At 66.2% G+C, this 57,252-nt stretch carries 53 protein-coding genes, 3 pseudogenes and 1 riboswitch (1 of these 57 only partly in view); of the genes and pseudogenes, 29 read left to right on the top strand and 27 right to left on the bottom strand.

All coding sequences use genetic code 11. The annotated features are described in order from the left end of the window. On the bottom strand, positions 1-97 hold the 5' end (the start) of the coding sequence (locus tag ABZW16_RS05710) for a PucR family transcriptional regulator ligand-binding domain-containing protein (RefSeq protein ID WP_354952572.1). The gene continues 1,502 nt to the left of window position 1, outside the view; the window shows 97 of its 1,599 coding nt (coding positions 1-97); its start codon is at positions 95-97; its stop codon lies beyond the left edge, outside the window. Positions 98-202: 105 nt separating this feature from the next. Between ABZW16_RS05710 and ABZW16_RS05705 the strand changes: the two genes are divergently transcribed. Beyond that, positions 203-1,648 (top strand): cytosine permease, encoded by a 1,446-nt coding sequence (locus tag ABZW16_RS05705; protein ID WP_354952570.1) that lies wholly within the window; start codon positions 203-205, stop codon positions 1,646-1,648. 353 nt (positions 1,649-2,001) lie between these two features. On the opposite strand, the gene ABZW16_RS05700 is transcribed toward ABZW16_RS05705, so the two are convergent. Next, a complete protein-coding gene (locus ABZW16_RS05700) occupies positions 2,002-2,586 on the bottom strand; it encodes a TetR/AcrR family transcriptional regulator (RefSeq protein ID WP_354952568.1) in 585 nt (194 codons plus the stop codon). Between the two features lie 96 nt (positions 2,587-2,682). Here ABZW16_RS05700 and ABZW16_RS05695 point away from each other — a divergent pair, with 96 nt between their 5' ends. Further along, positions 2,683-3,822: an acyl-CoA dehydrogenase family protein gene (locus ABZW16_RS05695; protein WP_354952566.1), complete on the top strand. Its 1,140-nt coding sequence runs from the start codon at positions 2,683-2,685 to the stop codon at positions 3,820-3,822. Between the two features lie 175 nt (positions 3,823-3,997). Here the strand turns inward: ABZW16_RS05695 and ABZW16_RS05690 are convergent, their stop codons facing one another. After that, entirely contained in the window at positions 3,998-4,303 is a 306-nt protein-coding gene (locus ABZW16_RS05690; protein WP_354952564.1) for a hypothetical protein, read from the bottom strand. Between ABZW16_RS05690 and ABZW16_RS05685 the strand changes: the two genes are divergently transcribed. Further along, a complete protein-coding gene (locus ABZW16_RS05685) occupies positions 4,289-4,534 on the top strand; it encodes a hypothetical protein (protein ID WP_354952562.1) in 246 nt (81 codons plus the stop codon). The genes ABZW16_RS05690 and ABZW16_RS05685 overlap by 15 nt on opposite strands. Before the next feature lie 1,117 nt (positions 4,535-5,651). Continuing rightward, positions 5,652-5,966, top strand: coding sequence for a hypothetical protein (locus ABZW16_RS05680; RefSeq protein ID WP_354952560.1), 315 nt, complete (start codon positions 5,652-5,654; stop codon positions 5,964-5,966). Positions 5,967-6,433: 467 nt separating this feature from the next. Here the strand turns inward: ABZW16_RS05680 and ABZW16_RS05675 are convergent, their stop codons facing one another. The 4 genes from ABZW16_RS05675 to ABZW16_RS05660 all read right to left on the bottom strand — a co-directional run bounded on the left by ABZW16_RS05675 (position 6,434) and on the right by ABZW16_RS05660 (position 10,158). After that, entirely contained in the window at positions 6,434-7,162 is a 729-nt protein-coding gene (locus ABZW16_RS05675) for an IclR family transcriptional regulator (RefSeq protein WP_354952649.1), read from the bottom strand. A 166-nt stretch (positions 7,163-7,328) separates the two neighbouring features. Then, positions 7,329-8,345, bottom strand: coding sequence for a 4-hydroxy-2-oxovalerate aldolase (gene dmpG, locus ABZW16_RS05670; protein ID WP_354952558.1), 1,017 nt, complete (start codon positions 8,343-8,345; stop codon positions 7,329-7,331). Beyond that, complete coding sequence (locus tag ABZW16_RS05665; RefSeq protein WP_354952557.1) at positions 8,342-9,301, bottom strand: acetaldehyde dehydrogenase (acetylating); 960 nt, start codon at positions 9,299-9,301, stop codon at positions 8,342-8,344. The genes dmpG and ABZW16_RS05665 overlap by 4 nt, the downstream gene beginning before the upstream one ends. Beyond that, complete coding sequence (locus ABZW16_RS05660) at positions 9,298-10,158, bottom strand: fumarylacetoacetate hydrolase family protein (RefSeq protein WP_354952555.1); 861 nt, start codon at positions 10,156-10,158, stop codon at positions 9,298-9,300. The genes ABZW16_RS05665 and ABZW16_RS05660 overlap by 4 nt, the downstream gene beginning before the upstream one ends. A 1,131-nt stretch (positions 10,159-11,289) precedes the next feature. Here ABZW16_RS05660 and ABZW16_RS05655 point away from each other — a divergent pair. Beyond that, positions 11,290-11,529 carry a hypothetical protein gene (locus ABZW16_RS05655; protein WP_354952553.1) on the top strand — a complete coding sequence of 80 codons (240 nt, stop codon included), beginning with the start codon at positions 11,290-11,292 and terminating at the stop codon, positions 11,527-11,529. A 445-nt stretch (positions 11,530-11,974) separates the two neighbouring features. Then, positions 11,975-12,190: riboswitch (cobalamin riboswitch) on the top strand. A 263-nt stretch (positions 12,191-12,453) separates the two neighbouring features. Here ABZW16_RS05655 and ABZW16_RS05650 read toward each other — a convergent pair. From ABZW16_RS05650 to ABZW16_RS05635, 4 genes and pseudogenes are all read right to left on the bottom strand, one after another. Further along, positions 12,454-12,693 (bottom strand): annotated as a pseudogene (locus ABZW16_RS05650) (PaaI family thioesterase); the annotation flags it as partial. Between the two features lie 88 nt (positions 12,694-12,781). Beyond that, positions 12,782-13,101 (bottom strand): annotated as a pseudogene (locus ABZW16_RS05645) (nitronate monooxygenase); the annotation flags it as partial. Positions 13,102-13,312: 211 nt separating this feature from the next. Beyond that, positions 13,313-14,203, bottom strand: coding sequence for a haloalkane dehalogenase (locus tag ABZW16_RS05640; RefSeq protein WP_354952551.1), 891 nt, complete (start codon positions 14,201-14,203; stop codon positions 13,313-13,315). Between the two features lie 107 nt (positions 14,204-14,310). Next, complete coding sequence (locus ABZW16_RS05635) at positions 14,311-14,901, bottom strand: TetR/AcrR family transcriptional regulator (protein WP_354952549.1); 591 nt, start codon at positions 14,899-14,901, stop codon at positions 14,311-14,313. Between the two features lie 311 nt (positions 14,902-15,212). Here ABZW16_RS05635 and ABZW16_RS05630 point away from each other — a divergent pair. From ABZW16_RS05630 to ABZW16_RS05575, 12 genes and pseudogenes are all read left to right on the top strand, one after another. Beyond that, positions 15,213-15,455, top strand: a pseudogene (locus tag ABZW16_RS05630) (alcohol dehydrogenase); the annotation flags it as partial. Between the two features lie 135 nt (positions 15,456-15,590). After that, a complete protein-coding gene (locus tag ABZW16_RS05625) occupies positions 15,591-15,809 on the top strand; it encodes a hypothetical protein (protein ID WP_354952547.1) in 219 nt (72 codons plus the stop codon). Between the two features lie 77 nt (positions 15,810-15,886). Beyond that, on the top strand, positions 15,887-17,290 hold the full coding sequence (locus tag ABZW16_RS05620; protein WP_354952545.1) for a wax ester/triacylglycerol synthase domain-containing protein: 1,404 nt from the start codon (positions 15,887-15,889) through the stop codon (positions 17,288-17,290). Between the two features lie 264 nt (positions 17,291-17,554). Further along, positions 17,555-18,667: a 4Fe-4S dicluster domain-containing protein gene (locus ABZW16_RS05615; protein ID WP_354952543.1), complete on the top strand. Its 1,113-nt coding sequence runs from the start codon at positions 17,555-17,557 to the stop codon at positions 18,665-18,667. Then, positions 18,664-19,173 (top strand): cyclic nucleotide-binding domain-containing protein, encoded by a 510-nt coding sequence (locus tag ABZW16_RS05610; RefSeq protein WP_354952541.1) that lies wholly within the window; start codon positions 18,664-18,666, stop codon positions 19,171-19,173. The genes ABZW16_RS05615 and ABZW16_RS05610 overlap by 4 nt, the downstream gene beginning before the upstream one ends. Positions 19,174-19,235: 62 nt before the next feature. Next, on the top strand, positions 19,236-20,045 hold the full coding sequence (locus ABZW16_RS05605) for an FAD/NAD(P)-binding protein (RefSeq protein WP_354952647.1): 810 nt from the start codon (positions 19,236-19,238) through the stop codon (positions 20,043-20,045). Continuing rightward, positions 20,045-20,833 carry an oxidoreductase gene (locus tag ABZW16_RS05600; protein ID WP_354952539.1) on the top strand — a complete coding sequence of 263 codons (789 nt, stop codon included), beginning with the start codon at positions 20,045-20,047 and terminating at the stop codon, positions 20,831-20,833. Before ABZW16_RS05605 ends, ABZW16_RS05600 begins: the two co-directional genes overlap by 1 nt. After that, positions 20,817-22,109, top strand: a complete 1,293-nt coding sequence (locus ABZW16_RS05595) for a Ni/Fe hydrogenase subunit alpha (RefSeq protein ID WP_354952537.1) — start codon at positions 20,817-20,819, stop codon at positions 22,107-22,109. The genes ABZW16_RS05600 and ABZW16_RS05595 overlap by 17 nt, the downstream gene beginning before the upstream one ends. Continuing rightward, a complete protein-coding gene (locus ABZW16_RS05590; protein ID WP_354952535.1) occupies positions 22,106-22,579 on the top strand; it encodes a hydrogenase maturation protease in 474 nt (157 codons plus the stop codon). The genes ABZW16_RS05595 and ABZW16_RS05590 overlap by 4 nt, the downstream gene beginning before the upstream one ends. 157 nt (positions 22,580-22,736) lie before the next feature. Further along, a complete protein-coding gene (locus ABZW16_RS05585; RefSeq protein WP_354952533.1) occupies positions 22,737-23,651 on the top strand; it encodes a universal stress protein in 915 nt (304 codons plus the stop codon). Positions 23,652-23,832: 181 nt separating this feature from the next. Next, positions 23,833-24,807, top strand: a complete 975-nt coding sequence (locus ABZW16_RS05580; protein WP_354952531.1) for a hexose kinase — start codon at positions 23,833-23,835, stop codon at positions 24,805-24,807. Positions 24,808-25,206: 399 nt separating this feature from the next. Then, on the top strand, positions 25,207-26,208 hold the full coding sequence (locus ABZW16_RS05575) for a hypothetical protein (RefSeq protein WP_354952529.1): 1,002 nt from the start codon (positions 25,207-25,209) through the stop codon (positions 26,206-26,208). Between the two features lie 62 nt (positions 26,209-26,270). Here the strand turns inward: ABZW16_RS05575 and ABZW16_RS05570 are convergent, their stop codons facing one another. From ABZW16_RS05570 to ABZW16_RS05550, 5 genes are all read right to left on the bottom strand, one after another. Beyond that, positions 26,271-27,065 (bottom strand): ABC transporter permease subunit, encoded by a 795-nt coding sequence (locus tag ABZW16_RS05570; protein ID WP_354952527.1) that lies wholly within the window; start codon positions 27,063-27,065, stop codon positions 26,271-26,273. 6 nt (positions 27,066-27,071) lie between these two features. Beyond that, positions 27,072-27,953 carry an ABC transporter ATP-binding protein gene (locus ABZW16_RS05565; RefSeq protein ID WP_354952525.1) on the bottom strand — a complete coding sequence of 294 codons (882 nt, stop codon included), beginning with the start codon at positions 27,951-27,953 and terminating at the stop codon, positions 27,072-27,074. Between the two features lie 216 nt (positions 27,954-28,169). Next, positions 28,170-28,451, bottom strand: a complete 282-nt coding sequence (locus tag ABZW16_RS05560) for an SHOCT domain-containing protein (RefSeq protein ID WP_354952524.1) — start codon at positions 28,449-28,451, stop codon at positions 28,170-28,172. Positions 28,452-28,832: 381 nt separating this feature from the next. Beyond that, the gene (locus ABZW16_RS05555) at positions 28,833-29,549 is read right to left on the bottom strand and encodes a hypothetical protein (protein ID WP_354952522.1); all 717 of its coding nucleotides are present in this window, start codon (positions 29,547-29,549) and stop codon (positions 28,833-28,835) included. Further along, a complete protein-coding gene (locus ABZW16_RS05550) occupies positions 29,546-29,908 on the bottom strand; it encodes a hypothetical protein (protein WP_354952520.1) in 363 nt (120 codons plus the stop codon). Before ABZW16_RS05550 ends, ABZW16_RS05555 begins: the two co-directional genes overlap by 4 nt. A 769-nt stretch (positions 29,909-30,677) precedes the next feature. On the opposite strand from ABZW16_RS05550, the gene ABZW16_RS05545 reads away from it, so the two are divergent. The 7 genes from ABZW16_RS05545 (at position 30,678) to ABZW16_RS05515 (ending at position 40,007) form a co-directional block, all read left to right on the top strand. Continuing rightward, positions 30,678-31,532 carry a universal stress protein gene (locus tag ABZW16_RS05545; RefSeq protein WP_354952518.1) on the top strand — a complete coding sequence of 285 codons (855 nt, stop codon included), beginning with the start codon at positions 30,678-30,680 and terminating at the stop codon, positions 31,530-31,532. 253 nt (positions 31,533-31,785) lie between these two features. After that, positions 31,786-32,451, top strand: a complete 666-nt coding sequence (locus tag ABZW16_RS05540; RefSeq protein ID WP_354952516.1) for a DUF2267 domain-containing protein — start codon at positions 31,786-31,788, stop codon at positions 32,449-32,451. Position 32,452: 1 nt separating this feature from the next. After that, positions 32,453-33,619: a site-2 protease family protein gene (locus ABZW16_RS05535; protein ID WP_354952514.1), complete on the top strand. Its 1,167-nt coding sequence runs from the start codon at positions 32,453-32,455 to the stop codon at positions 33,617-33,619. 49 nt (positions 33,620-33,668) lie between these two features. Beyond that, complete coding sequence (locus ABZW16_RS05530) at positions 33,669-35,693, top strand: erythromycin esterase family protein (protein ID WP_354952512.1); 2,025 nt, start codon at positions 33,669-33,671, stop codon at positions 35,691-35,693. 414 nt (positions 35,694-36,107) lie between these two features. Beyond that, positions 36,108-36,782 (top strand): response regulator transcription factor, encoded by a 675-nt coding sequence (locus ABZW16_RS05525; RefSeq protein ID WP_354952510.1) that lies wholly within the window; start codon positions 36,108-36,110, stop codon positions 36,780-36,782. Between the two features lie 50 nt (positions 36,783-36,832). Further along, positions 36,833-38,038 (top strand): HAMP domain-containing sensor histidine kinase, encoded by a 1,206-nt coding sequence (locus tag ABZW16_RS05520; RefSeq protein ID WP_354952508.1) that lies wholly within the window; start codon positions 36,833-36,835, stop codon positions 38,036-38,038. Between the two features lie 79 nt (positions 38,039-38,117). Continuing rightward, a complete protein-coding gene (locus tag ABZW16_RS05515) occupies positions 38,118-40,007 on the top strand; it encodes a glycoside hydrolase family 9 protein (protein ID WP_354952507.1) in 1,890 nt (629 codons plus the stop codon). Here the strand turns inward: ABZW16_RS05515 and ABZW16_RS05510 are convergent. Next, positions 39,998-40,264: a hypothetical protein gene (locus ABZW16_RS05510; protein WP_354952505.1), complete on the bottom strand. Its 267-nt coding sequence runs from the start codon at positions 40,262-40,264 to the stop codon at positions 39,998-40,000. The two genes, ABZW16_RS05515 and ABZW16_RS05510, sit on opposite strands and share 10 nt — an antisense overlap. Positions 40,265-40,678: 414 nt before the next feature. Between ABZW16_RS05510 and ABZW16_RS05505 the strand changes: the two genes are divergently transcribed. Beyond that, complete coding sequence (locus ABZW16_RS05505) at positions 40,679-41,557, top strand: universal stress protein (protein WP_354952503.1); 879 nt, start codon at positions 40,679-40,681, stop codon at positions 41,555-41,557. A 90-nt stretch (positions 41,558-41,647) separates the two neighbouring features. On the opposite strand, the gene ppsA is transcribed toward ABZW16_RS05505, so the two are convergent. The 3 genes from ppsA to ABZW16_RS05490 all read right to left on the bottom strand — a co-directional run bounded on the left by ppsA (position 41,648) and on the right by ABZW16_RS05490 (position 46,489). After that, positions 41,648-43,927, bottom strand: coding sequence for a phosphoenolpyruvate synthase (ppsA, locus tag ABZW16_RS05500; protein WP_354952502.1), 2,280 nt, complete (start codon positions 43,925-43,927; stop codon positions 41,648-41,650). A gap of 262 nt (positions 43,928-44,189) precedes the next feature. Next, on the bottom strand, positions 44,190-45,161 hold the full coding sequence (locus ABZW16_RS05495; RefSeq protein WP_354952500.1) for an NAD(P)H nitroreductase: 972 nt from the start codon (positions 45,159-45,161) through the stop codon (positions 44,190-44,192). Between the two features lie 329 nt (positions 45,162-45,490). Beyond that, positions 45,491-46,489: an NAD(P)H nitroreductase gene (locus tag ABZW16_RS05490; protein WP_354952498.1), complete on the bottom strand. Its 999-nt coding sequence runs from the start codon at positions 46,487-46,489 to the stop codon at positions 45,491-45,493. Positions 46,490-46,718: 229 nt separating this feature from the next. Between ABZW16_RS05490 and ABZW16_RS05485 the strand changes: the two genes are divergently transcribed. Together ABZW16_RS05485 and ABZW16_RS05480 are read left to right on the top strand one after the other, a co-directional pair. Continuing rightward, positions 46,719-48,254 carry an AAA family ATPase gene (locus ABZW16_RS05485; protein ID WP_354952496.1) on the top strand — a complete coding sequence of 512 codons (1,536 nt, stop codon included), beginning with the start codon at positions 46,719-46,721 and terminating at the stop codon, positions 48,252-48,254. Positions 48,255-48,281: 27 nt separating this feature from the next. Then, positions 48,282-48,929 carry a response regulator transcription factor gene (locus ABZW16_RS05480; protein ID WP_354952494.1) on the top strand — a complete coding sequence of 216 codons (648 nt, stop codon included), beginning with the start codon at positions 48,282-48,284 and terminating at the stop codon, positions 48,927-48,929. Between the two features lie 122 nt (positions 48,930-49,051). Here ABZW16_RS05480 and ABZW16_RS05475 read toward each other — a convergent pair whose 3' ends face one another. After that, positions 49,052-49,753: a TetR/AcrR family transcriptional regulator gene (locus tag ABZW16_RS05475; RefSeq protein WP_354952492.1), complete on the bottom strand. Its 702-nt coding sequence runs from the start codon at positions 49,751-49,753 to the stop codon at positions 49,052-49,054. 294 nt (positions 49,754-50,047) lie between these two features. Between ABZW16_RS05475 and ABZW16_RS05470 the strand changes: the two genes are divergently transcribed. Beyond that, positions 50,048-50,209, top strand: coding sequence for a hypothetical protein (locus ABZW16_RS05470; protein WP_354952490.1), 162 nt, complete (start codon positions 50,048-50,050; stop codon positions 50,207-50,209). Beyond that, the gene (locus tag ABZW16_RS05465) at positions 50,209-50,802 is read left to right on the top strand and encodes a hypothetical protein (protein ID WP_354952488.1); all 594 of its coding nucleotides are present in this window, start codon (positions 50,209-50,211) and stop codon (positions 50,800-50,802) included. The genes ABZW16_RS05470 and ABZW16_RS05465 overlap by 1 nt, the downstream gene beginning before the upstream one ends. On the opposite strand, the gene ABZW16_RS05460 is transcribed toward ABZW16_RS05465, so the two are convergent. From ABZW16_RS05460 to ABZW16_RS05435, 6 genes are all read right to left on the bottom strand, one after another. Beyond that, positions 50,770-51,183, bottom strand: a complete 414-nt coding sequence (locus ABZW16_RS05460) for a hypothetical protein (RefSeq protein ID WP_354952486.1) — start codon at positions 51,181-51,183, stop codon at positions 50,770-50,772. The two genes, ABZW16_RS05465 and ABZW16_RS05460, sit on opposite strands and share 33 nt — an antisense overlap. Positions 51,184-51,185: 2 nt before the next feature. Continuing rightward, positions 51,186-51,551, bottom strand: a complete 366-nt coding sequence (locus ABZW16_RS05455) for a hypothetical protein (protein WP_354952484.1) — start codon at positions 51,549-51,551, stop codon at positions 51,186-51,188. A 159-nt stretch (positions 51,552-51,710) separates the two neighbouring features. Further along, positions 51,711-52,829: a CapA family protein gene (locus ABZW16_RS05450; protein WP_354952482.1), complete on the bottom strand. Its 1,119-nt coding sequence runs from the start codon at positions 52,827-52,829 to the stop codon at positions 51,711-51,713. A 169-nt stretch (positions 52,830-52,998) separates the two neighbouring features. Next, a complete protein-coding gene (locus tag ABZW16_RS05445; protein ID WP_354952480.1) occupies positions 52,999-54,339 on the bottom strand; it encodes a wax ester/triacylglycerol synthase family O-acyltransferase in 1,341 nt (446 codons plus the stop codon). Positions 54,340-54,492: 153 nt separating this feature from the next. Next, entirely contained in the window at positions 54,493-56,094 is a 1,602-nt protein-coding gene (locus ABZW16_RS05440; protein WP_354952478.1) for a hypothetical protein, read from the bottom strand. After that, positions 56,091-57,053 (bottom strand): ABC transporter ATP-binding protein, encoded by a 963-nt coding sequence (locus ABZW16_RS05435; protein ID WP_354952476.1) that lies wholly within the window; start codon positions 57,051-57,053, stop codon positions 56,091-56,093. Before ABZW16_RS05435 ends, ABZW16_RS05440 begins: the two co-directional genes overlap by 4 nt. Between the last annotated feature and the right edge of the window lie 199 nt (positions 57,054-57,252).

The following is a 57,252-nucleotide window of genomic DNA, read 5'->3' as shown; positions in this document are numbered from 1 at the left end:
GCCAGCGAATTTCCGCCGCCAGTCGTTCAGTGAGTTGCGGCGTCATCACCCGCAGCCCTAGCGCCGGATCGGCGACAAGTCGCCCAATGGTCAACATCTATAGAAATGTACACAGAAAACGGCTATCGATAGATGAATACACATTCCTATCTCGCGTCGAGCGGTGCTGTTATGAGATGAATCACTACCGAAAGAGGAAGTCATGTCATCCCCGCAACCGTCCGGCATCACAAGCACGGCGACCACCGACCCGGCTATCGGCGACACCGGCGTCCGGTTCGACGCTCACGGTGTACTACCCATTCCCGACCGGGAGCGGGACTGCTCTTCCTGGGAGCTGTTCTGGATCTGGTGTGGCGCGAATATCGCGCCCATCAACTGGGTGCTCGGCGCACTCGGAATCGCCCTCGGGCTGAGCCTGATCGAAACGCTGATCGTGGTCTCGGTCGGAAATCTTTTCGGCTGTGCGGTATTCGGCCTGTTCAATGTCATCGGCCACCGTACAGCCGTCAATCAGATGGTGCTCGGACGTTCGGCGTTCGGCATCACCGGAGCAGTGCTGCCGGCCCTCGTCCAAGGCCTGCTGACCATGGCGTGGGTGGGGGTCAACACCTGGGTCGTGCTCGATCTCGTGCTCGCCGTGCTGGAGCAGATCGGCATTCGGGGCGGCATGGAGCTGAAGGTCGTCGTCGCGGCGGTCATCATGGTGGTTCAGCTCGCGCTCGCGCTCTATGGGTTCTACGCGATCCGAACGTTCGAGAAGTACACGGTCCCGCTCACCATCGCGGTGATGGTGGCGATGACCGTGGTGGCGCTCGCCCGCACGCACCTCGACTGGACCGCCGCCCCAGCCGCGACACCGGGCGGGAAACTCACTGCGATAACGCAACTCGTCACAGCCATCGGTGTCGGCTGGGGCCTCACCTGGATCCCTTACGCGGCGGACTACAGCCGATTCGCCCGGCCGAAGCTGCGCGCCAGGACCGTGTTCTTCGCATCGTCGGCCGGTATGTATCTGCCCACCGTCTGGCTCGCCGCGCTCGGCGCCTGCCTGGCGAGCGCCGGCGGCAGCGCCGACCCGTCCACTCTCGTGGTCAGCACCTTCGGCACGCTCGCCGTCCCGGTACTGCTGCTGATCATGCACGGCCCGATCGCCACCAACATCCTCAATCTGTACTCGTGCTCGCTGGCCGCGCTGACCATCGGCATCCGCATCGCCCGATGGAAGATCACTCTGTTCGCCGGCGTGGTGGCATCGGCGGTACTGGCGGTATTCATCAACTCGTCGAGTTTCGCGCATGCCTTCGACAACTGGATGGTGTCGATCCTGATGTGGATCAGCCCGTGGATGTCCATCCTGCTCGTCGACTACTTCCTGGTTCGTCGCCGCATCCTCTCGATCCCGGATCTCTACCGCGACGGCACGACATCGATCTACCGGAAGTTCAATGCGTGCGGCCTGGTGAGCCTCGCCGTCGGACTGCTCGCCGGCTGGTCCTGGCAGTACGGCATGGTCCCCGCCATGCAGGGGCCGATAGCCGAAGCCTTGGGCAACACCGACTTCTCCTGGTTGTCCAGCAGCCTGGTAGCCGGTGGCGTCTACGGCGCCCTGACCGTCCTGGCCTCCACTCGCCGCACCGGCGCGTGAATCGCCAGCCGGACCCTGGCGGCCACAACCCGGTGCAGTACGCACCGCACGGGGACAGATTCCCGACCGGGAATTACGGAGCGGCCAGCATGCTCTCCGCCACGCTCAGCAGGATCTGCCGGTCCTGCTGGATCGGGGCCAGCACCCGCAATCCGTAGTACGTGCTCTGTATCTGGCGAGCCAGGGGCCGCGGCGTCGCGGTCCCTGGTCATCTCGCCACCGTGCTCGCCACTGCTCATGCCGGAGGCCGTGAACGCAGCAGCGATCCCGAGGTCATTGTCGACACTTTTCGCGGCGCCACCGTCGGCTCGCGTTGGAGTTGATTGCTACTGCTGCCGATCGGGCGTGCGCGGTTATGCGCTGATACCGGCGGTGAGAATGGCGGCCAGTTCTCGATAGGCCTCGGCATCGTCGAGGCCGGTGTGCGTGCGGACCGTGCCGCGCTGGATACGAACCATCATGGTGGCGGCAAGGTCGGCGGCGAAGGCTGCGTGGACATCCCGGAAGTCGCCGGCCTGCACGCCCTCGTCGATCAGTTCCTGCACACGACGGGCGGCGATTCGGGTGTTCTTCTCGTAGATCTCGCGCGCCGGTATGAACGCGTGCAGGTCGAACATGAACTGGGTCGACGCGGGGGCGAGCGCGGTGCCGACAGCCGCCAGGTAGGCGGCGACGCGCTCGCGCGCGGTGGGGATCGGCGCGATTGCCGCCTCCACATCCTCGGTGGCGCGCCGGAAGAAGTGGACAGTCGCGGCCCGGACCAGCTGTTCCTTACTGCCTGCGAGGGTGTAGAGCGTCGACTTGGAGCAGCGCAGGCGGGCGGCGATCTCGTCCAGGGTGAGGTGCGCGAACCCTTCGGTCAGGAACAACTCGACCAGGGCGTCGAACAGTTCGGTGCGTCTGCGGGTCGCGAAGCCGGCGCGCGTTGACTGATCCATGACGCCGAATAGTACTGAAGTTCCTCTTGTAGTACTGATCATCTGACAGTACTGTTCCCGGTAATCAAGTACTGTCTCTCGTAGTCGAGGTGATGTGTGGCCGTCGAACGTTTGCTGCCCAGCGAAGAAGCTCGTGATCTGATCCAGCTCACGCGGGAGATCGCCGACAAGATCCTTGCCCCGGTCGTCGACCAGCACGAACGCGACGAGACCTATCCCGAGGGAGTGTTCGCCACGCTCGGCGAAGCGGGCCTGCTGAGCCTGCCGTATCCGGAGGAGTGGGGCGGTGGCGGTCAGCCTTACGAGGTGTACCTACAGGTGCTCGAGGAGATCGCCGCACGGTGGGCCGCGGTGGCGGTGGCGGTGAGCGTGCACAGCCTGGCCTGCCATCCGCTGCTCGCGTTCGGGACCGACGAGCAGAAGCAGCGATGGCTCCCGGATATGTTGGGCGGCAACCTGATCGGCGCGTACAGCCTGTCCGAGCCGCAGGCCGGGTCCGATGCCGCCGCGATCGCGTGCCGGGCCACCGCGGTCGAGGGCGGCTATCGCGTGAACGGCACGAAGGCCTGGATCACGCACGGCGGCAGGGCGGACTTCTATAACTTGTTCGCGCGGTCGGGTGCGGGGTCGCGGGGCCTCACCTGCTTTCTCGTGCCGAATGACACCGCAGGGCTGAGCTTCGGCAAGCCGGAACAGAAGATGGGCCTGCACGCGGTGCCGACCACGACCGCTCACTACGACGACGCGCTCCTTCCCACCGAGCGCCGGATCGGCGCGGAGGGGCAAGGACTCCAAATCGCTCTCAGCGCATTGGATTCCGGCCGACTCGGCATCGCCGCGGTCGCCACCGGTCTGGCGCAGGCGGCCCTGGACGAGGCGGTCGCCTACGCCAAGGAGCGGACCACATTCGGTAAGCCGATCATCGACCACCAAGGTCTGGGTTTTCTGCTCGCCGATATGGCCGCGGCCGTGGATTCCGCGCGGGCGACCTACCTGGATGCCGCGCGTCGCCGCGACGCGGGGTTGCCGTATACGCGGCAAGCGAGTGTGGCCAAGCTGGTCGCCACCGATGCCGCGATGAAGGTGACCACCGATGCGGTGCAGGTGTTCGGCGGCTACGGCTACACCCGCGACTTCCGTGTCGAGCGGTACATGCGCGAAGCCAAGATCACCCAGATCTTCGAAGGCACCAACCAGATTCAGCGACTGGTGATCAGCCGGTCACTGGGCCGTTGACCACCTGTCGCGCGAGAGGTTTCACCGATGCGCACTTCCGTCGCGGCGCAACCGCGCTCGACCCGACAGCACACTGAAAACCGGAATGTGCGGCCCGGCTGACGACCAATGCGGCGACCGCCAACCCCGTTCGGCGGTGCGCCTCGGGCGACATGGCGGAACCGCGTCACCCCAGTCAGGACCTCCCCGAGGTCACCGCGGCGAGTGACCGGTCGTAGAGTTCGGCGATATCCGACCGGCCGCCACTGCGGACCCAGACAACACTTGCCGCGTCGACGCGTGCAAATACCGTGGCGATGATCGCACGGGCGCGCGGATCTTGATCCGAGCCGACGGCGATACCCAGCCGCCGCTCGATGACCGGCACCAGATTCGCCTGCCAACGCAGCCTTTTCGTCACATAGCCTGCGTGCAGCGACGGAGTGTCGAAGATCAGGGTGGACAAGCGCAGGACCTGATCAGGCGTGTGATTGTCGGTCATGATGGCGAGAAACCCGGCGCGCAGGGCATCCCAGGCGGAGACGTCGACGGGCTGGTCATCGACTGTCTGCCGGTGGCCACCGCGCTGGCCGCGCTGGATCGGCGGAACCCGCCGCCGAGTGTGATCTCCGGCTTCCGGAATCGGTTGATGGCAGCGGCGGCACGCCATCTGGCAACCCGGCGACAGCACCTCGCTGTCATCGATCGGATGACGGCGTCGAACTCCGCGTGATCGTCGCGAACACGAGCAATGCTGCGTCGCCACAGGAATGCGGCGCCGAGCAGCACACCCGCCTGATCGCGATCGTCACTGCACTCCGCGCGTTCGCGCCCGGGTTCGCCCGATGCGCTCCGCCGAAGAATGGCGCGGTGATCGCCAGCACGGCATGGCTACCGCGGTAGCCATGACCTCGATCAGGTGGTAGCCGACGTCCAGCGCCGCGACGCCAACAGTGTGGTCGGTGCGGCCGTGGAGATCCGCGGCGTCAACGCAGGGCAATACCTCCCCTATCAGGGGGATGCCGCCACGCTTGGAGTGCACCCTCACCGGATACTGCGGGAGAGGCTGGGCTGATGGGATCGCGCGCTACTTCCAGGCCGCGGAGCAGATTCGGCTCGGCATCTCAGCCGCCGCGGGCCGCGACGAACGGGGAGAGCTCAGCTGGGTACTGTCGTTGCACACCGAACCGCTTGTCCCGGAACAGATTTCACTGGAACATGACGACGACGAAAAACTGACCATCCAGCAGTACTCGTTGGACAACCTCCTGACCGCACCTGGTCGGCCAGTGCCGCACCAAGTGCCATTCTGCTCACCGTCGCAGCCAGCTGTGATGTCAACCGGGCACCGGCGCGACCATCTCCAGTCCCAGTGCGGCGGCGCACCGCAGGCGCTGCAGTGCGGTCGTACCGACCCGCCAACGCCGGCAGCTTTATAGCACGGCATGGGAGCGACGGCCAGGACGGCATCGGGTCGTGGATGTGTCGCGCTGGGGCGTGGCGCGACACCCCGCCTGGTACGACGCCGGATCGCCGTCATACCAGCGGGTCCCCTGGCGCGTCGTCGGCTCGAGGTCGCGCGGTGCCGGGATCGAAGGTCTGCGACGAGATCGGTTCCGCCGCACGCCGATACGTGGCACCGTCGAAGAAATCAACCGAATTTGATCATCGAATTCTTATGTGGGATGAAGATCAAATTGTGTTACATCGGCAGAATCTGCCGTTTGCCCATTGTTAACGGTGACTATCCGCACAAAAAATAAAAGTGGACTTGCAGATCTCTTTCTCATAACATTCGTGGTGCGCGCCGTGATGGCGTCGTTATCCATCTGTGAAAGGAAACTCCGTACATGGTCTCTCGCAAGGTCCTTGCCGCCGCCGCGACCGTCTCTGCCGCCGCCCTGTTCTTCGGCCCGGCCGCGATGGCGTCCGCCGCTACCCCCGCTGCTACCCCCGTCGCTACGTCTGCCGGCACCGGCTCCGCGGGCCTGGGCTCGGGTTCGGCCGATGGTGGCTCGTCCACGGGTTCGGCCGGCTCGTCCTCCGGCTCCGCCATGCTCGACTCCGGCAGCTCGGCCATCAACAACGGCACCTCCGCCGTCCTCAACATCATCAATTCGATCACCGGTATCCGGGACCTGACCCAGCCCAAGGCCGCGTCCTGATTCGGTCTCGGTAGATCACCGCTTCCGTCCGTATTGCCCCTCGGGGCCGGATTTCTTTTGTGCCGCTACGCTAAGTATCGGCTAGTACGGGCTATTGCAGTAAGTTTGCCATGATCGAATTGATCATTCGCCATGTCGAGTAGCCACGGCGGGTGAACTATACCGATTCCGTTTGCCTGCCAACGAGATAGCCCTCCGCACTCTGCGTGCGGGGGCTTCCTTGAACACCGGGTTTCGTGCCGTTCGAAGAACTCGCCGGACGGCGCGAAATTTCCGGGTAGATCGAAACGCAACCCGTCGTGGCGGCAGTGCCGCGGGACGCGCGACCCTCTCAGTGGCGCCTGCCGCGGCGACCGCCTGCTGGGTTGACCGTGCCCAGTCCGCCGGTCGGCAGTAGGGATGCGCGCGGACCGGGCGCTCTCGACATGCCCGATATTGATTGTGCTGTGTGTCGAGCAGCGAGGATGTCAATCTCGCTTCCGGAGTGCATCGCGTCGTGCCAGGGTCGCTGCGATGCCGTCCGCTGCTGCGCGCACCGACGCCGCGTGCTGCTGCGGGCGGAAGCGGGTTACCGGACCGGTGACGCTGACTGCTGCGAGCACCCGCTCATCGGCGTCGAGCACCGGCGCGGCGATGCACACAATTCCCACTGCGGACTCCTCGAACTCGAAGGCGATCCCGCTCTCGACCACGTTATCGAGCTGTTTACGGAGCGTCCCTCGTGCAGTGATCGTCCGCGGCGCCAGTCGCGGCAGCGGTTCCGCAAGGACCGCCTGCCGCACCTCCGCGGGAGCGTGGGCCAGCAGCGCCTTGCCAATGGCGGTGGCGTGCAAGGGCATCCGGCCGCCCAGTCGGGAGGGCGAGCGCACCTGCCGGTGGCCACCTATCTTCGCGACGTACACCACCTCGTGGCTCTCCAGGAGCCCCAGGTGCACCAACTCATGGGTGCGTTCGTAGAGGTCCTCGAGGAAGGGTGTGGCCACCTCGATCAGGCCTCGCTCGACCGAGGCCCGCATGCCGAGTTCGAAAAGATGACCGCCCAGATGATAGGCACCCCCGATCCGATCCAGCAGGCGTGTCGACTCGAGATCGCCCAATATGCGGTGCAGCGTTGCCTTGGGCAGCCGTGTACGCCGTTGCAACTCGGCGAAACCGACTCCCTGGTCCTCGACCTCGAACGCGTGCAGTACCGACATCACCTTGCCCAGCACTGTGTCCGCATCCGGCTCGGCACGCCTTGCGGAGTCAGGCACTTCATGCCTCTCGATCAGCAGACCACCAGTATCTCAGTCACGCCTTCCTGCGAGGTGGTCGGGAAGGTTTCCGGCCGCGATCCCTCGTCGACGGCGAAGCTCACGAACCCTATGAGGTCCGGGCGGCAGTCAGGTCCAGGGCGATGTCGATGATCATGTCTTCCTGTCCGCCGACGAGCCCGCGCCTGCCGACCTCGAGCAGGATGTCACGCACGTCGATGCTGTACCGGTCGGAGGCGGCCTCCGCATGACGCAGAAAACTGGAATAGACGCCCGCATAGCCGAGTGTGAGGGTCTCGCGGTCCACGCGGACCGGCCGGTCCTGCAATGGTCGAACGAGGTCGTCGGCAGCGTCTTGAAGCGCGAAGAGGTCACATCCGTGCTTCCAGCCGTACAGGTCGGCGACGGCGACGAGAGGTTCGATGGGACAGTTGCCGGCGCCAGCGCCGTGGCCGGCCAGCGATGCATCGACCCGGGTCACTCCTTCCTCCACCGCCACAACGGAGTTGGCAACCGACAGCGACAGGTTCTCATGCGCGTGAATGCCGATCTCCGTAGTCGGGCTGAGCGCATCGCGATAGGCGCGAACGCGCTCGCGGACCCCGTCCATCGTCAGCCGTCCCCCGGAGTCGGTGACGTACACGCAGTGTGCGCCATAGGACTCCATGAGTGCCGCCTGCGTCGCCAGCTCGTCGGCGGGGGCCATGTGGCTCATCATCAGGAAGCCGGATACATCCATGCCGAGCTCGCGGGCCGTGGCGATGTGCTGCGCGGAGACATCGGCCTCGGTGCAGTGCGTGGCCACGCGGACGGAGCGGACGCCGAGGGAGTACGCCTGCTTCAGGTCATCGATGGTGCCGATTCCCGGCAATAGCAACGTGGTCAAGCGAGCGTGCTCGATATTGGCTGCGGCGGCTTCGATCCACTCCCAGTCGGTGTTGGACCCGGGGCCGTAGTTCAGGGAGCCGCCGGCCAGGCCATCACCGTGCGCGACCTCGATGCCATCGACACCGGCGGCATCCAGCGCGGCCACGATCGCGGCGACATTCTCCGGCGTGATGCGGTGCCGGACGGCATGCATGCCGTCGCGCAGCGTCACGTCCTGAATGAACAGGTTGGCGGTCATCGGCTTTCTTCCTTCCGCCGGGCGATGCGCTCGGCCATCTGCACGGCGGCAGAGGTCATGATGTCGAGGTTTCCGGCGTAAGCCGGCAGGTAGTGGGCAGCGCCCTCGACCTCGAGGAACACCGACACCTGATGGGTGGGCACGGTGTCGGTGCCCTCGCGCAGCAATGTGCGCACTGGTTGGCCATCCGGGATCGGACTGATCTGGACCGCCTGCTTGAGCCGGTACCCGGGCACATAGGCGGCCACGTCGCGGACCATCTTCTGCACCGATGCGGTGATCTCGGCATGGACCGCCGCGTCGGGCGCCTGCACGAGGCACAAGACGGTGTCGCGCATGATCAACGGGGGCTCGGCGGGGTTGAGGATGATGACGGCCTTACCGCGCTCCGCTCCCCCGACGCTGGTGATGGCATGCGAAGTTGTCTCGGTGAACTCGTCGATATTGGCGCGCGTGCCCGGGCCTGCCGACTTCGATGCGATGGACGCCACGATCTCCGCGTATGCAACCGGCACCACCCGCGCGACAGCCGCCACGACCGGGATCGTCGCCTGACCACCGCAGGTGACCATGTTCACGTTCGTGGCGTCGATGTGCTCCTCGATGTTGACCGCCGGAACCACGAACGGTCCGATCGCCGCCGGGGTGAGGTCGATGAGTCGCTTGCCGTACGGCGCCAGTTCGGCCGCGTTGGCCTCGTGCGCCTTGGCGGACGTCGCGTCGAAGACGATCTCGATGTCGTCGAATCCCGCCATGTCGATCAGGCCGTTGACACCGTCGGCCGTGATGGGTACTCCGAAGCGAGCCGCGCGTGCCAGGCCGTCGGAGTCCGGGTCGATGCCCACCATGGCGCCCATCTCCAGGTGCTTCGAGTGCCGCAGCACCTTGATCATCAGGTCGGTGCCGATATTCCCGGATCCGATGACGGCGACCTTGGTCTTGCCGGCGTGATTCATGCTGCGTCTCCTGCGTAGATGCTGGTGGCCTGGCTGGGGGTTGCGCCATCCGCGAAGCTGGCCTGGACCACGCCCAAGCCGCTGATCTCGGCAATGACGTGATCGCCGGTGACTACCGGCGCCATCGGGCCCAGCGCGCCCGAGAGGATGATCTGGCCGGCCCGCAGCGGATCGCCGAATTCTCGGGCGGTCCGGGCGAGCCACCGCAGGGCTTCGAGCGGGTCGCCGAGGCAGGCGGAACCGGTGCCGGTGGACACTTCACGACCGTTGATCCGCATACTCATGGTGACGTCGACCGGTTGGAACTCGTTCAGGTCGCGGCGTGCACTGCCGATCACGAAGAGGCCGCTCGACGCGTTGTCGGCGACAGTGTCCCCATAAGTGATGTCCCACCCGGCGATGCGGCTGTCGACGATCTCCAGGGCGGGCGCGGCGTATGCGACCGCACGACGTACCGACTCGATATCGAGCGGTCCGTCGTCCAGGTCCTTGCCCAGGACGAAGGCGACCTCCGCCTCGACCTTGGGCTGGAGCAGCCGGTCCATTGTCACGACCTGCTCCTCCGAACATTGCATGTCGGCGAAGAGGACACCGAAGTCCGGCCGGTCGACGCCGAGCTGGGCCTGGACTGCCGGTGAGGTGAGCCCGATCTTCCGACCGATGATGGTGGCGCCGACGTCGAGCCGGGCGGCGGTCAGGCGCTCCTGGACGGTATAGGCGGCGCCGACGTCGGTGCTGCCGATCAGGTCACGGACCGGCGCACATGGCTGCCGCTCGGCTGCTGCCTGGATGAGGCGTGCCGCGGCCGCCTCGACAACGTCGGGCCCAGATCCCAGGCTGTTATTCACGAAGGACATGGGACATACCGTGACCTATCGATATGCAGCGTGGCGACGGTTGAGTTCCGGTGAGCCGAACTCGACCACAGGTCGCCCACCGCGCAGCCGACGAAGTCGTTCCTGATTTCCGCGGCGAGACTTCGCGTTTCCCGAGATGTACACCGGACGGCGCACGGGGCGTCGATGATCCCGGCCGATATCGAGCAGTACGAGCGACATCCGAGGACCAGTCTCGATGCATCCGAATGTGGCGTCACACTCGGAATGAAGCTGCAGCTCTTCGCGATTCGGTACATTCCGGCAATGCGCCGCATCGCACGAATCGGACGCTGGAACTTCTGATTCGAGCCGCTGATCGAAGCGCGATCGACAGTGTGTGGGGCGTAGACGAGCGCACCTCGAGTCGAAGTGTTGTAGATCTCGGAGACGATGACGGTCGGTCGCTACACCACTGCCCCGTCGAGAGTCCGCCACTGCCCGTCCAGGGCACGGTTGGCGATCAGCGCGTCCGAGTCGAGTTCGGCTGGATCTCGAACCGGTAGGCATGGGCGACTGCCAGGCAGATAAGCTCGGCATCGGTCAGCTTCTGTCGGCCCGGCAGCCGCGCGGCATGCGACACCATGAGTGCAGATTTCACGTTTCGCGCGCCAGAACCAATTCGATCTAGCAAACTGCTGGATGCGCACAGAGCGGGGGCGCACCTGCGGTTTCTACAGCGACTTCCGCATTCCCCTATACATAGTTAACCGACTGTGCGTAAACTGTAACCAAGCTGATATCAAAAAGACGGCTGGGAAGGTCGGCAGCCCTGTAGGCGCTAGGTCGAAACGACCACACGTCCCGCAAGTTGCCCATGAGGTCGGCGAGCAGAGGTCCGTAACCGGCTCGCGATCTGCAGGCTTACCCTCTCGTCATCATATTGATGATCGACCCCCGCGGCACTGCGGCGGACAGCAATAACGAGACGGCAGCCGCGATTGCGTGATGTTGCCGAACAGCTGAGCGTTTCCACAACACCAGAACTGCTGCATAGGCGAGCCTCAGCGGCTCTTGCTTCCCGGGTCCGCGCTACCCGACCACGTTGCCGGAACCCGATCCCTTGTCCGAGAAATCGATTCACAAGATCACTTCAGCCACAAAGGAGCTGCAATGCACAAGAAGGTCGAAGACGCACTACATCAAGATTTCAATCGCTGGAGCGAACTGGTCGACCGCGCCGCACACGCGGATAACGAATTCGAAAGGGAGAAACCCGCCTTGGCTGCGGCAGAGCTGGCAATGAAGTGGATCCGCACCGCTGCAGAAGACTGGAGAACACTGCACGACCAATGGTGCGAAAGAATCGACCGGACGCGAGCAAGTGCGAAGTCCGAATACGCTGTGCTTTGAGCCGAATCGACCTGCGCATGTGAACGGTCGAGGGCATCACGAATACGAGCGGTCCTGTACCGGCGACGTTCTCGGATCGCCTGGTCACCGATGAACTGATGGCGATGTCGCGGCCGCGATCGCGGTCAGCTCGACCACCTCGCTGGCGGTTGCGACGGCGAACCAGTGCCGCACCGGTTTCCGGCCGCGAGGGACGATAGGTGCCGATTCCCATAACGGCATCGCGGACAGCAATGCAGGTCGCAGCACCGTCGCTGAACCGCTTCCAGCAGATCCGACCCAGCCATCGGCAATTGCGGGTCGGGCGAGTGAGTATTTCGGGTAGAGGCGTGCCGTGGTCATGTACCCGGTCGTGCTCGATATAGCGCAGGACGGGGGCCGCGGCGACGATCGCACCGATTCGCCACGGGCCAGCGTGACCCGTTGTAGGGCGTTGAATGTGGTTTTGAGCAGGGAATTTCCGCGCTCGCCTACGACGCCTTCTCCGTTGTGAGGGAATTTGGTGAAAGTCCGGGACCATCCCGAAGCCGTGAGCAGGAACGACCGCCGTCATCGGCAGTGAACCCGTATGCGTTCGGGAAGCGACGGCCAGTAGGTCGACCCCGGTGCTCGGGGGTGGTATCCGTGAGTCCGAAGATCTGCCCGTTGCGCCGCTTGTGCCGTGTCCAGCGGTCGACGCCTCGTGGATTGGGCCTCGCCGATCAGCCCAGTCGATTTCGGCCTCGGGTCACCACTGCATTTCATCGCTTCGCGCGAAGCGGCATTGATATTCGCACGGGAGTCGACTGCAAACGGGTGGGCCCGGGCAGCGACGATCGATGATCGAGTGGAAGAAAGCTATCCGTCGATGCCGTGCCAAGACCTGTACAGCTCACCGAGCGGACCGGATGTGTAGGCGTGACGAATTGCTTACCGACACGAGGTTCAAAGGAAGATCATGCAGGTGGTAGTGCCGTGTGCGACGAGCTTGCCGTTCTCGTCGATGGCCTTGCTCTCGGCGGTGGCCACCGTGCGCCCGACGTGGATCACCCTGCCCTCAGCGGTGATTCGACCGGCGTCGAGCGCCACGGCGCGGATGTAGTTCACCTTCAGCTCCAGGGTGGTGTAGCGGGCGCCGGCCGGAAGGGTGGTGTGCACCGCGAACGCCATGACCGAGTCGAGCAGGTCGAGACCGCGACGGGCCGGACCAGCGCGTCGGTCCGGCTTCGGATCACCGGTTCGGGATCGTCGCGCCATTCCAAGCCTCCGGCTCCATCACGTCGTGCAGGACGATTCCGCAGCAGGAGTGAACGGCCTCGTTGATCTCCGGGCGTGCGCCGAGGGAGGTGATCACAATCGGCACTTGATGTTTCACGATCACCTCTATGTCGTGGTCGAGGCGGTCGTTGGTGCGGTGGATGATCTGGTTGACGGCGAACGGCGCCACCGTGGCATGTGGATTGGCGGCCGCATGCGAAGCGTCTTCTTCGGTGATGCGGTCAGCCAGTTCGCCAACTGTATGGCAGGGCGGGCGTTCAGAGCCGGGAAGGAACCGATCACTCCAGCCTGGCACTGAGCGATCACCAGCTCGGGTAGCGCTTCTCGATCACACCCCGAGGGAACGTGCATCGCGGTCGACGCACTCCCAGAAGTTCACCTCAGGGGGCGGCGGGCGGCGTAGTGCTCGGCGACCGCCGAATCGATGCATGGCGAACAGCATCGATGGCAGGCGGTCGTCGGCCATCACGACGAGCCGAGTCGGTGCGGTGTGAAATTCGCGCCGGACCAACTCCCGAACTTTCTCTCAGCCGCGCACTTCCTGTACGAATTCCGCGATGGCGGAGCCGATCGCATCAGGGCTGTCTTCTTGGATGAAATGTGATCCGGGAACGGTGATTTCGCGCTGGTTGGGCCAGGTGCGACAGAATTCGCGTTGGGCGCCGGTGAGGATGGATCCCGGTTCCGCGTTGACGAACAGCTTCGGGACGTCGCTTGTGCTCAGCCATTTTCCGTAGTTCTCGACTACTTCGACGATATCTTTCGGCTCTCCGTCGATCGGTATTTGGCGAGGCCAGCTCAGAGTGGGACGACGGTCCTCGCCCGGCGACGCGAAGGGCCGCCGATATTCGGCGAGCTCCGCGTCGTTCAGTGACCGCAGCACCGACCCTGGGAGGACCTTCTCGACGAATATGTTCTTCTCCAGAACCATTCCCTCACCGGCAGGCGACCGGAATCCCTGGAACACACCTCGCGCGCGCTCCGGCCACTGTTCCCACGTGACCGGCATGACGATGCTTTCCATGTAGACGATTGCCCGGACGCGGTCGCGGTGCTGATCGGCCCAATCGAATCCCAGGGCCGACCCCCAGTCGTGGAGGACCAGCACGAAATTGTCGCCGAGGTCGAGCGCATCCCACAGCCCGAAGAGATAGTCACGGTGCTCGGCGTAGGCATATCGGTCGGGACCGGACTCCGGGAGCTTGTCGGAATCACCCATACCGATGAGATCACAGGCGACCAACCGCCCCAGCCCTGCACAGTGCGGCATGACATTGCGCCACAAATACGACGATGTCGGGTTGCCATGTTGGAAGACAATGGCGTCGCCCTCCCCCTCATCGATATAGGCCATGCGTTGCCCGCGAATATCCGAGAACTTCTTCGAAGCGAAAGGCTCTGTGCTGTACGACATCATTCTCCTCGATGAGCAGTTCGATGTGCTCGGGATCTCGCATTGCGGCTTCCGGGGCGGTTCAGCGTGATCCAGGCTGTGTGGTCATTCGAAACGGCAGTTCTGGTAATTCATGCCTCCGCCTCATGTTCGCGCTCGGCGCGTTCATCGACGGCAGCGCCCATCTGCGCCACCGTATTCCGGCACACCCGAAGAATCCGCGACGAGAAGGACTCGGATTCCACCGCTCGCGACAGCACCAGACCGCCGATGCACAGGGCCAGGGTCGCGATCGCTTCGTCATAGAGTTCGTGTTCCTGCGTCTCGTCCACTGGTCGTCCCCCCATCGCGTTGAGGGTCTTGCGCAGTTCCTCCTCGTAGGCGGCACGGAACTCGGCGGGCAAGCGCGCGGCATCGGATCCGATCGCCGAGAACGCACACGAATCGGCGCGATCGTCGCGATGGGTTCGGTTGAGGTAGCCACGGGCGAGGCGGGCCGCGCGTGCGCCCCAGGAAGCGTCCGGCTTCTTGCCGATCCAGCGCGGCCGGCTTTCGGCAAGCCCGTGCCGGAAGGCTGCGATGGCCAGTTCGTCTTTGCTGGCGAAGTGCGAGTAGAAGGCCCCGTGCGTCAGTCCCGCATCCTGCATGACCTTGCCGATGGCGCCGCCGTCGGGACCGTCCGCCCGCAGCCGAGCGGCGCCCGCATCGAGGATGCGCGTCAACGACTCTCGTTTCTGTCGCGCTCGCTGTCCCTCCTCAGGGGTCGAATTTCGCATGTCGACCATCATGCGAATTACAATCTCGCATGATTTCCATCATGTCAATCCGCCCCACCGGGCGACGGCAATTGCTCGATCGCTTTCGACGATCCGACTGGTCCGCGGCCGCGAAACGCCGCCGACCAGATCGTTCGATGACGGCCGCGACGGTGCGAAACCAACCGTCGCGCGCGGTGCGGGCTGAAAGCAGCCCGGGGCCAGCCACGTATGCGCCCCGGATGCGCTGCACGAGCTGATTCCCAGACAAGTTCGGCTGGGCATTCGAAGCTGTTGTTGGCTCGGCCAATGTGCTCGAGACCGCGTACGCCGTCACCGGTCGTGGTGGTGGTGGTGGCACCGTGTCGGCCGGACTGCCACGTCCCTCGGCGACCGTGCAGCTGTCACCGCTCAGCATCGAGGGGCGCATCCTCGGGTCCTGCATGGGCACGGCACAGCCTGCTGTGGACATTCCGACGGTGCTCAGAAAGGCCCTGGTGAGGAGTCGCGCGCCGACCGAAACGTACGGCGAAACAGCGTGGCCCCGGACTGCGGGGTTACCAGGCCGGCCAAGCCGCGGGGAGAGGACGAAGGGCCTCGATATAAAGGTCTTCGTGATCGGTCGCCTTCGACGGGGACCGAGCAGGCTTAGTGTTATGGATACCGTCCAGCATGCTGCCCTTCGGGTCCGCGCAGGCTGTTCGGCGTGCGGATGCGATGTCCGCTGGTCGCAACGAGATTCGACCCATATCGCGGTCAGCGTCGAGTTTCCGGAACTGACGTGCGCCTGGTCATCGCGTGCGGCGATCGACGGTCTGGAAGACAAGATCCGCGCGACACTCGCGGCGGAACCGAGCCGGACCGAAGCGGTCTGAGGAAGCACGAGCGTAGCGGTACGACGGACACCCGGCGAAGACGAAGGCAGCAGGCAATGGGCCCCCGCGAATCCCACATGTCGCAATCGGACCTGTTCTCGTGGAACATGGAGCGGGATCCGATCCTGCGTTCGACCATCGTCTCGGTTCTGATCCTCGATACCGATCCGGACTGGGATCACTTGGTGGAGACGATCGATCGCGGCACCCGCCTCGTACCGAGGTTGCGGCATCGGCTGGTCGCCGCGCCGCTCGGTCTCGCCCCGCCCAGGTGGACGGTCGATCCGGGTTTCGACCTGTCCTGGCACCTGCGACGGGTTGCGCTGCCGGAACCGGCGACCATGTCCGAGGTACTCGAATTCGCGCGCACCGAGGCGATGACCGCCTTCGATCCGGCTCGTGCGCTGTGGCGCTCGACATTGCTCAGCGGTTTGTCGGGTGGAAGATGCGCGCTGGTGATGACAGTGCACCACAGCCTCACCGACGGTATCGGCGGCATTCAGATCGCCGCAGCGCTATTCGATTTCGATCGTGCGGGCACCGATCGCGGTCATCCGCCCGAGCCGCCGGACGACGGTGACGGCGAGCTGCGCGATGTCGTGGCATGGAACTGGGCGGTCGGCTCGGATCTGCTTCGCGACGGCATCCGGGCGACACCGCAAACCATGTGGCGAGCTGTCACTCATCCCGCTCGGACGGTACGCGACACCGCCGCACTTGCGACGTCGGTGGTCCGCCTTGCCAAGCCCGTCACCGCCACGCTGTCGCCGGTGATGACCGAACGCAGTCTCGGTCGCGGACTGGCGGTGCTGGATGCACCCCTCGAGCAAATGCGCCGCGCCGCGCGTGCTGTGGGCTGCACGATGAACGATGCCTTTCTGACCGCGGTGGTCATCGGACTGCGCAGGTATCACGACCGGCACGGGGCGAAGGTCGACCAGCTGCGGCTCACCATGCCGATCAGTCTTCGGACGGCCGATGATCCGCTCGGCGGCAACCGGATCACGCTCACTCGTTTCGCGTTGCCGGTCGACATCGCCGAGACCGAAGACTTGATGCGCGCCGTGGACGCCGCCGTCGGCAGTTGGCGCCGCGAACCGGCCATACCGCTGTCCGGTGCTATCGCGGCGGCGTTCAACCGGTTGCCGGTCGGAGTGGTCACCGGGATGCTCAAGCATGTCGACTTTGTCGCCTCCAACGTCCCGGGTTCCCCGGTGCCCCTCTATATCGCCGGTGCGCGCATCGACCGCATGTACGCGTTCGGCCCAACCATCGGCACGGCCGTCAACGTGACATTGACATCACATGTCGGAACCTGTTATGTCGCGATCAACGCGGACTCCGCTGCGATCCCCGACCTCGCGACCTTCACCGAATGCCTCGCCGCAGGCTTCGCTACCGTGCTCCGCCTCGGCGGTGAGTGCCCACCGCAAGCCGCTACCGATGCCACGGCCGAAGCATCTCGATCGACACCGGTCTGATCGGTTGCTCCTAATCGCGGCCATCAAGGCAGTGGCACCGAGGTACCCAGCAGGTGGACCGGATCGCGGCGCTCACACGCATCTGCCTGGCGTTCCGACCGGTGTGACGCCACCGCAGGTCGCTTCGGCGCCCGGCCGCCCCGAGCGCAGCGGCCGTCTGCTCGTGGCGTCTGCCGACGCGAGTGGTGACCTTCGGCCCTCGTTGCACCGACATCCGCTCACCAGACTCGACAGCGTAGAAATCTGCGATCCGCAGGGGGCCTCATGAAGCCTGGCGACACGGTGGTAATCGACCGCGCGGGCCTGGACCGCCTCGTTGAAGTCCTGCACGAGGAGGAGTATCGGGTCATCGGTCCGCAGGAGCACGACGGTGCGATCGTGCTGGACGATCTCGCGTCCGGAGCGCAGCTGCCCGCCGGGTGGAGCGTGGATACCGAGCCCGGACGGTATCGGCTGCGGCGCCGCGATGATGCCGCCGTGTTCGCGCATTCGGCCGGGCCCGGCTCGTGGAAACAGTTCCTGCATCCGCCACACCGCAAGGTGTGGGAGATGGGGCCCGACCTGAACGAGCAACGTGCCGAAGACTCCGCACAACGGTTTGCGTTTGTCGGCGTGCGCGGGTGTGATCTCGCCGCGATCGCGATCCTGGGCCGCGTACTCGGCGGTGGGACATATCCCGACACCGGATACACCGGTCGCCGCGCGGGCCTGTTCGTGGTTGCGGTGAACTGCACCGAGCCGGGCGGTGTCTGCTTCTGTGTCTCGGTGGGCACCGGGCCCGGCGTGTCCAACGGATATGACCTCGCGCTCACCGAAATCATCGACGCCGTCGGGCATCGATTCCTGGTCGACATCGGCACCGAGACCGGTGCAGATGTGCTCGCGCACCTCACCACTGGTGCCGCCGAAACCGCTGACGTCACCACCGCCCGGACCGCGGTCGACGCTGCTGCCGGACGGATGGGCCGGTCGATGCCGGACGCCGACCTGCCCACCGTGCTTCGCGAATCCCACGACTCGCCGCAGTGGCAGGACGTGGCGTCTCGGTGCCTCACCTGTGGCAACTGCACGATGGTGTGCCCCACCTGTTTCTGTACCTCCGCCGAGGACGTCACCGATTTGACCGGCGATCACGCCGAGCGCTGGGAACGCTGGGTGTCCTGCTTCGAACTGGATTTCTCCTATCAGCACGGCGGCAGTGTCCGGCAGTCCGGCGAGAGCCGATACCGGCAGTGGCTCACCCACAAGCTCGGCACCTGGCACGACCAGTTCGGCAGCTCCGGCTGCGTGGGCTGTGGACGCTGTATCGCCTGGTGCCCGGCCGGGATCGACATCACCGCTGAAATGGCCGCGCTCGCCGAAGGGGGCCGCCAGTGACCGCAGTTGACGAACTGTCGCAGTTCGCCCAGCTGGCAGCACTGACCGACACGGAACTCGCCGTGCTCGCCGACGCCGGTCGCGATGTCAGCTACCCGGCCGGGCAGCAGCTGATCACCGAGGGGCGATCGGCCGACCGGTGCTGGCTGATCCGCGACGGCCGGGTCAGGCTCGACGCGTACGTCCCGGGCCGCGGCGATATCGTCGTCCAAACCCTGGGCAGTGGAGACCTATTGGGCTGGTCGTGGCTGATGCCACCGTACCGGTGGCATTTCGGTGCACACACGGTCGAACCGGTACACGCGATCGAATTCGATTCCGCTCGACTGACCGAACTCGCCGACCTGGACCCGGTATTCGGCCGCGCCCTGAACCGCATGCTGCTCGAGGCTGTGCTGGAACGGCTGCAGGCCACCCGGGCACGGCTGCTCGATCTGTACCGCAATCCGGGCGACACCTCCGCACGCTCGCCGCTGAGCGGTACCGCCGACGGAAGAAGCCGATGAGCCCGCGTGGCGCAGCGACGAGCACCACCATCGCGCGGGGTACACCGGCACCGGGCGACACCATGCTGCCCTACCGTGTCGTCGGCCGTACCCCACAGAACCGCGACACGGTGACCCTCATGCTCGAACCGGTTTACCAGGCAGCGCAACGGTTTCGGGCCGGGCAGTTCATGATGCTCTACAGCTTCGGCGTCGGCGAGGTCGCCATATCGATCAGCGGCAGCCCGGCGGCCACCGACGATATCCTCGAACACACGATCCGCGCGGTCGGCGCGGTCAGCCGCGCGCTGCACGACACCGCGGTCGGTGAGTTGATCGGGGTGCGCGGGCCATTCGGCAGCGGCTGGGACCCCGAATCCGCGCGCGAGCGCGATCTTGTGATCGTCGGCGGCGGTGTTGGACTGGCGCCGCTGCGGCCGGTCGTACTCACGGCTCTGGCGGCGCGCGCGGACTATCGGCAGGTGGTACTGATCACCGGTGCCCGAACCCCGTCCGACCTCCTGTTCCGAAACGACCAACGGCTGTGGGCCGCGACCGGTGATGTCGAATTGCATCAGACTGTCGATCATCCGGCGGCGGGCTGGACCGGCCAGGTCGGCTTCGTCACCGAATCACTGACCAGGCTCAGGCTGGACCCCGGTCGCACAACGGCATTCCTGTGCGGTCCGGAACCGATGATGCGATTCTGCGCGCAGACCTTGCTGCGCAAGGGAATTGCCGCAACCGATATCCGGATCGCGCTCGAACGCAACATGCAGTGCGGCGCCGCCCGCTGCGGACACTGCCAACTCGGACCGCTGCTGCTGTGCCGCGACGGCCCGGTGGTCGACTACGCGACAGCTCAACCGCTGCTATCGATCCGGGAGCTGTGATGAACACTTCCCAGACGAAGACCCCGACCTTGGCGGTGTGGAAGTTCACCTCGTGCGACGGCTGCCAACTCACCCTGCTCGACTGCGAGGACGAGTTGCTGAGCCTGGCCGGACGCCTCCATATCGCACATTTCACCGAGGCGACCAGCACGGTCGAACCCGGCCCCTACGATGTGTCGCTGGTCGAAGGATCGGTCACCACGCCGGAGGAACAGCGCCGCATCATCGAGATCCGGTCGCAGTCACGGATTCTCGTCACAATCGGTGCCTGTGCGACTCACGGCGGCATCCAGGCGCTGCGCAACTTCGCCGATGTCACCGAGTTCACTTCCGTGGTGTATGCCAGCCCGCAATATATTTCGACGCTCGCCACCTCGACACCGATCTCGGCGCACGTGCCAGTGGATTTCGAGCTGCGCGGCTGCCCGATCGACCGTCGCCAACTACTGGACACGCTGTGCGCCTTCCTCGCCGGGCGTGCCCCCGACCTGCCGAACACCAGCGTCTGCACCGAGTGCAAGCGCCGCGGGACCACGTGTGTGACTGTCGCACACGGCATTCCGTGTCTGGGCCCGGTCACCCAGGCCGGGTGCGGTGCGCTGTGCCCGGCTTACCATCGCGGCTGCTATGGCTGCTTCGGTCCGATGGCGACTCCGAATATCCGTGCACTGCTGCCGATTCTGAGTGTCAACGGCATGTCCACCGACGATGTCGACCGAGTGTTCCACACTGTCGCCGCAGCCGCACCGGCCTTCGCGGACAGGAGGTCCGGTGAGTCATCGCAGTAGGCAGTTGCGGGTCAGTTCGCTTGCGCGGGTGGAGGGCGAAGGCGCGCTGCGGATCGTTGTTTCCGACGGTGCCGTCGAGCGGGCCGAGCTGAACATCTATGAGCCGCCCCGCTTTTTCGAGGCGTTCCTGCGCGGTCGCGCCTACACCGAACCGCCCGACATCACCGCCCGCATCTGCGGCATCTGCCCGGTCGCCTACCAGACCAGCGCCTGCAACGCACTCGAGCAGCTCTGCGACGTCGAGCTCGACCCGCCGCTGGCGCGTTTGCGCCGACTGTTGTACTGCGGAGAGTGGATCTCCAGCCATTCCTTACATATCTACCTACTGCATCTACCCGATTTCCTCGGCTATCCCGACGCCATCACCCTCGCCGCCGATCATCGTGAGCTCGTCGAACAGGGCTTGGCGGTGAAACGGGCAGGCAACGCCTTGCTCGAACTGATCGGTGGACGGTCCATCCATCCGATCAACGTCCGAGTCGGCGGCTTCTACTCCGTTCCGTCCCCTACCGATCTCGTACCACTGGCCGAACAGCTGCGCCGTGCACTGGATTACGCCGTGCACACCGCGCGCTGGGCTGGTGGACTCGAATTTCCGGACGCGGAGCTGGACCACGACCTGCTCGCCGTCTCCGACCCGCATCGGTATGCGATCGAATCCGGAGATATCCACAGCAGTTCCGGACTCACCTTCTCCGCTGCCGAATTCGCCGAGCACGTCGCCGAAGATCAGGTTCCGCACTCGACCGCCCTGCACGCGACCCTCGACGGCCGCCGCTACCTCACCGGACCGCTGGCCCGGTACACACTCAACTCCCCCCGGTTGTCGCCGATGGCTCGTCAGGTCGCCGCCGAGATCGGACTCGGCGGTGCATGCCGCAACCCGTTCCGCAGCATCCTGGTTCGCACCGTCGAGGTCGTCTATGCCATCGAGGAGGCGCTACGGCTGCTCGAAGACTACGAAACACCTTCGCGCGCAGCCGTTCCCGTCACTGCTCGGGTGGCTACCGGCCATGGTGTGAGTGAGGCACCACGGGGTCTGTTGTATCACCGCTACGACGTCGACGCCGACGGCATCATCCGTTCCGCCGACATCGTTCCGCCCACCTCGCAGAACCAGGCCGCCATCGAAGACGACCTGCGTCGCGTCGTCACAGCCCACCTCGACCTCGACGACGCGGCGCTCACCGCACTGTGCGAACGCACCATCCGCAACTACGACCCGTGCATCTCGTGCTCGGCACACTTCCTCGCACTCGACGTGGTGCGCCGGTGACCGGGCCGCAGGCCGTCGTTATCGGTGTCGGGAACGAGTTTCGCCGCGATGATGGGATCGGCCCCGCCGTGGCCCGAGATATCGAAGCGCTCGATCTGCCCGGTGTTGTCGTCACCGTGCGCGACGGCGAACCGACCGGACTGCTAGACGCGTGGGACGGCGCCGAGCTCGCCGTCATCGTGGACGCCGTCGAGTGTGAACCGTCCACTCCGGGCCGCGTCTGGTGTACCACTGTCGACGCCCTGCGTGAACTCACCACCGCAACCAGCTCCCACGCCCTCGGCATCCCCGACGCGGTGCCACTCGGACGAGCGCTCGGCCGCCTCCCCCGTGAGCTCGTCGTCATCGCCGTGGAAGCAGCGACCCTCGACCTCGGCGTCGGCCTGTCCGGTCCCGTCGCGGCAGCGCGCCCACGAGTCGTTCAGGCGACCTTGACCGAGCTGGCGCGCGCCGGGATCGCAACCGGATAGATACATCGCTACGCGGCCGGACCACGCACCGCCACATGCTCTTGGTCATCGCGGCCGATGACATTCGGCACCTCACAGCCGAGTGGGTCGGGCGAGATGCTTTGTTCGACACTCCGATACACGCCGACTCGAACGTCGCGACCTGAAGGGCAGCGGAATGAGCACCCGACATGATGCGGATCGACACCAGTTGACATCGGCTGCGGTGGTAGTGGGGACCGATGGGTCCGCGTCCGCCGATGCCGCCGTCCGATGGGCGGCCGAAACGGCGGCTCGGAAGGGACGGCAGTTGCTGATCGTGCACGGCCTCGACCTCGCGGTCTCGCGCGCGGTCCTCGGGACCCACCTCATCACGGTGTCATCGGTCATCGAGGCGATGCACGGTCATGGCGATCGCATCCTGGCCGAGGCTCGCGCCCTTGCGCGCGACATCGCTCCGGATCGCACCGTGGCCACCGAACTCTCCGAAGCGAACCCGGCGAAGTTGCTGATCACGCTCTCGGAAGGCGCGCACCTCGTTGTCATGGGTGCCACCAGGGGCGTCGGCACGCTCGCGCACGTCGGATCGACATTGCTCGCGGTGGCCGGGCACGGCCACGGCGCGACCGTGGTCGTGCCCGGCACCGGAGAACCGACGCATCGCGGCGGGCCCGTTGTGGTGGGCGCGGACGGCAGCCCGGTCGGTGAGGCCGCCCTCGGCGCGGCATTCGCCGAGGCGTCCGAGCGCAATGCCGAACTCGTCACCGTGCACGCCTGGAGCGATCTGACCATGGGCGAGTACGCCGGAAGTTCATATCTCGAAATCCCCATCGTCGACCTCGAGATCGCCGAACACGCACTGCTGGCCGAGCGTCTCGCGGGTTGGCAGGAGAAATACCCTGACGTCGCCGTGACCCGCAAGGTCTCCGTTGCCGGGCCGCGCGAGCAGTTGGCGGACTGGTCGAAGTCCGCACAGCTGCTCGTGGTCGGCAGCCGCGGCCGCGGCGGATTCCGCGGTCTACTCCTCGGCTCGACCAGCAGTTGGCTCGTGCAGCATGCGGACTGTCCGGTGATGGTCGTGCACCCGAACTAGTTTCGCGTGCGCCGCTTCGTCTGAGCGCAGACCGGGTGATCATGTATCGGATCGAGTGGTGGTCCCCTGGACGATCCGGCCCAACCGACCAACGGCAATCGTTCGGGGTCCTTCGGCACTGTGCGACCGGGTCCGCCGCGGCCGAAGCTGAGTCGTACACCCCGGGTAGAGGAGTCATTCCGTGTCGACGATTCTGACGGTCACTCTGAATCCGACCGTGGACGCCGCCTTCGAGGTGGATCGGCTGATCAGCGAGGGCAAGAACCGCGCGCGGCGGTGCTCGGTGCGCGGTGGCGGCGGTGGGATCAATGTCGCCCGATGTGTGGGCAGGCTGGGCGGTTCGGCGGTCGCATTGCACACCTCCGGACGCGAGGTCGGCAGGCGGCTCGATCGACTGCTCGACGAAGAAGGGCTCGACCACCGGCGGATCGAGATCGGTTCCGACACCCGGGACGCCTTTGTGGTGGCCGAAACGTTTTCCGGCCACAGCTATCACATCGTGCCCGCGGGCCCTGAGCTCACCGAGGCGGAGACACAGCGGTGTCTCGACGCGATACTGACCGCGGCCCAGCATTGTTCCTATCTCGTCATCTCCGGCAGCGTCCCGCCCGGATTACGCGACGACTTCTGTGCCGAGGTGGCCCGGCGCATACAGTCCCGCCGGACCCGGATAGTGCTCGACATCGCGGGCATGCAGCTGCGAAATATACTGCGCGAGAACGTCTTCCTGATCCGATTCGACCGCAGGGAAGCGGCCGAACTGATCGGCAGGCCGATCGATGGTTTCGCCGCCGCCCGCGCCGCCAACGACCACCTGCTCGATCTCGGCGCCGCGGATCACGCCATCACCACGGTCGGTGCGCTCGGCGCGGTGTACTCGAATCGCGAAGCCCACCACCAGATTTCCGCGCCACCCCCGCCCCTGCCGCCGCGTAGCGACGCATGCGCGGGCGACAGTCTGATCGGCGCGCTAACCTACCGGCTCGCCATCGGCGATCCGTGCTTGCGTGCCTGCGAGTACGGCGTGGCCGCCGCGGCCGCCACGGTACTGCTGCCCGGCACCGAGATATTTACCCGCGCCGCCGTCGACACCCTCGTCACCGAGGTACACACGCGGACGATCGAGCGCAGCCAGGCAGCGCGGGCGCAGTCCTGACCTTCGCCCCGATTCGCCGCGCCGAACGACCCCGCTCGGTGGCCCGGCCCGCGGGCGCGAACGAGGGCGGTATCGCTGCCACCTACGACAAGGGGATGCGGTTCCGGTCGCCGCGGCCACACCACCGCAGGAAACCATGCAGCCATCGAATCGGCCGAGTGACAACACAATCCGGGCGGTTCCGGTACCGACCGCCCGGATGTCCGATGGCACGCCGTGATCTGGCGACCATGCGCCGTGGCCCGATAGGTCAGACGGCCAGCGTATCGGGAGTGAGGTCGGTGGACCGGCTGCTCGTCCCCGGGCGAGAGGCGAACCGTCCGGTCGGTGACCATGTGCCCTCGAGAACGGGCGCAAGTCCCTTATCGACCGATATAGCGGCGGTCGACACTCGAAGCTATGACCGACAGCACTCCCTCTCCCACCTCCAACGTGCCCGACCGTCCGACGGTGCTGGCGGCCATGCGGCTGGCCAGTCGGGCGCCGTCGGTGCACAACACCCAGCCGTGGCGCTGCGAGTTCGACGGCACTCGGCTGCACCTGCGCCGCGATAACGACCGGCTGCTGAGCGCGACGGACCCGCTGGGCAGGCAATTGGTGATCAGCTGCGGCGCGATGCTGCACCACGTGCGCACCGCGTTCGCGGCGCAGGGTTGGCACACCGATGTCACACGGCTGCCCGATCCGGAGCAACCCGACTACCTGGCGGTCATCGACTTCCGACGGTGGCCCGACCCACCCGACAGCGTGCGTGCCCGCGCCCGCGCTATCGATCAGCGGCGCACCGACCGGCTGCCGATGCTGGCGCCGACCGACTGGCCGCAAGTCGTGCACACCGTTCAGATGCTGGTGATACCTCACGACCTGGAGCTGACTGCCCTCGACGACAGCGTCCGCCCCCGGCTCGCGGCCGCCTCTGAACACGCCACCGCGACGCGCCGCTACGATATGGAGTACCAGTCCGAATTGCGTTGGTGGTCCGGACATTCCAGCGGACCGGAGGGGGTTCCGCGCAATGCACTGGTCTCCGATGCCGAATTCGCCCGCGTGGGTGTGGGACGCACCTTCCCGTCCGCGCCGCATTCGGCCCGCCGCGGCACGCTGGAGGACCGGTCGCGACTGCTGGTGCTCAGCTCGAGCAGCGATTCCCAACCCAACTGGCTGCACACTGGCGAGGTGCTGTCCGCGGTGCTACTCGAGTGCACAGTTGCCGGATTGGCGACCTGCGCACTGACCCATATCACCGAATTGCCCACGGGCCGAAGGGTCCTCGCGAGCCTGCTTGCCCAACCCGGCGTGCCGCAGGTCGTGGTCCGCATCGGCACAGCGCCCGACAATGAACCCGATATCCCACCATCACCCCGCCGCCCCCTCGTCGACATCCTCAGCATCCGCAGGTGATGCCGCGCCGTCTTCACGATGCGAGCCGACGATCGGGTCAGCTCACGTGGCCGCGAAATGGATCACACTCCCGCGATGTCGCGGCGGTCGAAGACCGGCAGGGCGGCCACCAGTGCCACCGCACCGGCCAGAGCCAGCCAGCCGTATTCCGCGGGCAGCCCGGCGCCGAGTGGGCCGCCCTCGATCGCCTGATGGAACGGCGACGCCGGTCCCCACGGCCGCACGGCCTCGACCAGTTTGCTCGCGACGTAGAGCACATATGCGCCGACCGCGAACACCGACGTGATGGCAAGTGCCACAGTGCGTTTACCAGTGGCTGCACCGACAGCCAGTGCGAGCCAGCCGAATTCGATGCCGAGCAGCGCCATCGACAATGCTCCGGTCAGCGCGGCGCCGATTGCGATGTCCAGACCGAAGATCGCCGAACACACCACGATCGCACCGAACAGCACCGCGCCCAGCGTGAGCACGGCGGTCGCGAGCACGGCCGCCTGTTCGAGCGCCAAGCGCACCGGCGAGACCCTGGTCACCAAGAGCACCTCGAGTGTGCCGAGTTCCTCTTCACCCGCGATCGCCCGCGCGCCGCGGCTGATCGCAAAGACCAGGAACAGGATCGGCAGCAACATGCTGAACAGTTCTGCGTTCAGGAAGCCGGTGCCAGTGCCGAAGGCGTCCAGATTGAACAGCTTGCGCAGCGGCTCGGGATAGTTCGCCAGAAACTCACGCAAACCAGCCATATCCGAGATCGACGGCCACAACGCGCTTTCCATCAGCACCAACGCGACGATTCCGATGCTCCAGCCGATCAGCCCGCGCCGCTGATCGCGCAGACTCTTCAGATAGACGTTGCGCAGCATGGTCTTTCACTCCTGTCCGTAGTAGGTGAGGAAGACCTCTTCGAGATCCGGTTCATGGCTGGCAATGTCGACCACGTCGTAGGGCGCGACGGCTTTGAGAAGTTCCGCGGTCGAACCGTCCACGTCGATGTGCACGGCGACGGTGTTCTGTTCGACCCGCCGCACGCCCTCGATTCGGCGCAGCGCGCTCAGGTCCGGTGGCTCGCCAGCGAAGGTGAGGTCGATTCGGTGGCGCGCCCGGCTGGTCAGCTCGGCCACCGAATGCTCGGCGATCACTCGTCCTTCCCGCAGCATGGCGACGGTATCGGCGACGGCCTGCACCTCCGAGAGCACATGGGAGGACAGGAAGACCGTGCGTCCGGCGTCGCGCGCTTCGCGTACCATCGCGAGGAATTCGCGCTGTACCAAGGGATCCAACCCCTGTGTGGGCTCATCGAGCACCAGCAGATCCGGCTCGGACATGAACGCCTGCACGATGCCGACCTTTTGCCGGTTGCCGTGCGACATCGCGCCGATGCGGACTGTCGGATCCAGGTCCAGCCGTTTGACCAGCGCGTCACGTACCGCAGGATCGACGTCGCCGCGCAGGTTCGCCAGATACTCGAGATACTGCTGCGCGGTCAGATCCTGATAGGCGACGAATTGTCCGGGCAGATAGCCGATGCAGCGCTGGGCCGCCTCGCGTTCACGGACCGTATCCGCACCCTGTACCCACGCCGAACCGCGCGTGGGGCGCATGAGTCCGACCAGGATTCGGATCGTGGTCGTCTTGCCCGCGCCGTTGGGCCCCAGGTAGCCGAAAACGACCCCGGGCGGGATCCGCAGAGTGACATCGATCAGCGCAGGTTTGCGACCGTAGTATTTCGTCAGCCCATCCATCCGAATCATCGGGGGCACCCTTCCTTCTCACAGGCGGCGAGGCGCCTGCTATCTCGACTATCGGCCGACGTACGTCCTTGTCCCAGAGCCCGATGACCCGCTCACCGAGGACGTTCGTCCCCGCTCCCCCGGCGCACCGCCACCGCCGTCACCTTGTACTCCGGCAACTTCCGCCGCGGTGCGACGCCGCGGCGAAGGCCGTATGGGCGACGCAGGCGGGCGCGCTCACTTTCGCGGGACCGCGCCGCCGTGCGTGCGCAGGGTGTCGAGCCGACTCGCGTACTCCTCCGCATCGATCTCTCCGCGTGCGAAACGCTCCGCCAGCAGATCTTCCGCGCTGCGCAACCGGTCATCGGTCGAGGGCGCGCCGTCGGACCGGGTGACCATTCGGATCACGAGCACGAAGGCCGCTATCAACAACCCCCAGAACGCCACCATCCCGATGCTCATCCAGGCATATCCCCAGCCGCTGAGATCATGGTCGTACCAATACATCATGTCGGACATCTCCTTCACCCACGGACCGGCCCACCACGGGCCCCGGTTCGTTCGGGTCACCCCACCGTGCGCTCCGCTGGACCGCCGGGAGCAGGGCCGATCGCCCCATCTTTCGGGTACCAACGACCCGGAAACGGGGCCGACAGGGGGAACAGACCATCGGGGCGCCCGCGATACCGATGAACGATCTTGTGCCGGACTGGATTACCGAGATGCGCCAGCCGTGATCGGTGTGCGCGGACACCGGCGCGGGCCCAGCCCAGCCGACCCGGATTACGAACTCGAGTACCGAAAGCCGTTGTGGGACAATACGAATGAGGACCTTGGTCCCACAGCCATGGGGGACGACGCCTCTCTCTCGGTGGGGACGTGCTGACAACGGTAGCTCTTTCAGCCGACCGACTCATCGACATCGCCGTCCCGAGTCGGTCCGGCGGCGGGTGCCGAATGTGCCCGCAACTGCTCGGCGAACCACATGGCCGCCACGTAGGCAGCCCGCTGCGATATCCGCAGATCGGCCGATCCGGGACCGTGCCCGGCCAGCACAGCGACCCGGTGCTCGCACCGCATCGTCCCGGCCGCACGATGATTGACGGTACGCACGCGGATATCGAGGCCACCGACAAGGAACAGCGTCGGTGCCATGACACCGCCCAGCCGTGCACCAGCCAGGTCTGGCCGGGCGCCGCGCACAACCACGGCGCGGATCTTGTCGCGCGGTTCCGCCGCCGCCCAGAGCGCGGCGGGTGCCTCGGAACCGGCACCGAAGTATCCGACCGGGAGCTCCCGGCAGATCGATGAACTCCGCAGGCATCGGCGAGCTATGGCGAGGCGAGTGCCCAGCAGTTCGACGTCGAAAACCTTGGCGCCAACGATCGCCTCGGCCGATGTCAGCAGATCGATCGACAACGTCGCCAGGCGATGTCCGGCGAATACCTCGACCACGGAGGTATTACGTGGGGTGTGCCGGTTGCTCCCACTGCCGTGTGCGAAGACGACAATGCCGACGGGGCGATCCGGTATCCGCAAATGTGCGGCGAGTTCGACCGCGCCGATGGGGATCGCCACCTCTTGGTCGCATACTGCGGCGGTATCGACTGTTGTCATGACGGACCAACCTCTCTGTGCCGCTGCTCATTCGGCGCTGGATCGCAATCGCAGGCCAGCGCGAACAGGCGGGTACGGTATTCGAACCGACCGATCCGGCTCGTCCGGAGTTCGGCGAGTAACGCGTTCTCCATATCCAGCGCTCGCCAAACCTGTCCCGGATCGGCCCACTCGACGGTCAGCCGCGCGGGGAGCCGCGGCGGCGAATCATCGACCTCGGCCGATGTGCCCGGATCGGTGCTGCGAGTAACCGACCAGGCGCCAGGACCACGCTGCTCACCGCTGCCGGAGCTGACAAACCACCACAGCGCCAGCAACACCGTCGGGAACCCGATCACGGCCACGACACCTGCGATCATCATGAACCTCCCGGTCCTGCCCACCGTTTCTACGCCCAGAGCGGGCGCCATGCGGCGGACATCACCTGAGTGTCGATTCCACCTGCTGGCCGAGCACCCGAGTAGGGCATCCCGTAGTCCTGTGTATCGACTGTCGGCCGGTCCTGAGTGACCAAAGTCCACACCGCCCGCGTGGAGTTCCAGCGAGGTGACCAAGGACTGCGTCCGATCGGGGTGCATGCGGTCGCACCGCCCTCGCCGATGCGACCGCGCACAGTCGTCACCATCATCCGCGGCACGAATTGCTTCCCCAGGTATCACGCCATTCGGACAGCGGCCCAGGCTGACCGCGTGGGCGGCGGTTCCACCTTGTCGACCGGTCCTCGTCGTTTTGCTGGTGAAATGTCCGGCGAGTTCGCCCGGGCTTCGAAGTTCTTCGCGCTCAGGGTCTTCCACGGCCGACATTGCCGCAGGCGTGACCCGAGTGGTCGGCCGGCATCGCATCGGTCGACCGTCACCCTCGCGGCCGGTACTCGGGTCATCCGTCGCCTCGCTGAGCCGCGCGGGCGGATGACATTGGTCAACGCCGCCGCTACCTGGTGGCCCTACCCGGTGCACACGGCTCGGCGGACAGTGAAGGTATGGCAACCGGCAACCGCGGAACGCGCGGTGCTCGTTGTGCACGCCATGGCACAGAGAGCCACCTTCAGCGCGCCACGGATGCGTTCGTCGCGCCTACGCAAACGCACCTCTGACGAATACGGAGTGGGCTGTCGAGGAGTGAGTACCGATGGTCACCAGGGCCGACCACAACACCATCGTCGTCGGTGTGGACGATTCCGCGACGGCGTTGAATACGGCACGCTGGGCGGCCTACCTCGCCGGCGCGCTGCACGCGCCGCTGCTGATCGCCCACGCGCTGCCGCACCAGCACACCGTCGCGCAGCAGCTGGCCGACCGCGTCCGTGCGCCGCACGCATACGACGCCGCCACCCAAATCCTGGATCGAACCTGCCGACTCGTGCGCACCTGTGACCCGGAACTGACGGTCGAGGCCACACTGCCCGACGGCCCGCCCACCAAGGCGCTCGTGGAGCTGAGTGCGCATGCCCGCATTGTCGTGGTGGGTGCGCAGAGCGCCTACGAGGGCAGGCTGATCGGATCGACCACCGTGCATGTCGCCGAGCATGCGCACTGCCCGGTCGGGGTGTGGCGCGGCGCGAACGGCAGGCCCATTCCCCGCGGTAAGCCGGTGGCGGTCGGCGTGGACGGGACCGAGCTCAGCATCCCGGCCATCGCCCACGGCTTCGAGATCGCCGCGGCATTGAGTGTGCCGCTGGCCGCGGTGCACTGCTGGCCCTCGCGCATCGAACCGGTGGGCCACCATCTCGACCGTGGCGAGCAGGAACGTACCCTGCTGGCCGAGTCCTTGGCCGGATGGTGCACGGAATACCCGGATGTCGAGGTCATCGAAATGCCCGTCCCCGGCCTGGCTCGCGCAGTGCTGAACGAGATGGCGCAGGATGCGCAACTGCTCGTCGTCGGCAGCCATGGCTACTCGACCGCGACGGCTTTGCTGTTCGGGTCGACCAGCCGGGACCTGCTCCACCACACGAGCTGCCCGGTACTCGTATGCCGGTCGTAACGATGCGGTCGCGCACCATGTCCATTTCCGGCGCGCCCGCGCAAGCGGAGAGTGAGCGTGAACCCAGCGAGGGGAAATGCCTTGAACGGCCGCCGTTCTCCCGTTGTCGACCGGCGCACAGCTACCGCAGCCGAAACCGGGACCATCGGCTCACACCGGGGCAACCTTCGGCCCTTGGATGGTGGCCGAATGGGACACAGGCTGAGCGATAAGAATCCATCATCGCACCGGGGCAGCACCCAGGAGGCCAACCATGTCGCATCACGACGATCCCCTCGCGCCCGCTGTACAGACTGCCCGCGACTGGCTGCGCGCTGTCGCCGACAGCCTCGACACCGATGACCGGGCCTTCGCCTACCGGGCGCTGCGCGCGTGGCTGCACACCGTGCGCGACCGCATCAGTGTCAGCAGCTCGGCGCATCTGGCGGCGCAACTGCCCGAGGTCCTGCGTGGGGCCTATTACGAGGGCTGGGTGCCGAGCCACGTGCCGGTCCGGCATGGCATCACCGAATTTCTCCGGCAGTTCGCCAGGGAGTCGGGCATCGACGAGGACGAGGTCGGCCCGGTCGCGGGCGCGGTCACGGCGGCATTGTCCGAGCTGTTCTCCCCCGGACAGTTGGCCCGGGTCTTCGCGGTCCTGCCGATGCGGCTCTACGGCGTGCTGTGCGGTGCGCGAACTGCTGTCGACGAATCGCTGATCGAATGGCAATCAGTCGCCGAGGAGCCGGCGGTCGATCCGCTCGCCGGTCTCCAGGACCGCGTCCAGGCGATCGGCGACGCCGTTGCCGTGCTGGCGCGTGGCCTCGAACGACTGCCTGCCGAGGAACCCGACCGCGACCGGTCGACCCAGGCGGCCCAGCAGGCACACCGTATTCTGCTCGCCGAAGGTCTGGTCGGCACCGAGACGCGGGAGCGCTGAGGTGCTACGTCCGACGATCCCGCTGGGCCGGGTCGCGGGCATTCGAGTCGGCGTGCACTGGTCGGTGCTGGTCACCCTCGGACTGTTCACCTATCTGCTGGGCCGCTCGCTGGCCGATGCGCACGGGAACTCCGTGGTGGTCTGGCTGGTCGCCGCGACCGGCGCGGTAGGTCTGCTCGCCACACTGCTGGCGCATGAGCTGGCGCATTCGATCGTCGCGCGCCGCAGTGGCACCCGGGTCGAAGTGGTGGTGTTGTGGCTGCTCGGCGGGGTCTCCGAACTCGGCGACGAACCGAAGGACCCGCGCTCGGATCTGCGCATTGCAATGGCCGGACCGCTCACCAGCCTCGGGATCGGCGTCATCGTGCTCATCGTCGCGAACCTCATCGGCCCCCTGATGGGCGGACCGGTGCCGGATATGCTCGGCTGGCTCGGCGCGATGAATGTTGTACTGGCCGTGTTCAATCTGCTGCCGGGTGCGCCGCTGGACGGTGGTCGGGTACTGCGCGCGCTGATCTGGCGGCGCACCGGAGATCGGTTGCGCGCCACCACCATTGCCGCGCACAGCGGCCGGATCCTCGGGCTCGGTCTGCTCATCCTCGGCGGCGCGGAGCTGCTACTGGTCGGCAATGCCGGTGGACTGTGGCTGATGCTGCTCGGCTGGTTCCTGTACTCGGCCGCGAATGTCGAGCTCGCCGCCGCCGGACTGCGACATCGGCTGGGCGACACCCGGATTCGCGATATCATGACCGAACATCCGCTGTCGGTATCCGCCGACTGGTCCGTCGCCGATCTGCTGCGCTCCCAGATCGTGCATACCGATCACCGGGTATTCCCCGTCACAGACCCGGCGGGTCGGCCGATCGGAGTGCTGTCGTGGTCCGATCTGACGGCACTGCCGGCTGCCGCGCGCGCCACCACCGCGGTGGGCAAAGTCGCCCGCACACTGCCACCGACAGCCCGAGTGTCCGGCGACGAATTGCTCAGCGCCGTGGCGGCCAAGGTGGTGCTGCGACCCGACTTCGACATCATCACCGTGATCGACCCACACGAGCGACTCATCGGCGTGGTTACCGCGACGGATCTGACGCTGGCCGTCCAGCGCAGCGCCCTCGGTCTTTCCGCCCGCCGATCCGAACGGTTTCGACCACCGAATACCGGACTCTGACATAACAATTCGGCCCGCGCCGAGCGGGCCAGGTGCTGGGAGGCCAGCGATGAGTCGAACGCAGGCAGAGCACGAAAGGCCCCGGCCGATCTTCCGGGACCGGCACGAGGCGGGCCGGGTGCTTGCCGGACTGCTCGAACACTATCGCGGCGATCCGGATGTCCTTGTACTCGGACTGCCCCGCGGCGGTGTTCCGGTCGCCTGGGAGGTCGCCGCGGCGCTGAGCGCGCCGCTGGACGCCTTGGTGGTGCGCAAGCTCGGCGCACCGGGCCATCCCGAGTTCGCGATCGGCGCACTCGCCACCGGCGGCCGCATCGTTCTCAACGACGATATCGTGCGCGCCCTGCAACTGACCGCCGACCAGGTGCACAGCATCGCCCGCGATGAGGCCCAGGAGATGATTCGGCGGGAGGCGACCTACCGCGCCGACCGCGGCCCGATCGAGGTGACCGGACGGACAGTGATCCTGGTCGACGACGGATTGGCCACCGGCGCGAGCATGTTCGCCGCTATCGAGGCGATCCGTGCGGGCGAGCCGAAGCGGATCGTGGTCGCGGTCCCCGCCGCACCGGAGTCGACCTGCCGAGAACTCGGTGCCTCGGTCGACGAAATGGTCTGCGCGACAATGCCTTCGCCGTTCCGCGCGGTCGGCGAATGGTTCTGGGACTTCACCCAGGTCACCGACGAGCAGGTGCGCATTCTGCTGAGCATATCGACCACCGGCACCGCCGTCCCGCGCATCGACGCCGCGGCCACCATTCGGGCCGCGGCCATCGACGCGCCCGACGGTGTCCCGCCTATCCAGGTGCTCGAGGAACTCATCGGCGACGCTCGGTTCGTGCTGATCGGTGAGAGTTCGCACGGCACCCACGAGTTCTACCGAGCCCGGGCGGCGATCACGCGGTGGCTGATCAAGGACAAGGGCTTCACCGCCGTCGCCGCCGAGGCGGACTGGCCCGATGCCTATCGGGTGAACCAGTACGTGCACGGACGCGGCACCGACACCACCGCCGAACAGGCGCTACGCGGATTCGAGCGCTTCCCGGCCTGGATGTGGCGCAATACCGAGGTGCGCGAATTCGTCGCCTGGCTGCGCGCATACAACGCCGAACAACAACGCGACAACCGAATTCAGACCGGCTTCTACGGTCTGGACCTCTACAGCCTGGACCGCTCGATGCACGAGGTCGTCGATTATCTCGACCGCGTCGATCCGCAGGCCGCGCAGCGCGCCAAGAGTCGCTACGCCTGCTTCGATCACGTCGTGGGCGACGATGTCCAGACCTACGGTTTCGCCGCCGCCTTCGGCGCGGGCAAATCCTGTGAGGCCCAGGTGATCCGGCAGTTGCTGGAGTTGCAGCGCCTCGCGATCGCCCGCGGCGAGCTGGAACCCGTAACCGCCGATGAACAGTTCGACGCACTGCGCAACGCCTGGTCGGTGCGCGATGCCGAGGCCTACTACCGGGCCATGTTCGGCGACCGAGTGTCCTCATGGAATCTGCGCGACGAGCATATGGCCGACACCCTCGACGCACTCGCCACCCATCTGGACCGCTCCGGCGGCCCTGGAGCCCGAATCGTGGTGTGGGCGCACAACTCCCACATCGGCGATGCCCGCGCCACCGAACTGGGCAGCGAAGGCGAACTCAATCTCGGCCAGTTGACCCGCGAACGCCACGGCGATGCCTGCCGCGTCATCGGCTTCAGCACCTGCTCCGGCACGGTCACCGCCGCAGGAGACTGGGGTGGGCCCGCCATCCGCGAAACCGTCCGCCCCGCACTGCCATCCAGCACGGAAGAGTTGCTGCACGACACCGGCAGCCCGGAATTCCTACTCCGCATGGATATTCCGGGTGAGGCCACCGACCTGCTGCGTCAACCACGGCTGCAGCGCGCCATCGGCGTGATCTACCGACCTGGCACCGAACGCCAGAGCCACTATTTCCACACCAGACCCGCCGACCAATTCGACGCACTCATCCACATCGACCGCACCACCGCGCTGGAACCGCTGGAACCGACCGGCGAATGGGTCGCGGGCACGATCCCCGAGACGTACCCGTCCGGTCTGTAACGAACCGCGGCATGATCGGCTCGGGCCACCCAACACCACGGCCGACATACCGATGACGTTGGACCATCGCCTCGTCACTCGGGCTGCCGCACGCGAAGGCCACGCCTATCCACCCCTGAGCCAGCGCGCAGCGGCGCGGACCAAAGCCGGTACACCTTCCTCAAGGCCCCGACGACCCCGACATCTCTCGCTGCAGAGCACGGCGCAGCGGGCGCATGCACCCGAGGTTGGCTTTGGTCATGAGTTTCGACCTCGATCGGTCGTGAATTGCGGCAGCGATCGGCGGTCTGCGGCCGCATCCTGGTCGCGAAAATGAACATCGCTCGATCAGCGTGTCGGTCGGGTGGGGAGTCGCCGTATATCGGTGCGCAGCGATCGGCTCGCGATTGTTGCGACCCAGTAGCCTCGCTGGTCATGCGCGTACTAGTCCTCGAGGACGACCCAGAACTTGGCCCAGCAATCGTCAGAGGGCTGCGTGAGGCTGGCTGCGCGGTCGACTTCGCCAAGGATCTCGCCGAGGCCGATTTCAAACTCACCGTCAACGCTTACGACTGTTTGGTCGCTGATCGCATGCTGCCCGACGGTGATGCCCTCACCCTCCTCGCCGCTCAGCGTGCGGCGGGATCTACCCTCCCGGTCCTGCTGCTTACCGCGCTGGACGCGATCGCCGACCGGGTGGCCGGCTTCGAGCACGGTGCCGACGACTACCTCGTCAAGCCCTTCGCGTTCGCTGAGCTCAATGCCCGTGTGCGTACTCTGTGCCGCCGTGGTCAGCCCGCCCGGCTACCCGAGCTACGCGTCGGCGACCTGATTCTCGACCTTCCACGTCGTCAGGTGCGGCGAGACGGCGTGGAGCTCGCCCTGACCGCGAAGGAGTTCGCGGTGCTGGAGGTCCTGATGCTGCGTGCCGGGGAGGTGGTCACCCGGACCGACCTCATCGAACGCTGCTGGGACGAGCACGCCGAACCGTTCTCCAACGTCGTCGACGTTCTCATCGGCCAGCTGCGCCGCCGGCTGGGCCCACCCGAGCTCATCGTGACAGTGCGCGGCGCGGGCTACTGCATCGCCGACCCGGCTCCGGGTCTGTGAAGTCGTCGCGCCCTCCCGCCGCCGCGCGCCTGCATCGCGTCCGGTGGAAGATGACCCTGCTCTTCGCCGCGACGACCGCGGTCTGCCTGCTGGTGCTCGTTGCCATCGCAGTCCACACCGACCACCATTCCCGCACGAACGATCTCGACAACTCTGTCAGCCACCGCGCCGACGGCCTCGCCCGCACCCTCTTCTACGATGCGGTCGGCACGCTGCGGACCGACTCGCTGCCGGAGGACGAACTCGCCCGCAGCGCCGAAGCGCTCGGCATTCTCGAGGCACTCCCGAACTCCGGACCTCGAATCCGCTACGCCTACTCCTCCCAGGCCGCCCTGCCAGCACAGCGGGAACTCGACGAGATCTGGCGGGAAGTCAAACGCGACCAGGAGACCATCCTGGTCACTACCTCCGCAGTCAACGGGCGTGCGTATCGCTGGGCCGCGGCTTCGGTCTGGGACAACGACAGGATCGGCGCCGTCGTCCTGGTCGGAGCCGACCCTTCGCAGGGCGAGGCGGATCACCAGCGGCTGATCCAGTGGCTGGCCCTGTGCTGCGCGGCACTCGTGCTGGTTGCCGCGGCAGTGGGCCACCTGTTGACCGGGCGTGCGATGCGCCCCGCTCTTCGGGGACTCGAGCAGCAAGAGCAGTTCCTCGCCGAAGCTGCCCACGAACTGCGCACGCCACTGGCCACTTTGCGCTTGGTGGTGGAGGAAGGCAGCGCCTCACCGCAACGGGCGCCCGCGGCGTTGGACCAGGCAGTCCGGCTGGTCGATCGGCTTGGCCGACTCGTCACCGGGCTGCTCGCCCGCGCCCGCATGGAAGCCGGCACCCAGGAAGTCGAACTCGGCCCGCTGCGCCTGGACCAGCTGGTCGAACGGACCATCGCGGAACTGCCGGACTCCACCGGAGTCACCGTCACTACCGCCGAGGTTGTGATCGTCGACGGGGATTCCGGGTTGCTGGCCCAGGCGCTCCGAAATCTTGTGGAGAACGCCCTACGACATGGCGGCGGCACCCCGGTCGAGGTGAGTGTCACCGCTGGCCGGGTCGTTGTGCGTGATCACGGCCCCGGCGTGCCGCCCGAGGACCGTACCCGGGTGTTCGAGCGGCATGTCACCGGCACTGCGAGCACCGGTACCGGCCTCGCCATCGTGCGCTGGGTGGCCGAGCTGCACGGCGGCACCGCCCGGCTTTCCCAGGCTCCCGGAGGCGGGGCATTGGTGGAGCTGCTGTTGCCAGAGTGCACGAGCCGCTGACGCGCCCGGGCAGGATCGGCCGCCCTCGTGCCGAGGCCACCTCATCTTCATCTCATGTTGCACCAGAAAGGGTGGAGCCATGTCCGCCCTTTCACTTCGCCTCGCGTGGAGCTCGCATTCCACCGCACTCGTTGTCACCCTCGCAGCATGCGCCCTGCCCACCGATGTGGCCGCCCAAGCCAGCCCACCCGCGATCCGGGTCGATCAGGTCGGCTACATCGTCGGGCAGGCAAAACAGGCCTTTGTTATGGGTTCGGACGCGGAACTGAGCCGAGCCGGCTACCGGTTGGTCGACGACCAGGGCACCATCGTGGCCACCGGCCAGGTCGGCGGGCGCACCGGCAGCTGGAACAGCAAGTATCCGGCCGTCCGCACCGTGGACCTGTCCGGGGTCGACACCCCGGGCAGCTACCGACTCGAGCTCACCGGCTCGGCATCCGGGCGCTCCCCAGAGTTCCGCATTGCACCCGCCATGGACTTGCTCACCCCGCTCGTCGAGAACAACGTTCGCTTCTTCCGAACCCAGCGCGACGGTGCGGATGTCCTGCCCAATGTCCTGCACCGCAAGCCCGCACATCTGGCCGACCGCCGCGCAACGGTCTACGCCACCCCGCGGTACAACGAGGACGGCACCGCACTGCTCGACGGGAAGCTGACCCCGGTGAGTGGTCCAGTCGATGTCTCGGGCGGCTGGTCCGACGCTGGTGACTTCCTCAAGTTCACCCACACCACCGCCTACAGCACCGCCGATCTACTGCTGGCCCTACGTGCCGCTCCGCACACTGCGGGCCTGCCCGAGGAGGTCGAGCAAGGATTGGCCTGGCTGGACAAGATGTGGGAGGGCAAGAGCGGCACTCTCTACGCCCAAGTCGGTATCGGTGCCGGCAACGACCAGATCCGTACCGACCACGACGTCTGGCGGCTGCCCGAGACCGATGACGAACTGGACGTGCAACCGGGTGACCCGGACTACCTGATAAAGAACCGGCCGGTCTTCCGGGCCAACGAGCCCGGCGCGCCGATCAGTCCCAACCTGGCCGGCCGCATGGCAGCGGTCTTCGCGCTCGCTGCGCAAAACAGCGCCAATAGCGATCGAGCCGCTGCCAAGTCCTGGCTGGACAAGGCCGCCGCCATCTACACCCAGGCCGACACGTCACCCGACGGCGAACTGATCACCGCTTTCCCGCACAACTTTTACCCCGAAGACTCGTGGCAAGACGACATGGAGTTCGGCGCCACCGAAATGAGCCTGGCCGCCATGGCATTAGGCGATGCACGAGCTGGCGACTGGCAGCAGCAGGGCACCCACTGGGCGAAGCAGTACATCGACTCCGACACCAAAGGCACCCTCGGCGTCGCCGACGTCAGTGCACTCGCCCACGCCGACCTGCTCACCGTTGTTAAGGCAGACAGCCAGAACGGCGCAGAACTACAAAGTGACCTGCGCCGCCAATTGGACGACGGAGTGAGCCGGGCCGCCGAGGACCCCTTCGGAGCAGGCGCGGTATACACCGACTTCGACTCGGTACCGCACACTTTCGGCCTGGTCGCCACCGCACAGCTGTATGGGAGGGCCACCGGCGACCACCGCTACGACGAGTTCGGCGCGCAACAGCGCGGCTGGGCACTGGGCGCCAACTCCTGGGGCAGCACCTTCATGATCGGCGCAGGCGAGGTCTACCCGCACTGCCCGGAACACCAAGTGGCCAACCTCGGTGGCAGCCTCGACGGCACGGGCGAGATCCTGCGAGGAGCTGTGGTCAACGGGCCGAATGCCGCAGAAAAGCTCGACGAACTCAATACTTTTCCGACGATGAAGCGCTGTTCCTCGAACCCTGGTATGGCCTGGACCGACTTCGACGGGGGCAAGGCCCGCTTCATCGACGACGTGGGCGCCTGGCAGACCGTCGAACCCTCGATCGACTTCACCTCCACCGCAATGCTGGCCTTCGCCTTGTCTCAGGGGTGAACCGAGCCGCAATCGACAGCACACCACCCAAGGTTGTCGACACCGACCCTCGACAACCGGGATTCGAACGGGCTCAGCCATATCCGCATACGCCCGATTCCCGGCGACTGCCTCGGTGCAGAGGGGCAGCTTTTGCCGGTGCCAGAATCGTTGATCAGGCAGAGCGGCAGGCTCTTTCGGACCCAGTCGCAAGTGGCCAGGAGTATGGATGGCGGCGGATCGACGTTGGGGTTGGCTTCGAAATCGAAGGCGCGCATCGACTTGTCGCGCGGGAATCCAGCGGCGCGGATGCGGCGTTCGGAGCGCGCCGGGCGTGATCGTCGCCCTCGCCCAGCAGCAGTTCGGCCAGAAATGCTCGGTAGGACATATGTTCGTGCGAAGCCGTATCGGCGGTCTCGCTGAATTGGCTGCGGATGGTCGGTAGCCGCAGCACTCGGCAGGCGGCAGTTTCAGCATTGCGCGGAGTGAGGGCGGGGGCACGGTGTCGCGCTGGTCGGCGACCCCGCCCCGAGCGCCCCTGCGCCGTCCATCGTCCACGATCCCATGAGTTGTCTTTAGGCCCTGTGGTTGGGGACCAACGACAGCCGTGCCCGGCCGGTGCGGATTTCTAATCTACCGGTAACCGGATCAGCGGAACCGAAGGGATACGCACAGGAAGGTAGCGACATCACATGTCCGCCAACGCCATCAACCCTCCCGTCGTGGTCGCCATCGACGGCTCCGAAACCGCGGCCGAGGCCGCCCGCTGGGCCGCCGTCGAGGCTGTTCACCACCGCGCGCCCCTGCACATCGTGCACGCCATCGGCGCCCAGGTCGACTTCGGACCGAACATCTCGATCGACCAGATCGACTATGACGTGTATCGACAAGAAGGTGCGGCCGCCGTCGCCGCGGCGAGTGAGTTCGCCACAGCGGCCGCCGCACCCGTCGGTGACCTCGACATCGCCACCTTCGTCGTCGAGGCGCTGCCGATCCCGGTTCTGCTCGACCGATCGAAGGACGCCCGCATGCTGGTCGTCGGCACCCGCGGTCTGGGCGCGTTCCGCCGCGGCCTACTCGGCTCGGTCAGCACCGCCGCGGCCCGGCATGCGCACTGTCCTGTGGCGGTCATCCCCGAACCCGAGCGCTACTCGGTGAAGCGACTGCTGGGCCCGGTGCTGGTCGGCGTCGACGGCTCCCCGAGCAGCATCCGCGCCATCGAGATCGCCTTCGATGAGGCCGTTCATCGCAATGTCGCGGTGCGGGCGGTGCTCACCTGGACCGAATTCAACCGCTACATCCCCAGCGCGGACATGCAGGAAGCAGCCGAGGAACTGCTGTCCGAAAGCCTGGCCGGTTACGCGGAGAAGTACCCGGACCTCGAAGTACAGCGGGTGGTCGTCGAGGATCGACCGGCCAGACGCCTACTAGCCGAATCGATGGACACGCAAATGATCGTCGTCGGCAGCCATGGCCGCGGCGGCTTCGCGGGCATGACGCTGGGCTCGGTCAGCCAAGCCGTCCTACACGCCGCCGACTGCCCACTCATCATCGTCCGCGCGCAGAGCTGAGCGGTCACGTCCCGGTAGTGCGGGAGAACCCCCCGGAACCCTGACGGTGATCCGGGGGTCTGATCTTGGCACGACCGCGGGTCTTGCACGTCACCGTTGCGCGTTCAGGGCGGCGTCCAACAGCACTCGGCGTTCAGCGGCGGCCACCGTACGGCGGACCGTGTCGATCGCGTCCGGGTTGACCGAGATGGAGGTGATGCCCATGCGGACAAGGTGTTCGGCAAAGTTGGGGTGGGTGGAGGGCGCCTGGCCGCACAGCGAGGAGGGGATGCCGTGGGCGCGGGCGGTCTGCACGATCTGTTCGATCATCGCCAGCACGGCTGGATCGGCCTCGTCGAAAACCTCCGCGCACAACTGCGAGTCGCGGTCCACACCGAGAACGAGCTGGGTGAGGTCGTTGCTGCCGATGGAGACGCCGTCGATGCCGAGGCCGATGTATTCGGGTAGCCAGTGCACGACCGAGGGAACCTCGGCCATTACCCAGCGATGCAGGCCGCGGGCCCGTCCGAGCGGGCTGGCGTCGACGAGCTCGAGGCATGCCTCCAGTTCCCAGCGGGTGCGCACGAACGGAATCATCAAATGCACGTTCGGGTACTGCTCGCGCACCCGAGCCAGCGCGGCCAACTCTAGCGCGAACATCTCCGGCTCGCGGATGTAGCGGAAACAGCCCCGATATCCGATCATCGGGTTGTCCTCCACCGGCTCGTACTGCTCGCCGCCGGTCAGTCCGCGGAATTCGTTGCTGCGCAGGTCGGTTGCGCGATAGATCACCGGACGGGGCGCGAAGGCCGAAGCAATCCCGCCGAGCGAGTCGGCCATCCGGGTGACGAAGCCTTCCTGCTCGCCGCGCGCGATCAGGTCGTGCGGGTGCCGCCCGCCGAGCGCGCTGGTCAGCAGGAACTCGGCGCGAAGCAGTCCGAGGCCGTCCACGTCCTGTGCCGCAACGGCTTCCGCGATATCGGGCATGGCGAGGTTGGCGTAGATCTTGGTGGCGGTGGTGACCCTCGCCCGGGGCACGGCAGCCACCTCGACGGCACGGACCGGCCGGGTGACCGCGCCCGCGACGACCCGACCCCTTCCGCCGTTGACGGTGACGATCTGCCCGTCCACGAGATCCTTTGTCGCCGTTCGGGTACCGACGACGCAGGGCACCCCCAGTTCTCGGGCGACGATGGCGGCGTGACAGGTGACGCCGCCGCTATCGGTGACCAGTGCCGCGGCCTTGCGGATGGTCGGCACCCAGTCCGGCGTTGTCATTTCGGCGACCAGGATCTCCCCGTCCTGCAGCAGCTGCCCCTCGGACGGGCCGGCGAGTACCCGAACGGCACCACTGGCCACCCCCGGTGCGGCGGCCAACCCGGTCACCAACGCCGTTCCTTCGCCCGTGTCGGTGTGCGGCGCTTGCACGGTACCGAGGGTGGTGATCGGGCGGGCCTGGACCAGCCATATCCGATCGCCCTCGATCGCCCACTCCACATCCTGCGGTCTGCCGTAGTGCTTTTCGGCCGCCATGGCAAGCCGGGCGATAGCGCGTACTTGCTCGTTATCGAGTGCCCGCCCCTGGTCGTCCGCATCGACCTCGATGGTCCGGTCGCCAGCTCCATCCACGCTGCGGACGATCGCGAAGCCCTGTTTTCCGGTATGTGACTCCAGAATTCGCAGATCCTCCTTGGCGAGAACGTAGTGGTCGGGCTCGACGGCTCCGGAGACCACGACCTCGCCCTGCCCGCGTGCCGCCTCGATCACGATCCGGCTCTCGTCGCCCGTCCCCGGATCGGCGGTGAACGCCACCCCACTGCGTTCCGCAGCGACCATCACCTGCACCACGACGGCCATCGCCGGTTCACCGGTGAACTTCCGTTCGGCGCGGTAGGTTTCGGCACGCGGACTGAACAGCGACGCCCAGCAGGAGCGCACCGCCTCGACCACATCTGCAGCGCCGCGCACATTTGTCGCCGTCACATTCATCCCGGCGAACGAAGCGGAGACGCTGTCCTCCCCGGTGGCCGAGGAGCGAACCGCGACCAGCGCGGGCCCGTCCGCGCCACCGAGTCCGTCGTAGGCGTGCACGATCTGTGCTTCGAGGTCCTCGGGCATGCCCGCCTTGGCCACCAGCGCATGCAGCCGGTCACAGCGCTGGGCGAGTTGGGCGTGGTCACCGACAGCGGCCAGCGCGGCGCGATGCTCCGCGGCCAGATCATCGGCCACCCCGCTGCGCCGCATGGCTTCCAGATAGCCCGAGCGCAGCACGATGAACGCTGCGGGCACGGGCAGCCGCGCAGCGGTCAGCTCCCCCAGATTGGCGCCCTTGCCGCCCGCCTCGACCTCGTCGGCCAGTCCCATAGCGGCGATGTCACGTACAAAGTCCATGCCTCGACTGTGCGCGGCGGCGGGCTCCGGCAGCGAGAGGACAATGCCGACCGGCTGGCGGCCGAAAGTCCTTTGTTCCGGTCGTACCACCCGCCGCTGCTCAGTCGCTCACCAAGACGAGGCGGCGAGCGGCAATCCTGCGCCTCAGCGAGAATCACCGCACGGACGACGCGAATTCCGAACCGTGCGCCTCCGGACCAACCGACAGCCGCCGTGAACCGGCCAGCAGCACGCAACCCCGGTCGCCTGGGCCATTACCCAGTCACAAGGGGTGCACCACGTCGGCAAGTGCGCGGCGCGGGGTCATCGGAACCGGCTCGGCGCTGGTGGCCGCCCAGCCGATTCGGATGATGACCTGTGGGAATCCACTGTCGGACAGCACATCCGCACGTACGAGATCACGAGTGCCCGGCAATTCCAGCGGTTCGGTGAGCGGACAGGTCGCCAGGCCGAATCCGGTGGCGGCCAGCAGTACCGCACTGGTGGCTTCCCCGGCGCGCAGTCGGGACAGCGGATCATCGGAGGCGGTGTGCACCAGCAGCAGGGCGCCGCCGTCGTCGAGATCGTGGATCACCGCCTCGGTCAGCGCGGAGCTGTGGAACTCGCGGGTCAGCGGATCGGTGGCGACCACGGCATTGCGTGCGGGCACTCCTTCCGCGGCCGCGTGTCGTCCGCTCCACTCGGCCAACTCGGCCTGATAGCCGCTGTCGACGAGATGCTGGCGCGACGCATCCTTGAAGGCCCGCACCAGCCCGATGCGGGTCGAGCCACCGGGAATCTCACTGACCAACACCCCCTCGGCGATGCCCGCCCCGATGATCGCAGCGATGTGCGCGGCCGGAATCTCCCACGATGTGACCCGCCGCCGGTCGGTACGGCGCTGGCTGATCGCGCGGGCCGCCTTGACCATATCGGCGTCCGGTATCACCGGAGCGAACTCGATAGCCGCAAGATGGTCGGGCTGGGCCGGATTCGGGAATCGATGCACGACGGTGTCCCATCCGAACGAGCGCGCCGCCACCCGGAAGTGATGCAGCGCTGCACCGCAACTGATCATCAATTCGCGCCGATCCGGATCGGTCTGCGGCAGTCGACGGCTGTCGTCGGCGTACAAGTGCACCGTGGTATCGCCGACGCGCCACTGCCAAGGCTGGGTGTTGTGCACCGACGGCGCGCGCACGGCCAGCGCCAACGCGGCCCGCACGCTATCGGCATCAGGATGCCTACTAGCCATTGCTGTTCCTTGTCCTCGACGCCAACATCTGTGCCGCTACGGTCGCATTCGCCGATGTCGGCGCCAAAGAGGCCAAAGGCCACAACTCGATGGCCCGGTGACCTCTTCACCGATCACAACGCGCCGGGCAGATGCAGCGTCGAACTCGCCCCTCGCGCCCACGGCACTCGATCAGGTCGACCGGACCGGCGCTGTTGGCCCCGAACTCCGAGACCGTCCGGCGCGACTCGCGTGTGACCGCGGCATCGAACGATTTGTCGCCGAATCGATTCCGGCGAATACCAGGCTGATGCGGTTCGGGGCCGACGCGAACCGAGCGCCGATCGTGATCAGCGGGCCGTGGCGATCTCCGTGGCGTCGAATGGATCCAGCACGTCCTCGACCGCACGCCGTGGTGCGGGCGGCAGCGCCGCGAGACCGGTCGGCAACCAACCGATCCGGATGACTGCCTGCGCATGCATGGTGTTGTCGAGTACACCGACGCGAATCTTCTTGCGTAGTTCGGGGATCTCCAACGGCTCGGTCACCAGGCAGGTGGCCAATCCGATGTTGGTCGCCGTCAACAGCATCGCGCTCACGGCTTCGCCCGCACACAGTCGCGCCAGCCGGTCATCGGCTGTCGTGCCCAGCACCAGCAGCTCGGCATAATCGGGTTCGCGCGTCGGGTTGACCAGTCGATGCTGGGCAAACGCCCGGGCGGGAACCCTTTGTGCAGCCAGTGGCGGCAGAGCGTTGAGCGCCGGGACGCCGCGCACTGCGTCGTGTCTGCCGCTCCAGGCGGCCAGCTCGAATTGATAGTTCGGATCTCCGGAATGTTGCCGTGCCGCGGCGCGCATCGCTTCGACGAGCTGATCGCGCGATCCGTAGGCCGCTTGGCGAACGATGCCGCCGTGCACCCCGGCGCGTTCGGCGAGCAGACCGAGATAACCGGGCGGGATGGGCCGGGAGCTGTAGTGCCTGCGGTCGGTCTGTCTGCGGGTGATCGCGGCGCTCAGCGCGGTATCGGTCATGGTCGGCCGATGCGGCACGAGTTCGATCGATGCCAGGTGGTTCGGATTCACCGCATCCGGCAGTCGCTGCACCACGGCCGACCATCCCAGCCCTGCGAGCGCGATGCGCAGGTGGTGCAATGCGGCGCCGCAGCTCAGCACCAGGTCACGTTGATCGGGATCGGTCGATGGGAGCGCTCGCGCCGGATCGAGGTAGAGGTGCAGGCCGCGGTCTCCGATCCGGAACCGCCACGGCTGTGTGTTGTGAACCGACGGCGCCCGCACGGCGAGCGCGAGCGCCGCCTCGATGATGTGATAGTCGGGCAGCCTGTCGTTCATCGTCGTCCCTCCGTCCCTGTCTCGTAGTGAATATCCACGCTGCCATCGGCGACCGATCGTCGGTAAGGGCAGGACGGCACCTTCTCGTGGGACTTCTGCAGCAGTGCGTCAACCGGGTCTGACAGCTGCGAAAGTCCCTTCACCTCGGTGACCTTCGGCCATCACCTGGCCGGGCCACGATGCGAAATCCTTGGAACACCACGATCGAGCACACCGAAGGGTTCGCGCCATGCCCGGATTCGCCGCACCTGCCGAGCTACGGGAGACCCACACCGGACTGGTTGTGCTGTACGGAGACCGGGCCTACAAGGTAAAGAAGGCGGTCCGCACCGACTTCCTCGACTTCAGCACACCGCAACTGCGCGAGCACGCCTGCGCTAGGGAACTCGAATTGAACAACCGCCTGGCTCCGGACGTATATCTCGGCCTGGCCCATCTCAGCGACCCCACGGGCTCCCCCGCTGAGCCCGTGCTGGTCATGCGCCGCATGCCCGAAGACGGCCGTTTGTCCAACATCCTGGCCGACCGGGCGAAGAGCATAACGGAGCTATCGGCGCTGGTACAGGTGCTGGCAAGCTTCCACGATAAGGCCCGTCGCGGACCGGAGATCGATGCGGAGGGCACCGCGGACGCGCTGCGCCATCGGTGGCAGGTGCTGCTGCGCAGTCTTGCCGAACAGCGGGCCGACGTCGCCGACCCGGATCTCCTCGACCGGATCGAGCGGCTCGCGATGCGCTACATCGACGGCCGAGAACCCTTGCTGGACAACAGGATCGCCGCCGGACACCTCGTGGACGGGCACGGTGACCTGCAGGCCGAGGACATCTTCGAACTGCCCGACGGCTTCCGCGTCCTGGATTGCCTGGACTTCGACGACCGGCTGCGTTACGTCGATCGCCTCGACGACCTCGCATTCCTTGCCATGGATTTGGAGTTCCGCGGGCATACCGAACTGGGCCAGCGGCTGCTCGACGACTACCAGCGGATCACTGAGGATCCGGCGCCCGCCTCGTTGCGTGACCACTACATTGCCTATCGGGCGCTCGTGCGCGCGAAGGTGGACGCCATCCGATTCGGCCAGGGCGAGTCTGCGGCCCGCGACCGTGTGCACCGGCACCTGCGGCTCGCGCTGGGCCACCTCGAGCGGGCCGCCGTTCGTCTGGTGCTGGTCGGCGGATCGCCCGGAACCGGGAAATCGACCGTTGCCATAGAGCTTTCGGCGAGCACGGGAGCGGTCGTGCTCTCCAGTGATCATGTGCGCAAGCAGCTACGGGCCAGCGGTGAGGTCACCGGACCGACCGGAACCTTCGGCACCGGAACGTATTCCGCTGCCGGTAAAGCTCGTGTCTACACCGAACTGCGGAGCCGGGCCCAAAAGCTGCTGGCCCTTGGCCGTTCGGTGATCCTGGATGCGAGCTGGATCGACGCGGACGAGCGGCAGCGAGCGGCCACACTCGCGGCCGAGACAAACGCCGACCTGCTGCAATTGCGGTGCCACTGCCCGCCCTCGGTGGCGGAACGCCGCATCCGTCTGCGCGCCGACGGCGATTCCGATGCGACCCCCCAGATTGCCGCCGACATGTCGGCCATCGCAGCGGTCTGGCCGCAGGCCACACCTGTGGACACCGAACTCGTGGTCGCCGCCACCGCCGCCGCGGCACTGCGCGCGTGGCACAACACTGTTCACACCGAACAGGTAAGGGACTTCGGTCACCAATCAGGGGTCGAACTCCGTCCCGCGATCACCGGCAGCACCCTACGCTGAATGAATGTTGCACGGAGACACAGCAGAATGACCAGAGTGTTCCTGGTGGACGACCACCACATTGTGCGTCGCGGAGTGTCCGATCTGATCAGCGCCGAGCCCGACCTCGAAGTCATCGGTGAGGCGGGCACCGTATCCCAGGCGATGGCGCGCATCCCGGCCCTGCGCCCCGACGTCGTGGTCCTCGACGTGCGCCTGCCCGATGGCAATGGCATCGAACTATGCCGCGAACTGCTGAACCAGCAACCCGAGCTACGGTGCCTGATCCTCACCTCGTTCACCGACGAACAGGCCATGCTCGACGCCATTTTGGCCGGGGCCCGCGGCTACGTGGTCAAAGACATCGACACCCTCGAACTGATCGATGCCATCCGCGAAGTCGGCGCGGGAAAATCCCTGCTCGACAACCGGGCCGCCGCCGCGCTCATGGCGAAACTGCGCGAGGAAGCCACGTCCAAGTCCGGGCCGCTGGCCACGCTCACCGACCAGGAACGAACGCTGCTCGAACTGCTCGGTGAGGGGCTGACGAACCGGCAGATCGCAAGCCGCATGTTCCTGGCCGAGAAGACCGTGAAGAACTATGTCTCCCGGCTGTTGACCAAGCTCGGCGTCGAACGACGCACCCAGGCCGCGGTGCTGGCCACGAAGCTCAACCCGGCACACAAGGAGGAATGAGCAGGCACCCGCAGCATCTCGAGACCTGGAATCGAGCACCGCCGTACGAAGAGACATCGCACTGCCGTAGACCGGTCCCGATGCCTGCCCACGATGCGACCGGGATCCGCACTCACTCGGGCCTACGCCGCAGTGATTATCTTGATCACCGCAGCTACAAGTTGGCCGTCGGGATCGCTGAGACGCTGCAAGGATTTGCGATCCACCAACAGGGATCCAAGCGTGAGGTCTACGAATTCGGCACCGACCTGCTCGACTGATCTGCGCCCTTCCGGCTCGAACCACGTCCACGCCCATTGCGCGGCACCGAAGATGAGCAGGCTCCGGACGCTCGTGTCGACGGGCCGGAACTCACCTGCCGCAGTGCCCGCCTCGAGCAAGCTGTGCAGGATTCCGATGTATTGCCTTCGCAGCTTGCGGCCCTCGGAGTTCTCATCCTGCAGCGCGAACCGTGCGACCTCGCGCTGGAATGCGATAGTCCGATTTCGATCGTGCACCTGATAGAGGATGGCCGCGTACAACAGCCCGGTCAGTTGCTCGGTGGGCGTAGAAAACTCCGACACAATTCGCTCGGCCTCATCGATGCGACGCCGCATATAGGCAAGATGCAGAGCGTCCAGCAACCGCGCCTTCGTGCCGTAATGATGCACGATCAAGCCCTGGGAGATGCCCAACTCACTTGCCACACCACTGAAGCTGGTGCCGTCGTAGCCCTTCTCGGCAACATGGCGCGTGAAAATGTCGAGAATCGCGTCCGACTTGCCCGGTCCCGCCGCACGCCTACTCACCCGATCCCACCCCTCCTCGTCCAAATTTCCGGACACTCTAGCACCCACCGACTGCCCAACCCGGTCGTTGACTGAGTGCGCAGTCAGTACTAGCATTGTGCGCCGAGTCACAGCGACGTACTTCGTTGCGTCAACCAGCAACCTCGAATCAGTCGAGCAATCAACTATGAAACAGCACGTCTATCCCGCTGAGGCGGTCATCGAACAACGAGCGTCCGAACTCCACATTCGAATTTGCGCCCACGGCCTGTCGAACCTGCTCACTACGAGTAGCGGCCAGCGTGTCGGCGTCGCCGACCAGCGGTACGCGCCGCCCACCGAAATCATCACTTGCTCGAGGGCACCATCCGATCTGCGCTTCGCATGACCGGCCTTTCTGACGACGCCGCCATCATCTCGACGCGCATCGCCCGAGGTGGCGACCACGACAGCCTGCTCATAAAGGACTATCCGGCACGCCTGAAACCTCGACCCGCGATGAAGGACATGTGATGACCGAGGACGCGGGTATGGCGGAGGCGCGGGAGGATCCGGTGAATGATCCGGCATTTCTGCTGTCGCCGGATCGACTATTGGCCGCGATTGCCGGGCGTCTTGCCGAGCCGTTTCCGCTGATCGCGTGGGCGAGGGAACTGGGCGATCTACATGCCGCCCTTATTTCGGCGGTTTTGAATCCTCGGCGTCCGCCCGACGTCACCGAGGCAGCCCTGCATGCGGATATTTCGAAGGTCATCGACAAGATCAATTCTTGGGCGGTGTTCTACGTCCGCCATAGCCGGTGCGCCCGTCGCCACACGCACTCCTTTGGTGAGGTGATCAGCCATGTCGCGAAGACCTATGCCGAGGCGTGGTGGACGGTGCTGCACTCCGACTGCGAGGAGCTTCGGCACTCGGCGTGGGTCCATCTCGGCGAGGTCCGTGAAGGCTATGCGCAACTCATCGGTGACATCCGGACAGGCCGCGTCCAACTCCCACTCGGATGGCGAGGCATCCGACATACCCGACAAAACGACAGCACTTCGACAGAACCGGAAACCGGCAGGGATGACGAGTCAGACGGTGAGCTGACCGAGTTGGCGCAGTAGCTGATCGGCGGTGCGCGCGTTGCGGTATGCGACGTATGCGGCCCATGCCCAGCCGACGATCGACACGGCATACCAGTACGGCCGCCAATCTGTCGGATGCAGGCCGCCCCCGAGTCCAGTGGCGAGCAGCGCCATGAATAGCGCGGCGAGCCCGGTATAGAGCACGCGCTGGCGCGAGGCTGCATTTTGCGCCTGTTCCAGGCGCGGGATCCATGATTCGGCGGTCGCGTCCGGGGGTAACTGGCGGGCCTTCAATGCGCGGCCGATTTCACGATTTGTGCCGCTGTCGGCAGATTCGAACTCTCGGACAGCACGCATATATCGCCATACGAACACAGATACGACAACGACCGGTACGAGCACGATGATGGTCGCGACCATGATCACCTACCCGCAGTGTGGGCAAGATGGTCGAAAACTCCGTCCGCGAACCGCCATTGGAGATGGATCGTGGTGAGGTTGACAGCCGAAGCGGCGAGCGCGAGCAGATAGACATAGAGCAGCACATTGCTCGCGTGCGGATTCGTTGCGATCTCGGTGATCAGCAGCGCCGACCAGAGCGCGGTGAGTGCGATGAACAGACCACGCACCCATACCGGACGCACCCGAGCGTGAACGAGATCGGGCATCCGCTCCTGCGGCCCGTTCGGGAGCTGCGCCAGGCTGCGACGCCGCTCCGGAATCACCAACCGGCGCATCAGGAGCCCGGCGATGACTGCGGTCAGCGCAATGACAGCGATGAGATGCAAAGGATACCTGTCTTTCCTCGGGTGAGATTTCGTCGGCCAGCACGAATAGATTCCGTCACGTGCGCAGTCGGCGATAGCAACCCATGGGTGGGCATTGCCTCCACCTCGCTCTTCGGTCTCGGACCATCGGCCGAACACCGCCTACCCCAACGCTGCAGGTCACCCGCGGGGTTTCGGCTCGACGATCGGCAGATCCTCGCCTTCTCGCACGACGACACGAGTCCGGAACCGCCGACTGATGTGCTCGATCGTGGTGCACAACCATTGCGCGTCGACCCGGGCGGCCCGCTCGAGACGCATGCGCCGCACCCGAAACGGCAGCAGTCGCAATGCCGCCGGTCCATCACCGGGATGAATTGACGCGAGATACAACAGCCTCAGGTCGGTTCGGTAGGACTTATAGCCCCCGATGCCTTCATAGTCGTTGATGATGTCACCGCAGCCGTACAGGATCAGCCGGTCACGATAGATCTCGATCGGGCGGGGATGATGCGAGGAATGCCCGTGTACGACATCGATACCGGCATCGATCAACCGATGCGCGAACTGTATTTCACTCGGCCCCACCCCATAGCCCCAATTCGGCCCCCAGTGCACGGACACGACCGTGATATCTCCGGTGTGCTTGTGCGCCAACACCTTTGCTGCGACGTCGTCGGCCGACGAGTCGTCGATCAACCACACACCCGGCCGGTCGTCGTGGGCCGCCCAAGATCCGGGAACACCACTCGACCGCGCCGCGATGGCCGCGATCACGGCCCGATGTTCGTTGCGGAGGGGCAACACCGTCGGTCGCAGCGCGGTTTCGGCGTCGGCTCCGGCCCCGACGCCGTGGATACCCGCGGTCGCCAGTGCGTCGAGGGTGTCTTTCATTCCGCGGCAACCGAAATCGAGGATGTGATTGTTGGCCAGCGCGCACACGTCGGGCCGAATCACGGTGAGCGCCGGAAGGTTGTGTGGATGCATCCGATAGTGAACACCCTTGTAGTCGGCGAAGTCGCCGTCCGCGGTGATCGTGGTTTCCAGGTTGAGCAGCCGGATCTCGGGTGCGAGCGTCTCGAGCATGGGCAACGCGTCACCCCACGGCCAGCCGAAGTCCACGGGGTGCGGGATCGGCCCGTTCGCCCGCTCGGCCAGCTCGACGTAGATACGGGCGTCATCGACGTGCGGTTCGCGCAGTGTCGCGTCTCCGGGATGCGGCAGGATCTGATCGACGCCACGACCCAGCATGACGTCACCGCCCAGCAATACGGTCACCGGATCAGAGTCATCGACCACACCGAACCACCCACTGCCGTTCCGTCGGCACCACCACCATCGCACCGACCCGATCGGACTCCGAGAGTCCGAGGGCCTCGTGGCGGATGAACGAAGCCACCCAGCACGGACGTTCTCCGCGCTGCGCCGAGATCTTCTTCCCCCGTGCCGGGCCAGGATCGATGGTGCATCACCCCCGTTGCATGCGAGCTCGCTCCAGCAGTTCCGCGATCCCGTGTTCGATGCCCTCGGCGATCAGATCGATATCGGGGGTGGTGTCGTAGTCGCCGGTGATGCCGAAGGTCAGTTGGTCGGTGTAGCTGAGGATCGCGATGGTGGTGCGTAGTCGCATGGCGATCGGGATGCACGGGAGGATTTCCAGGATCTCGTGGCCCTGTAGCGATAACCGCCGCCGCGGACCGGGCACATTTGTGGCCAGGGCGCTGACTCCGTGCTGGGGGTAGTGCATTGCCAGCCGCAGGGTCCACGCGATGAGCGCGAACGGGACCCACCCCGCCATCGATAGCAGGGACTTCTCGGCCTCCGCCGACCCGCTCGACCGGTGTCGTGACATGCGCTCGTGGACGGCGTCGAGCCGCTCGACCGGATCGGAGACCTCGATCGGCAGATACGGCAGCATGGCCGAAACCCGATTGTCGAGAACATATTTCGCGTCCTCATGGCGCATCGACACCGGGATCAGAATGCGGATCTTGTCGGCGGTCGGTTCCTCGCCGCGCTTGTGCAGCACGGTTCGGTAGGCCGATGCGATCGCGGCGAGGGCGACATCGTTGACGGTCACGGCGAACGCGGCACGGATCTCCCCGATGTCCGCCAGCGATGTCCGGGCGACGGCATAGCGCCGCTGTCGGCCGATCGGACCGTTGAAGGAGGTTTCAGCGGTCGGCGTCACGGCCGCGTACACGACCGGAATCAGGGCACGCGCCGTGTCGACGGCCAGTCGCGGTGCCGCAATCGACAAGCGAATGCCATGGGCCGCCAGTCCGAACACACTGATTCGCCGGGGCGGCCCGGTGCTCGCGCGCGGTGCACTGGTGCCGGATTCCGGATCGCAGAAGCTCTCGAACAGGCCTATTCCGGAGATTCCGTCCACCATCGTGTGGTGGGCCTTGATCATCAGCGCCCAACGGTTGTCTGTCAGATGTTCGACGACGACGCATTGCCACAGCGGGTGGTCGCGGTCGAGTCTTTCCTCGAGTTCGGTCGCGATCAGTTCGCGCAGCGCCGCCTCATCGCCGGGTGCCGGTAGGGCCGTCCACCGGAGGTGATGTGCCAAATCGAAATTCGGATCGTCCTCCCATACCGGCGCGGTGAGATCCAAGGTGGCCCGGCGCACTCGCTGGCGGAGCCGGATATTGCGGTCCAAGCCGCTGGTCATTGCCGCGGTGAACTGCTCGCGCGTAGGCACCGGACCAGCGAGGATCGCCACCGCAGCGATTCCGAGGCTGATGTGGCGGTCGGTGTCTTCCAATTCCATGAAACCCGAATCCAGCGGGCCCAATCCGGTCATCGCCGATGCCTATCCCGACAGCCGCCGAGGCCCCGCCATCGGCTGGGAAACTGCCTACGACAGCAATTGTCCGATCCGGGTCGGCCTCGAGGTGAGATGCCAAGGTAACCGGGGACGGTGACGTTGGCCCTCCGTACGACGACCGCCGTTGGCTCAGCCCATCGCCAGGTCGCGGCGACGGAACGCAAGCAGCGCGGCACCGAAGGATCCCAGGCCGATCGCCGTGACCCAGAGTGCGGGCGCGAGTGCGAACTGCTGCATCGGTACCCGGGCCAGCGCGTGGAACGGGCTCAGCTGCAGCGACCAGTTCGGCGCCTTCAGCGCGCTGCCCAGTGCGTCCCACAGGAAGACGGTCGCCACCAGCGCGTAGACAAAGGCGACCGCACGCGGCGCCACGCCGAGCACCGCGGCGGTGACGCCGACGGTGACCAGGATGAGTGGCAGGCTGTTGGCCGCCGCGGCGAACAGCGAGCCGATGCCGACCCGCACGCCGGTCGCCGCCGCACCCGTCCAGATCGCTGCCGCCGCGATCACGCACACCGCCATCGCCAGACCGACGGCCAGCAGTGCCCGACCACACAGCCAGCCGATGCGCGAGCGCGGCATCGCAAGCACGATCTCCAGCCGTCCCGAGGCTTCTTCACCGCGCGCGGCGACCAGCAATGTCACCGCAAGCAGCGCTGCAATCAGTTGGATAAGGGAATAGAACGCGGCGATGAAGCCGTCGACGGCGATCTTATCGCCGAAGAACTGGGCATATACCGGTGCGCGGCGCAGGAAGTCCAGCGCGGTCTTCACCATGGCGCCCATCAGCAGTGCGTAGATTGCCGTGCCGACCAGCCAGAAACCCAGATGCGCCGCCTCGTCGCGCAGCGCCGCCTGCCACGACGCACCCAACAGTGCCCGGCGGGCCGGTCTGCTGTCGCGCACCGGCAGCACACCAGCTCCGATGTCCCGCATCGCCAGTAGCGGCAGCGAAATCACCATGGGCACAACGATCCCCACTGCGATCACGGTGAGCACCAGCGGCGACGGCGTGGCGGGTGGACGCAACAGTTCGAACCAGCCCAGCGGCGTCACCCAGCGCAGCCACGGAATTCCGGCGCCGATATCGGCGGGTGCGCGCAGGATGAAGGCGGCCACCAGAATTCCCGCGGCCAGCAGTCGTGCCGCCCGGACGGTGCCCGCCAGCTGACTGGTCAGCGCCGCGATCGCCGCGAAAAGCAATGCTGGAAGTACCAGCTGGAGGCCGAGTTCTACACAGTTGGCGAAGGTGACCAGATGCTGTGCGACACCGTCGGCCGCCAAGGCGGTCACACTCACCGCGCCGATCACCACGGCCTGCAGCGCCGTGGCGGTCAGCACCGCCGCGAACCACCGCCGCCGCGGCTGCAGACCGCTGAGCACCAATTCGCCACGGCCAGCGTCCTCTTCGCCGCGCAGCGCCCCGGTGGTGATGATCGCGGCCCACATCGCCATGATGATTCCGGCGAAGGTCATATTGCGCCACGCGACCCAGCCCGCCGGATCTGCGATGTCATAGGGGTAGCCGTACAGCACCCGAAGTGCGGTGTTGTTGACGAACGGCCCGAGTATCGCTGTGCGCGTGGCCTTGTCCGGGAATACCGAGACGAATGCCTGTAGCTGCGCGGTGCACAGCACCGCCATCAGCACCGTCAGCACGAGCAGCGACATCCGGTTGGCGCGCAGCCTGGCGCCGACCATGACCGCCCAGCCGCGCACGGCCGCGTTCATCGGTCCGCCTCGGATGCGATCCGGTCGGGATCGGCGGTCTCGTGGTGATAGTGGATGAGGAAGATCTCTTCCAGGCTCGGTTCCCGGCTGTCGAGGGTCACCACCGGCATACCGGCGAGTGCGGCGAGCAGCGGTCCCATATCACCGCGCACCCGCAGTGCCAGCTGATGATCGGCGCGGTCGGCGACTTCCACACCATCGAGACGGCGAAGCGGTTCGATATCGACATCGGGCTCGGCGAAACTCACCTCGACGCTGCGGGCCGACAGATGCCGCAGCTGGGCCATCGTCCCCTCATCGATGAGCCGACCCGCGCGCAGGATGCCGACCCGATCACAGACCGCCTCGACCTCGCTGAGCACATGAGAGGACAGGAAGATCGTCTGACCACGTGCCTTCGCCTGGGCGACGGTCTCCCGGAACGCCGCCTCCATCAGCGGATCCAGCCCGGAGGTCGGTTCGTCGAGGATCAGGATCTCGGCGCGCGTGGCGAAGGCCGCCACCAGCTGCACCTTCTGCCGATTGCCCTTGGACAGGGCGCGGATCTTCTTGTCCGCGTCGAAATCGAACCGCTTCATCAGCACGTCGCGGTAGGCGCGATCGCATCCACCCCGCAGATTCGCCAGATAGTCCAGCGTTTCGGCGCCGGTCAGCGCGGGCCACAAGGTGGGCTCGGAGGCCACATAAGCACAATGCCGATGCGCCGCGACCGGATCCGCCCAGGCATCGCACCCCGCAATCCGCGCCGTGCCCGCAGTCGGCCGATGCAGCCCGAGCAGCACCCGGATCGTCGTCGTCTTCCCGGCCCCGTTCGGCCCCAGAAACCCATAGATCTCACCCCCGGCAATATCCACATCAAGCCGATCCAGCGCCAGCGTCCGACCGTATCGCTTCGTCAACCCCGTCGCCTCGATAACACCCACAACGCACCTCCCTCCACCCCCGGATGCCACCCCCATTCTCGACCCACCCGCCCACCAACCACCACGACCCATCAGTCGAGAATGCGCTGGTGTTGGTGCGTTCTCGACGTTTACCTGCATGAACGCATGGCGATCGCTTGTCCAGGGGGCTGGTGACGCAGGGGCTGCTGGGTGGAGGTGGGCTAGGTTGTGTGTCGAAGTGAGCTGAGGGTGGCATCGCTGTGCGGTGCCACCC

The organism is Nocardia sp. NPDC004604 (assembly GCF_040609795.1).
Taxonomy (GTDB): domain Bacteria; phylum Actinomycetota; class Actinomycetes; order Mycobacteriales; family Mycobacteriaceae; genus Nocardia.
Note: the sequence above shows the minus strand (reverse complement) of the source record. Positions and strands in the feature narration are given on the sequence as shown.

What these genes read in the sequence shown, in the direction of transcription:
- ABZW16_RS05435 (WP_354952476.1), bottom strand. Translation starts at nt 57,053, where the DNA reads ATGGGGGTGGCATCCGGGGGTGGAGGGAGGTGCGTTGTGGGTGTTATC.
- ABZW16_RS05550 (WP_354952520.1), bottom strand. Translation starts at nt 29,908, where the DNA reads ATGATCGCAGGTGTCGTGGCCGTGATCGGGTTCCCGACGGTGTTGCTG.
- dmpG (WP_354952558.1), bottom strand. Translation starts at nt 8,345, where the DNA reads ATGACCGCCAACCTGTTCATTCAGGACGTGACGCTGCGCGACGGCATG.
- ABZW16_RS05445 (WP_354952480.1), bottom strand. Translation starts at nt 54,339, where the DNA reads ATGACCGGATTGGGCCCGCTGGATTCGGGTTTCATGGAATTGGAAGAC.
- ABZW16_RS05520 (WP_354952508.1), top strand. Translation starts at nt 36,833, where the DNA reads ATGACCCTGCTCTTCGCCGCGACGACCGCGGTCTGCCTGCTGGTGCTC.
- ABZW16_RS05615 (WP_354952543.1), top strand. Translation starts at nt 17,555, where the DNA reads ATGAAGCCTGGCGACACGGTGGTAATCGACCGCGCGGGCCTGGACCGC.
- ppsA (WP_354952502.1), bottom strand. Translation starts at nt 43,927, where the DNA reads ATGGACTTTGTACGTGACATCGCCGCTATGGGACTGGCCGACGAGGTC.
- ABZW16_RS05660 (WP_354952555.1), bottom strand. Translation starts at nt 10,158, where the DNA reads ATGTCCTTCGTGAATAACAGCCTGGGATCTGGGCCCGACGTTGTCGAG.
- ABZW16_RS05605 (WP_354952647.1), top strand. Translation starts at nt 19,236, where the DNA reads ATGCTGCCCTACCGTGTCGTCGGCCGTACCCCACAGAACCGCGACACG.
- ABZW16_RS05560 (WP_354952524.1), bottom strand. Translation starts at nt 28,451, where the DNA reads ATGTCCGACATGATGTATTGGTACGACCATGATCTCAGCGGCTGGGGA.
- ABZW16_RS05540 (WP_354952516.1), top strand. Translation starts at nt 31,786, where the DNA reads ATGTCGCATCACGACGATCCCCTCGCGCCCGCTGTACAGACTGCCCGC.
- ABZW16_RS05510 (WP_354952505.1), bottom strand. Translation starts at nt 40,264, where the DNA reads ATGCGCGCCTTCGATTTCGAAGCCAACCCCAACGTCGATCCGCCGCCA.
- ABZW16_RS05440 (WP_354952478.1), bottom strand. Translation starts at nt 56,094, where the DNA reads ATGAACGCGGCCGTGCGCGGCTGGGCGGTCATGGTCGGCGCCAGGCTG.
- ABZW16_RS05545 (WP_354952518.1), top strand. Translation starts at nt 30,678, where the DNA reads ATGGTCACCAGGGCCGACCACAACACCATCGTCGTCGGTGTGGACGAT.
- ABZW16_RS05505 (WP_354952503.1), top strand. Translation starts at nt 40,679, where the DNA reads ATGTCCGCCAACGCCATCAACCCTCCCGTCGTGGTCGCCATCGACGGC.
- ABZW16_RS05515 (WP_354952507.1), top strand. Translation starts at nt 38,118, where the DNA reads ATGTCCGCCCTTTCACTTCGCCTCGCGTGGAGCTCGCATTCCACCGCA.
- ABZW16_RS05665 (WP_354952557.1), bottom strand. Translation starts at nt 9,301, where the DNA reads ATGAATCACGCCGGCAAGACCAAGGTCGCCGTCATCGGATCCGGGAAT.
- ABZW16_RS05700 (WP_354952568.1), bottom strand. Translation starts at nt 2,586, where the DNA reads ATGGATCAGTCAACGCGCGCCGGCTTCGCGACCCGCAGACGCACCGAA.
- ABZW16_RS05485 (WP_354952496.1), top strand. Translation starts at nt 46,719, where the DNA reads ATGCCCGGATTCGCCGCACCTGCCGAGCTACGGGAGACCCACACCGGA.
- ABZW16_RS05625 (WP_354952547.1), top strand. Translation starts at nt 15,591, where the DNA reads ATGGATACCGTCCAGCATGCTGCCCTTCGGGTCCGCGCAGGCTGTTCG.
- ABZW16_RS05480 (WP_354952494.1), top strand. Translation starts at nt 48,282, where the DNA reads ATGACCAGAGTGTTCCTGGTGGACGACCACCACATTGTGCGTCGCGGA.
- ABZW16_RS05490 (WP_354952498.1), bottom strand. Translation starts at nt 46,489, where the DNA reads ATGAACGACAGGCTGCCCGACTATCACATCATCGAGGCGGCGCTCGCG.
- ABZW16_RS05675 (WP_354952649.1), bottom strand. Translation starts at nt 7,162, where the DNA reads ATGTCGGTACTGCACGCGTTCGAGGTCGAGGACCAGGGAGTCGGTTTC.
- ABZW16_RS05690 (WP_354952564.1), bottom strand. Translation starts at nt 4,303, where the DNA reads ATGACCGACAATCACACGCCTGATCAGGTCCTGCGCTTGTCCACCCTG.
- ABZW16_RS05565 (WP_354952525.1), bottom strand. Translation starts at nt 27,953, where the DNA reads ATGATTCGGATGGATGGGCTGACGAAATACTACGGTCGCAAACCTGCG.
- ABZW16_RS05525 (WP_354952510.1), top strand. Translation starts at nt 36,108, where the DNA reads ATGCGCGTACTAGTCCTCGAGGACGACCCAGAACTTGGCCCAGCAATC.
- ABZW16_RS05600 (WP_354952539.1), top strand. Translation starts at nt 20,045, where the DNA reads ATGAACACTTCCCAGACGAAGACCCCGACCTTGGCGGTGTGGAAGTTC.
- ABZW16_RS05460 (WP_354952486.1), bottom strand. Translation starts at nt 51,183, where the DNA reads ATGGTCGCGACCATCATCGTGCTCGTACCGGTCGTTGTCGTATCTGTG.
- ABZW16_RS05705 (WP_354952570.1), top strand. Translation starts at nt 203, where the DNA reads ATGTCATCCCCGCAACCGTCCGGCATCACAAGCACGGCGACCACCGAC.
- ABZW16_RS05655 (WP_354952553.1), top strand. Translation starts at nt 11,290, where the DNA reads ATGCACAAGAAGGTCGAAGACGCACTACATCAAGATTTCAATCGCTGG.
- ABZW16_RS05680 (WP_354952560.1), top strand. Translation starts at nt 5,652, where the DNA reads ATGGTCTCTCGCAAGGTCCTTGCCGCCGCCGCGACCGTCTCTGCCGCC.
- ABZW16_RS05530 (WP_354952512.1), top strand. Translation starts at nt 33,669, where the DNA reads ATGAGTCGAACGCAGGCAGAGCACGAAAGGCCCCGGCCGATCTTCCGG.
- ABZW16_RS05575 (WP_354952529.1), top strand. Translation starts at nt 25,207, where the DNA reads ATGACCGACAGCACTCCCTCTCCCACCTCCAACGTGCCCGACCGTCCG.
- ABZW16_RS05495 (WP_354952500.1), bottom strand. Translation starts at nt 45,161, where the DNA reads ATGGCTAGTAGGCATCCTGATGCCGATAGCGTGCGGGCCGCGTTGGCG.
- ABZW16_RS05465 (WP_354952488.1), top strand. Translation starts at nt 50,209, where the DNA reads ATGACCGAGGACGCGGGTATGGCGGAGGCGCGGGAGGATCCGGTGAAT.
- ABZW16_RS05585 (WP_354952533.1), top strand. Translation starts at nt 22,737, where the DNA reads ATGAGCACCCGACATGATGCGGATCGACACCAGTTGACATCGGCTGCG.
- ABZW16_RS05570 (WP_354952527.1), bottom strand. Translation starts at nt 27,065, where the DNA reads ATGCTGCGCAACGTCTATCTGAAGAGTCTGCGCGATCAGCGGCGCGGG.
- ABZW16_RS05620 (WP_354952545.1), top strand. Translation starts at nt 15,887, where the DNA reads ATGTCGCAATCGGACCTGTTCTCGTGGAACATGGAGCGGGATCCGATC.
- ABZW16_RS05555 (WP_354952522.1), bottom strand. Translation starts at nt 29,549, where the DNA reads ATGACAACAGTCGATACCGCCGCAGTATGCGACCAAGAGGTGGCGATC.
- ABZW16_RS05640 (WP_354952551.1), bottom strand. Translation starts at nt 14,203, where the DNA reads ATGATGTCGTACAGCACAGAGCCTTTCGCTTCGAAGAAGTTCTCGGAT.